A 57162-nucleotide genomic window follows, 5' to 3' on the forward strand; every position below is an offset into this window, starting at 1 on the left:
GGGCGTGGTGAAGTACTCGGCCTTCGCGATGAAGGTCACCTTGCGGTCGAGCACCGCGGGCAGGAAGAAAGAGTCCGAGAAGGACAGGTGATTGCTCGCCAGGATCGCGGGGCCCTCGGCGGGAACGTTCTCCAGGCCTTCCACCCACGGCCTGAAGGCGAGCTTCAGCGGCCCCCCGATGGATACCTTCATCGCGCCGTACAACAACCGAGTGCCTCCTGTGTCTGTAGATCAGACCTTAACGCGGCCCGCCGACAAAGGATCCGACGACCCTGGTCGGTGTCAGTGCCGTCGCGTACGGTGAAGTACCTGCAATCGACGTGCCCAGCCCCTTTCCATGAACAGGAGACCGACGTGCCGGTCCTCCCCGGAGCCGAGCCGTACCGCCACGAGGGCGGGGAGATCGGCGTCCTCCTCTGCCACGGCTTCACCGGTTCCCCGCAGTCGCTGCGCCCCTGGGCGGAGCATCTGGCCGAGCGCGGCCTCACCGTCTCGCTGCCGCTGCTGCCCGGGCACGGCACACGCTGGGAGGACATGCAGCTCACCGGCTGGCAGGACTGGTACGGGGAGGTGGACCGCGAGCTGCGCGCCCTGCGCCGCAGCTGCGCGCAGGTGTTCGTGGCCGGCCTGTCCATGGGGGGCGCCCTGGCCCTACGGCTGGCCGCCAAGCACGGGGACGCGGTCAGCGGCGTCATCGTGGTCAACCCGGCGAACAAGGTGCACGGCCTGTCCGCGTACGCCCTGCCGGTCGCCCGCCACCTCGTGCGGACGACGAAGGGGATCGCCAGCGACATCGCCAAGCCGGACAGCGTGGAGCTGGGGTACGACCGGGTGCCGCTGCACGCGGCGCACTCGCTCAGGAACTTCTTCCGGGTCGTCGACGGCGAGCTGCCGCAGGTCACCCAGCCGCTGCTGCTCCTGCACAGCCCGCAGGACCACGTGGTGCCGCCGGCCGACTCGGCTCGGATCCTGAGCCGGGTCTCCTCCACGGACGTGCGGGAGATCCTGCTGGAACAGAGCTACCACGTGGCGACGTTGGACCACGACGCGGACCGGATCTTCGAGGAGAGCCACGCGTTCATCGGCCGGCTCGCGCCCAGTGTCGGCAAGGAAGGGACGGCCGCAGGTGGCTGAGCACGACTCCGACCGCGAGGACCGCGAGCCGGACGAGAAGGGTGTGCCCTTCGACGAGGAGGCCGCTTGGGCGGCGATCGTCGCGGGGTACGGCGAGGAGCCGCCGGACCCCCCGGGTTCCAAGCCGTTCAAGCCCATCGAGGACCTGGCGCTGCCCGACTGGGAGCCGAACAGCGTCACGTTCAAGGACGACGAGACGAAGGACGGGCCGGTGAAGCCGCTGGGCAGCTCGGTGTCCTTCGCCCCCGGAGTGGGCCCCCGGGACTACGCGCCGCCAGAGCCGTCCGAGGACGACTTCGACGAGGACGACGAGGGCCATTTCGTGCCGCCGGAGCCGCCGCCGCTGCCCGCGGCGGACACGACGGCGAAGTTCGCGTGGCTCTCGGTGATCGGCGGCCCGGTGCTGCTTCTGCTGGCGGTGGTGCTGGGCTGGAGCATGACCTGGTGGCTCGCCACGCTCGGCGTCGGCGGCTTCCTGGGCGGCTTCACGACCCTCGTCGTACGCATGAGGACGGACGACGACGGGGACGACGAGCCGGGTCGCGGCGCGGTGGTCTGACGCGGTGGCCTGACGCGGCGGTCCGATCCCCTACGAGGCGGGGACCCTGAGGGCGGCGAGCACCGGAAGGTGGTCCGTGGCCGCGGTGAGGTCCCGCTCCGTCACGCCGGGGTGGCCGAGGGGGACCCCGCAGCCGAGGACCTCGATGCCGCGGGTGGCGAAGACGGCGTCGATACGGCGTGGGGGGCCGGAGCGGGTCCAGGTGTGCTCGCCGCCCCAGGGGGCGGTGGCCCAGGCGTCCTGAAGGTCGGCGGCGAGGCGCTTGAAGGTGGGCCCGTCCGGGGTCTCGTTGAGATCGCCGCCCGCGATCGCGTGCTCGACGCCCATCGCGGCGAGGCGGTCGAGGAGCATGCCGCCCTGTTCGTGGCGCTCCTCGTCCTGCAGGCTCAGATGGCAGCCGATGACACCGAGCCGGGCGCCGCCGAACCGCACGACCGCCGTCGCGAAGCCGCGGCGGTGCAGGCCGGGGGTGAGGGGCAGCAGGACGTCCTCGGTGCGCTCGACGGTGGCCCGCAGCGAGCAGAGCAGGGCCGGCCCGGCGGCGGTGGCGCCGCCCGAGAGGATCACGAGGCCGGAGGCCGCCGCGAGCCGGGCGAGCTTCTTGCGCCACCGGAAGAAGCGAGGGGCCTCCTGGACGAGCACGAGGTCGGGGGCGCAGGCGCGGATGACGCGCGCGAGCGCGTCGGTGTCGTCGCGCATCGACCGGATGTTGTAGCTGAGCACCCGGAGGACGGCGGATCCGTCGGCTTCGGTTCGGGAGTCGGGCAGCAGCGGGTCGGAGGTCGCCATGCGGATCAAGATACGCCGCGCCCGGCTGCGGCCCCGCAGGGGTTGCCCGCCCCGCCGCCCCTACCCGTCCCCTCCCCGACTTCCTCCAGAACGCCGCCCGGCATCGGGCACACGCCCGCCAAAGACCGCCGTCCGCCCACGCACCGACACGCGGCTCCACCCCCGACCCCGGGCGACCCCAGCGAATCCCGCCAGAACGCCGGCGCCCGCCGGGCCCCTGGGGGCGCGGCGGGCGCTGTCGTGCAGTGAAGGGGAGTTACATGATCGGGTCGGGTTCGCGGGCCAGGTCCGCCGCGCCCACCAGGCCCGCCTTGTTGCCCAGCTGGGCCGCGATCACGTCGGCGACCGGGCGCCAGTTGCCGCCCACCAGCCAGCGCTTGTAGGACTTGCGGATCGGCTCCAGGACCAGTTCGCCCTCGTCGGAGAGGCCGCCGCCGACGATGAACGCCGAGGGGTCGAAGAGCGAGGCCAGGTCGGCGAGGCCAGCGCCGGCCCAGCGGGCCAGTTCCCGGTAGGAGTCCACCGCCACCGGGTCGCCCTGACGCGCGGCCATCGAGATGTGCTTGCCCTCGATGCCGTCCGGGGTGCCGTCGCCCAGCGACAGCAGCACCTCCGCGTTCTCGGGCGTCGCGTTCGCGCGCTGCTTGGCGTAACGGACCAGCGCGCGGCCCGACGCGTACTGCTCCCAGCAGCCCTGCGAGCCGCAGCCGCACAGCAGCCCGTCCGGGACCATCCGGATGTGGCCGAACTCGGCGGCCACGCCGAAGTGCCCGCGGCGCAGCTTGTTGCCGATGATGATGCCGCCGCCGAGGCCGGTGCCGAGCGTGATGCAGATGACGTTGCGGTGGCCCTTGCCCGCGCCGAACTTGTACTCGCCCCACGCGGCCGCGTTCGCGTCGTTCTCGACGACCACCGGGAGGCCCACGCGGGCCTCGACCTTCTCCTTCAGCGGCTCCTGGCGCCAGTCGATGTTCGGCGCGAAGTAGACCGTCGAGCGCTGACGGTTGACGTATCCGGCAGCACCGATCCCCACGCCGACGATCTCGTGTCCGGCACGGGCGCCCTCGACGGCAGCAGCAATGGCGTCCACGATGGCCTCGGGCGTGCCCGGAGTCGGCACCTTGTGGGTCGAGAGGATGTTGCCTTCCTCGTCGACCACACCGGCCGCGATCTTCGTGCCGCCGATGTCGACGCCGATGGTGAGTCCCATGAATCCCTCAGTTTCGGTCGAGCCCCGCTACGGCCCACCGTACCCCGAGGGGCCGTAAGGGTGTCGGACAGCTCCCTCCGGCCCCCGGAACCCCCGGCCTCTGCGGCCTCTGACGGCTCTCCGTGCCGGCCTAGTCGAGGTCGATGTGCTCGCCGGGGCCCTCGTCCCCGTCCTGCCGGCGGGGGTCCGTGTCGCCGGACGTGCGGTTGGTCCAGCGCCGCTCCTGGGCCTCGACCGCGGAGCGGTAGGCCGCGAGCAGCTCCGAGCCGGCCGCTGCGAGGTGGTCGAAGACGTCCGGGTTGCGCTCGATGACCGGCTCCACGGCCGCCTTGGCCTGCTGCACGACCTGGCGGACCATCTGCTGGGCCGTACCCGATGCAGCCGCGCCGAGCAGCGGCGCCTGCAGCCCGGACAGCTTGTCCGCGACGGCGTCGACGAGCTTCTTCAGCTCCTCGGCGGCCGACCCGGGCGGCGGGCCGTACTGGGCCCGGCGGCGGGCCTTCTCCGCGGCGAGGTCCTCGGCGCATGCTGTCGCCCAGGCGTCGGCGTCGCTCACCCGCACTTCCTCGGCCTCCTCCTGAGCGGCGTCGGAGGAGGGGCGCTCTTCGCTCATGGCGGACTCCTGACTGCGGTTCGTACTCCCGACGTTACCCGAACGGGGGTACGTGCTTCATCAGATGAGGCCGGGGGCGTGCACCGGCCCTACGAGGTGCGCGGCCACAGCTCGGGGTCCGGTGCGAAGCGGATGCGCAGCTCGCCCTCGCGCAGCGCCGCCCCCGCCACGGTGCAGCGGCGCAGCGCCGACGGAAGGGGGGCGATGCGGCGGAACGGCCCCACGGTCACCACGATCTCGTCGCCGCGCCGGACGAGGTCCAGTTCCTCGCGTATCGCGCCGGGCAGCGGGATGTGCCACACGAGCACTCCGTCCTCGGCGAGCCGGTCCGTCACGGGCCACTCGGCCGGGGAGGGCGCCGGGTTGACGTCCGGGACCGCGAGCGCGGCGAGGTCGTCGGCGCCGCGCGGGTCGTGGCCGAGGTGCGGGACGCCGTGCACGGCGTACGCGCCCTGCCACTCCTGAAGGGTCTTGCGCTGCTGGGCGGCGAGCTGCGCGAGCCAGGCGTCGTGGCCGCTGTCGGGCAGGACGCGGTTCGCGACCAGGGCCTCGGGGCGCAGGGTGCGCAGGGCGAGGCCGGTGACGGCGGTGCGGACCGCGTCGGCCGCGGCCGGGCCCGGTTCGGCGACCAGCCACACGCTGGTGGCGCGGTCGGAGAGCACCGCCTCGACGGCGGCCAGTTCGACGTCCCAGCGGGCGCTGGTCTCGTAGAGCCACTCGGCGGGCATCGGCACGCCCGCGAGCCGGCCGAGGACGGGGCGCAGGGCGCGTGCGGCCTGCCGCTCCGGCGGGAGCAGCCGGCGCAGGTAGCGGCGGAGTTCCTCGGGCAGGGCGAGGAGGACGAGCGCCTGCGGGACGGGGGGCAGGTCGACGACCAGGAGGTCGTAGGACTCGGAGAGCGCGGCGTCGCGCAGGGCGCGCAGCAGGGCGAGTTCCTCGGCGCCGGGCAGGGGGGTGACCTCCTCCGCGTCCAGCCGGGCGGCGCCGAGGAGGTCGAGTGCGGTGGCCGCGCGGTCCTGGAAGGCCACGAGGCCGTCGCGGAAGCGGGCGGCGGCGTCCGGGCGCCAGGCCGTGAGGCCGGGTGCGGCCTCGACGGGGCGGGCGCCGGTGGGGACGCCGAGTACGGCACCGAGGGTGTCGGTGCGGTCGGCGCTGAGCACGAGGGTGCGGCTGCCCCGGCGGGCGGCGTTCAGCGCGGTGGCCGCGGCGACGGTGGTCCGGCCGGAGCCGCCTGGGCCGGTGATCAGGATGGTGCGCATGACCGTGAACCGTAACGGAGAGGTACGGCCCCGACGCGACAGCACCCGGCGCGTGCCGTGGCCGTCACCTGTCCCCCGGCCGCACGTCACCTCTCCCGCGGCTCGAAGGCCAGTTACTTCTCCCCCGACTCCACCCGCTTCTTCAGCCCGGCCAGCGCGCGGTCGATGATGACCTTCTCCGCCTTGCGCTTGATCATGCCGAGCATCGGGATCTTGACGTCGACGGTCAGCCGGTAGGTCACCTCGGTGGCGCCCGCACCGGCCGGCTTGAGCAGGTACGAACCGTCCAGGGAGCGCAGCATCTGCGACTTGACGAGGGTCCAGGAGACCTCGCTGTCGCCCGTCCAGGTGTACGCGAGCGTCTGGTCGTCCTTGATGGCACCGGCGTCCATGACGAGGCGCACCTGCTCGGCGCGGCCCTGCGCGTCGGTGGAGAGGACCTCCGCCTCCTTCACCTCGCCCGTCCAGTCCGGGTAGCGCGCGAAGTCGGCGATCACCCGCATGACGTCGGCCGGAGCCGCCTCGATCGTGATGCTCGAGCTGGTGTGTTCCGCCATCGCCGTGGCTCCTCCAGATGCGGTCCGGTGAGGGAGGGTGGTGCGCCGTGCGCACGTGTGTGCAGCGTGAAGGCTACCGCGCACGCGCGGCGCCGCTACCACCCCGCCTTGGCTCGGGCCGACGGGGCCGTCTCGGAGCCCGGGCGCCGCCCCGCGGGCCGCTCACCACTCCAGTACCCAGGGCTTCCCGCTCCCCGCGAAGTGCCCCACGTTCACGCACTCCGTCGCCCCGATCCGCATCCGGCGGACCAGCGGCTGGTGGACGTGGCCGAACAGGGAGTACCGCGGCCGGGTGCGGCGGATGGCGTCGAGCAGGGCGCGGCTGCCGCGCTCGAAGCGGCGCGCCACCGTGTCGTAGACCAGCTCCGGGACCTCCGGCGGGATGTGGGTGCACAACACGTCCACCTCCCCCACCGCCTCGATCTTGGCCGCGTACTCCTCGTCGCTGACCTCGTACGGGGTGCGCATGGGGGTGCGCAGGCCGCCGCCGACGAAGCCGAAGGTCCAGCCGCCGATCTCCACGCGTTCGCCGTCCAGCACCCGGGTGCCCTCGCCGGCGTACTCGGGCCACAGGGGCGGCATGTCGACATTCCCGTAGGTGGCGTACGTCGGGGTGGGGAACGCCGCGAACAGCTCGGCGTACTGCCGGCGCACCGCCTTCTCGATCGCGGCGGCTCGGTCCATGCCCACCCCGGCCCACAGCTCGGCGCCGAAGGCGCGCGCCTCCTCGTAGCGGCGGGCGGTGCGCAGTTCCACCAGCCGGTCGGCGTTCTCCGTACCGAACAGGTCGGCGAATATCCCGCGCGAGTGGTCGGCGTAGTCGAGGAAGAGGATCAGGTCACCCAGACAGATCAGGGCGTCCGCGCCCTCGCCGGCTTCGGCCAGGTCGCGCACGTTGCCGTGCACGTCGCTGACCACGTGGACACGCGTGCTGGTGTTACCGCCCGATGTGGGTGCCATGACGATCAAGCGTAAGGCTGTGGGGCAAACGTGAACAGTAGCGGCGGGACCTGCGGTTACTGGCCGGTAAGTCAAGGGTTCGACTACTGTGCGCCGAGGAACGCCAACACGTGTGACGCACGGAACATCTCGCCGGGACCCCCTGTCGGAGAAGCCATACCGGCGGGTAACGTCCGGGCAGTCCAGTCGTGCTCAGGGTTTCAACCAGTGAATCCCGGAGGAATCCTGAGCACCTGACCGAGCCTTGGACCGCACCGTCGCAGCACACAGAGTCGTGGCGTCGGCGCCCTGTGAGGAGCAGCAGTCTTGCGCGAGTTCAGCCTTCCGGCTTTGTACGAGGTCCCTGCGGACGGAAACCTGACCGACATCGTCCGCAGAAACGCCGCGCAGCATCCGGACGTCGCCGTCATCGCCCGCAAGGTGGCGGGCGCCTGGCAGGACGTCACCGCCACCGCCTTCCTCGCCGAGGTGCAGGCCGCTGCGAAGGGCCTGATCGCCTCCGGGGTGCAGCCGGGCGACCGGGTGGGCCTGATGTCGCGGACCCGCTACGAGTGGACGCTGCTGGACTTCGCGATCTGGAGCGCGGGCGGGGTCACCGTGCCGGTGTACGAGACCAGCTCTCCGGAGCAGGTGCAGTGGATCCTCAGCGACTCGGGCGCGACCGCCTGCATCGTGGAGCAGGACACACACGCCGCGGCCGTCGAGACGGTGCGCGAGAAGCTGCCCGCGCTCAAGCACGTCTGGCAGATCGAGGCCGGGGCCGTGGAGGAGCTCGGCCGCGTCGGCCGGGACGTCAGCGACACGGCGGTCGAGGAGCGCAGCTCCCTCGCCAAGGCCGACGATCCGGCGACGATCGTCTACACCAGCGGCACCACCGGGCGCCCCAAGGGCTGTGTGCTGACCCACCGCAACTTCTTCGCCGAGTGCGGGAACGTCGTGGAGCGGCTGCGCCCCCTGTTCCGTACCGGCGAGTGCTCGGTCCTGCTCTTCCTGCCGCTCGCGCACGTCTTCGGGCGTCTGGTGCAGATCGCGCCGATGATGGCGCCGATCAAGCTGGGCTGTGTCCCGGACATCAAGAACCTCACCGACGAACTGGCCGCGTTCCGGCCGACGTTGGTCCTCGGCGTGCCGCGCGTGTTCGAGAAGGTGTACAACTCGGCGCGCGCCAAGGCGCAGGCGGACGGCAAGGGGAAGATCTTCGACAAGGCGGCGGACACGGCGATCGCCTACAGCAAGGCGCTGGACTCGCCGTCCGGTCCGTCCCTCGGCCTGAGGATCAAGCACAAGACGTTCGACAAGCTCGTCTACAGCAAGCTGCGCGCGGTGCTGGGCGGCCGCGGCGAGTACGCCATCTCGGGCGGCGCCCCGCTGGGCGAGCGCCTGGGTCACTTCTTCCGCGGCATCGGCTTCACGGTCCTGGAGGGCTACGGCCTGACCGAGTCCTGCGCGGCGACGGCGTTCAACCCGTGGGACCGCCAGAAGATCGGTACGGTCGGCCAGCCGCTGCCGGGTTCCGTGATCCGTATCGCGGACGACGGCGAGGTGCTGCTGCACGGCGAGCACCTGTTCAAGGGCTACTGGAACAACGAGGCCGCGACCGCGGAGGCGCTGGCCGACGGCTGGTTCCACACCGGTGACATCGGCACCCTCGACGAGGACGGCTACCTCAGGATCACCGGCCGCAAGAAGGAGATCATCGTCACCGCGGGCGGCAAGAACGTGGCCCCGGCCGTGATCGAGGACCGCATCAGGGCGCACGCGCTGGTCGCGGAGTGCATGGTGGTGGGCGACGGGCGTCCGTTCGTGGGCGCGCTGATCACGATCGACGAGGAGTTCCTGGGCCGCTGGGCGGCCGAGCACGGCAAGCCGGCGGGTTCCACCGCGGCGTCGCTGTGTGACGACCCGGATCTGCTCGCCGCGGTCCAAGGCGCGGTCGACGACGGCAACGCCGCGGTGTCGAAGGCGGAATCGGTGCGGAAGTTCCGCATTCTCTCCTCCCAGTTCACCGAGGAGTCGGGCCACCTCACGCCGTCCCTGAAGCTCAAGCGGAACGTGGTGGCGAGGGACTACGCGGAGGAGATCGAGGCCCTCTACCGGAAGTAGTCGGCCCCCTCTCACGTCTCACGTCATGGCGCGGTGTCCTCGGCGAGGACCCGCGCCATGGTGCGTTCCGCGAGCGCGGTGATGGTGAGGAACGGATTGACGCCGAGGTTGCCGGGCACCAGGGAGCCGTCGGTGACGTACAGCCTCGAGTACCCCTTCACCCGGCCGTGGCCGTCGGTCGCCCTGCCCAGCACACAGCCGCCGAGCGGGTGGTACGTGAAGTCGTCGGCGAAGACCTTGCTGCCGGCGCCGAAGAGGTCGTACCGGTAGATGGTGGAGTTGGCGGTGTTGATCCGGTCGAAGAGCTTCTTGGCCATGCGCACGGAGACGGCGCTCTGGGCGGCGCTCCAGCCGAGTTTCACGCCGTCGGTCGAGGGGTCGTACGTGAACGATGCCCGCTGAGGGTTCTTGGTGATCGCCAGGTAGAGGCTGACCCAGTGCTCGAGCCCCGTCGGCAGCGGGGCGATCTCGGCGAAGACGGGATTGTCGGCGTTGGCCCAGTCGTCGATGCCCATCACGGGGATGGTGGACTCGTCGGCACCGACCGTGTCCCAGACGTGGTTGGCACGGCCGAGCATCACGTTGCCGTTGGTGCCCCAGCCGGTGCCGACGCTCGCGTCGAGCGCGGGCAGGGTGCCCGTCTCCCGTGCGCGCACCAGGAGTTCTGTGGTGCCGATACTGCCCGCCGCGAGGAAGAGGTACGTGCACCCGTACTGCTTGGTCTCGACGACCGCACCGGTCACGTCGATCCGGTCTGCGGTCAGTACGTAGGTGCCGTCGGCGGCTCTCCGGATCTCCCTGACCCGCTCCAGGGTGTTGATGGTCACGTTGCCGGTGCCGAGCGCGGCGGCGAGGTAGGTCCTGTCGAGGCTGCGCTTGCCGTGGTTGTTGCCGTAGATGACCTCGCCGGCGAGTGCGGACCTGGTGGCGGTGCCGTCCGCCTCGCGCCGCATGTAGGCGAAGTCGTAGACGTTGGGCACGAAGGTGGTCTTCAGGCCGGTGTTCGCGGCGGCCTTTCGGGAGGTGCGGGCGAACCGGTACCACTCGGTCGACTCGAACCAGGCGGGGTCGATCGTGTTGACGCCGAGCATGGCGCGGGCGCGCGGGAAGTACGTGCCGTACATCTCGGTGGCGTCGACGGTGGGGAACTGCTCGCTGAAGTACGACTGGACGGGTGTGACCGCCATGCCGCCGTTGACGAGGGAGCCGCCGCCGACGCCGCGGCCCACGTACACGGACATGGCGTCGAAGTGCACGCGGTCGAGGACGCCGGGGTAGGGGCTGATGTCCCGGTTGACGACGTCCAGCCAGAGGAAGGTGGCGAGCGGGGCCTCGGTGCGGGTGCGGAACCACATGGATCTGCGGTCCGGGGCGCTGGTGGAGCAGAACACCGTGCCGTCGGAACCGGGGGTGTTCCACAGGCGGCCCATCTCCAGGACGAGGGTGCGGATGCCGGCCTGGCCGAGGCGGAGGGCGGCCACGGCGCCGCCGTAGCCGGAGCCGATGACTATCGCCGGGGCGCTGTCGACCGCGTCGGGCTCTGCGGCTTGGGCTGAGTGCAGGTTGATGCGGGTGAACCCCAGTGTGGCTGCCGTCTGCAGGGCTGCGATGCCCAGGATCTGACGGCGCGTCAGGTTTGATGTCATGGGCGCAGCATCGGCGGATTTTCGGGTTCCGGCTAGGGTTCGGGCGCCTTAAGGGGTGCCACTTCCTGCCGTTGGGCGACTGCGGCTATTTGGTGGCTTGTCGCGCAGTTCCTCGCGCCCCCAAAGGGGCGCACCCAGCCCCTTCACAAAAGTTCCCGGAGCCTCTCGGCCAGCAGGTCCCAGCGCCACCTCTCCTCGATCCACTGCCTGCCGCGCTCCCCCATCCTGCGGCGCAACTCCGGGTCTCCCAGGAGGGTGATGATGCGGTCCGCCGTCTCCTCCTCCGAGCCGCCCCGCACCACCCATCCCGTCTCGCCGTCCAGCACCGCGTCCGGGGCGCCGCCCGAGTCGCCGGCCACCACCGGGAGGCCCGTAGCGGAGGCCTCCAGGTAGACGATGCCGAGGCCCTCCACGTCCAGGCCGCCCCTGCGGGTGCGGCACGGCATCGCGAAGACGTCGCCCGCCCCGTAGTGCGCGGGCAGCTGGGACCAGGGCACGGCGCCGGTGAAGTGGACCGCGTCGGCGACCCCGGTCTCCTGGGCGAGCCTGCGCAGGTCCCTCTCGTAGGGCCCGCCCCCGACGATCAGCAGGACCGTCTCCGGCTCCTTGGCGAGGATGCGCGGCAGCGCCCGGATCAGGGTGTCCTGGCCCTTGCGCGGAACCAGGCGGGAGACGCAGACCACCACCGGGCGGTCCGTGAGCCCCAGGCGGGCGCGGACCTCGTCGCCGCCCGAGCCGGGGTGGAAGGTCTTCTCGTCGACGCCCGGCGGCAGCTGCACCATCCGGTCGGCCGCCTGAGGGCTGAGTGCGGCGGCGATGCGGGAGCGGGTGTACTCGCCGAGGTAGGTGATCGTGTCCGTGGACTCACCGATGCGCCGCAACAGGGTGCGCGCTGCGGGCAGTTGGGCCCAGCCCGCCTCGTGGCCGTGCGTGGTGGCGACCAGCCGCCGGGCGCCGGCGCGCCGCAGCGCCGGGGCCATCAGTCCGAGCGGTGCCGCCGCCCCGAACCACACCGAGGTGCAGCCGTGCTCCCTCAGCAGCCCCACGGCCCGCCGGGTCGCGGCCGGCGTCGGCAGCAGCATCGTCGTCCGGTCCCGTACGACGGTGAAGGGCTGCCCGGCGTCGAAGGCGGCCGTCGCCTCGGCGCCCTCCCGGCCGCGCTTCCAGGTGGAGGCGTAGACGACCAGCCGGTCGGGGTCCAGGCGGAGCGCCATGTTGTGCAGGAACGCCTGGATGCCGCCGGGGCGCGGCGGAAAGTCGTTCGTCACGATGAGGGTCTTGTGCATCGTCGTCGACAGTACCGAACCGGTTGTGCGACCGTACTCACAGCGCCGTACGGCCGCGTTTGCCGCCCCCCGCCCGGCTCGACGCGAGATCATGGCCCCTCGGCGACAGCGGTACCCGACGAGTGAGGACAGGGACTGAAGGTGTACATGGCGGGCGCACGGCGCATTCCGGTCTGGCTGCTGCTCGCCACCTGGCTGCTGACGAGACTCGTCCTGCTGCTCTTCGTCTTCAAGGTGTGGGTCTTCCCCGGGCCGGACGTCACCAGCGACGTCTCGGTGATCTACCAGGGCTGGTACGAGACCCTGCGCACCGGCAGGTTCCCCCAGGGCGACGTCACCTGGCAGTACCCGCCCGCCGCGGCACTCGCGATCCTGTCCCCCGCGCTGCTGCCCTTCCTCCAGTACGCGCAGGCGTTCTTCGTGCTCGCCTGCGTCGCCGACCTGGCGGGTTTCGGCCTTCTGCTGTACGCGGGCCTGAGGCGCGGCAAGTCCCTGCGCGGCGCCTGGGTGTGGGTGGTCGGGGTTCCGCTGCTCGGCCCGACGGTGTACGCCCGCTACGACCTGATGGTGACGGCCGTGGCGGTCGCCGCGCTGCTGGCCGGGACGCGCCGCCCGCGGCTGATGGGAGCGCTGGCGGCGTTCGGCGCGCTGCTGAAGGTGTGGCCGGCGCTGCTGCTGGTGGGCGCCGGCAGGCGCCGGGCCTGGATCTCGGCCGCGGCGACGGCGGGCGCTCTCGCCCTGCTGTTCGCCGTGGCGATGCCCGGCGCCTTCTCCTTCCTGACCGCCCAGCGCGACCGCGGCACCGAGGTGGAGTCGCTGGGCTCGCTGGTGTTCCACGTGGCCCGGCACCACGGCTGGGAGGGCCGGGTGATGCTCAACTACGGCTCGGTGGAGTTCCTCGGCCCCTACGTCGACTGGGTCAGCGCGGCGGCCCTCTTCCTGACCGTGATCGCGTTCGGCTGGCTGCTGCTGTGGCGGGTGAGCGTGCGCCGCCTGCCGCCGCACGCGCTCGCGGACGCGGCCTTCGTGGCGGTGCTGCTGTTCACGCTCACCAGCCGGGTGATCAGCCCGCAGTACATGGTGTGGCTGGTCGGGCTCGCGGCCGTCTGCCTGTGCTTTCCCGGCAGCCGGATGCTCCTGCCCGCCGGGCTGGTCCTGGCCGCCTGCCTCGCCACGGTCCTGGAGTTCCCGGTGTACTTCGCGAACGTCGTGGCGAGCGACCGGCTGGGCGTCACCCTCCTCGCCACGCGCAACGGCCTGCTGCTGCTCGCCGCACTGACCGCGGCCAGGGCCCTGTGGCGCACCACGGTCTCCCGCCCGACCGCGACGGTGCCGCCTCAGACCGCCCGCACCCAGGAGACTCTGACGCCCTCCTGAGCGAGGCCCCTGCTCCATGCCGGAGCGAACCGGCCGTGGCCTCAGCCGAGTTGGGACCTCAGACACGCCCGCCACTGCTGCGTGAACTTCTCCGGTGTCGTGCCGAGCACCCTTGCGAGGGCCGTCTCGACCGATCCCTGGCGCTGCCCGTGGTCGCCGACCGCCCGGTAGAAGTCGTTCAGCCGGGCCTCGCCCCAGCGGTCGGCGATCATCCGGCAGGCCGTCCAGCCGCTTTCGTAGGCCTGCGCCAGTTTGCCCGCGTCCCCGGAGAAGGCGAAGTCGGAGTCCCGCGGCAGCGCGGACGGGGCGGTGCCGAGCGCGACGGCGCGCTCGAGTTCGGGTGCCACCTCGGCGGGGGTCCGGCCGGTGCGGCGGTAGCCGACCCAGTCGGCGTACCCCTCGGAGAGCCACAGGGGTGTGGCCGCCGTGGTGTGGCGGCGGGTTGCGACATGGGTGGTCTCATGGGTGAGGACGACCTGTTTGCCGAGGTCCCCGAGGATGGCGTAGGCGTCCGGGTTGACGGTGATCCGGTCCGCGGGCGCCGTCCCGCTCCCGCCCACCTCACCGGTGGTGACCGCGGCTATCCCCCGGTACCCGGACGCCGGAGCGCCGAGCAGCGCCGCCATGCCCGCCAGCGACTTCGGCACGAGCACCACGACCCGGCCCGGCCAGCCGGTCCCCCACGCCTCGGTGACGGCGGGCACCGCCCGGTCCGCGAGGCGCGCGTACTCCCGCAGCGCCTCCCGTGGTTGCCCGACGCCGAGGACGAGGCTGTGCGCTCCGCGAACCGCTTCGACGGTGCCCTGGTCCCACAGTTGCCGGGCGGCCTTCCGCGCGGGCTCCTCGGAGGTGACGTACCAGCGTCCGCCACTGCGGGTCAGCCGCAGTGACCGGGCGGCGGTGACGGGCGCCCGGTCGTATCCCCTGACGCGGTAGCGCAGTTGGGCGTCGGCGGTGGCCCGGTCACCGGTCAGGGAGACGGCGGTGAGCCGGTACGACCAGGCGGCCAGCGGCACGGCGCGCAGGTTGTCGTACCCGGCGGCGCCCGCGGTGCGGGTCTGGGTCGCGAGGAACGCGGACCGGTCGCCGTCCAGGACCGCCGTCGCCCGCCGGTCGAGCAGCTGCCGCACGGCGGCCGTCCCGTTCTCGGCGGGGGCGGCGCCGCCGCAGCCGACGAGCCCGGCCAGCAGCAGGACACAGCACGCCACGATCCCCGACGCACGACCACGATCAGCCACCGTCCGATCGTACGCGGCGCCCACGGGCCACTCGCGCGGCGGTTTCGGCCGCGGACCGGTGCCTTCAGGGCCTGGTGACCGAGGTGATCGGCATCATGCCGACCGGGTCGTAGCGCACCGCCGCCCCCGGGTGGGGTGCGTGGATGACCTGGCCGTTGCCGACGTACATCGCCACATGGCTGGCGTCGGATCGGTAGACCACCAGGTCCCCGGGCTGCGCCTGGGACAGCGGCACCTGGCGGCCGGCGTACCGCTGCTGCTGCGAGGTGCGCGGCAGGCCGATGCCCGCCCGTGCGTACGCCCACTGCGTGAGGCCCGAACAGTCGAAGCCGCCCGGCCCGTTGGCGCCCCACACGTACGGGCGGCCGAGCGCGGAGCGGGCGGCGGCGACGGCGGCCGCCGCGCGGGAGTCGGGCGCCGCCGCCGGGGTGAGGGCGGGCACCTCGCCGGCGGAGCGGGAGGCCCGCTGGTAGGCGGTGCGCTCCTCGGTCGGCAGGGAGTTCAGCAGCCGCTGCGCCGCGACGAGCTTGAGCTCCACGGCCTTCTTGTGCTGCGCGACCGCCTCGCGGCTCTTCTCCAACTGGGCGAGCTCACCGGCCACCACCGCGCGTTCCCGGGCCAACCGGCGCAGCGCTCCCTGGAGTTCCTTGAGCTGCCCGGCCTGGCGGGCGCCGATCCGGTCCAGCACGGCCGCCCGGTCGAGGTACTCGCCGGGGTTGTCCGACAGCAGCAGCGCGAGGGAGGAGGCGAGTCCGCCGGAGCGGTACTGGGCCCCGGCGAGCGCACCGAGCGCGTCCCGCATGCTGTTGACGCGGTCCTGCTGCCGGGCGACGCGGTCCTGTGCCCGGCCGACGTCCCGGCGCAGCGCGTCGGCGCGTTCCCCGGCCTTGTTGTAGGCCTCGGTGGCCTGCTCCGCCTCCCGGTACAGCCGGTCCACCGTGGCCCGGGCGTCGCGTGGCGCGGCGTTCGCCGGTACGGCGCCCAGTGTCGCCGCGGCCGCCGCTGCGGCGGACAGTACGGCGGCTGCCCTCTTCAGGGCTCGGTTGGACTCCGCGGCGCTGGCGCCCTGGCGCATGCCGGATGGTGCAAGGCGGCGATGGGACCCCACGACCGGTCGCTCTCCTTCCGCTGACGAACCGCCCGCCGGGCGGCGGGGGAAACGCGGCAGACAGTAGCGGGATGATCACGACGGGTCCAAAGCCCTCGAGGGGCCGACAGAGCGACGCCCCGCCGCTGACGCAGGTCATGGGCAGGGCGTGGAGTCAGCGTAAGTCGCTGGAATTCGCTCGTTCGGGCGGTGTGGTGTCGTGCGGTTCGAGGAACCGGGTAACCGGGTCGGACTCGCGATTCAGACCCGGACGCCGAACATGAACGGTCCGCCGATCGTGGACATCGACTCGTAGCGGACGACGGTGCCGGTGCGCGGGGCGTGCAGGATCTGGCCGTTGCCCGCGTAGAGACCCACGTGGTGGATGTCGCTGAAGAAGAACACCAGGTCGCCGACCTTGAGGTCGTTGACCGAGTAGATGCGGGTGCCTATGTTCGCCTGCTCCTGCGAGGTGCGCGGGATGGAGACGCCGGCCTGCGCGTACGCCCAGGAGGTCAGGCCCGAGCAGTCGTAGGCGTTGGGGCCCGTGGCGCCGTAGACGTACGGCTTGCCGATCTGGGTCTGGGCGGCGGAGAAGGCGGCACCGGCCCGGCCGGAGCCGACGCCGACGCTGAGGGCGCTGCGTTCGCTGGCCCGGCTGGCGCGTTCCTGGTCGGCCTGGAGGGCGGCCCGCTGCTGGGCGGTGAGGCTGTTGAGGAGCTTCTGCGCCGCGGCGAGCTTGCCCTGGACTTCCTGCTTCTTCTTGCCCAGTTCGGCGCGGGTGGCGGCGAGGTCCTTGAGCTTGTCGGTGGCTTCCTGGCGCTCCTGGGCCAGCTCGCGCTGTTTCTCCTGGATCTTCTTCAGCGCCTCGACCTGCTGGCTGCTCAACTGGTCGAGGGTGGACGCCTTGTCGAGGTAGTCGTCCGGGTTCGAGGAGAGGAAGAGCTGGAGGGAGGGGTCGATGCTGCCGGTGCGGTACTGGGCGCTGGCCATGGTGCCGATGCCGTCGCGCAGCTTGTTGAGCTCGTCCTGGCCCCGGGCGACCTTGTCCTGGAGGGTGGATATCTCCTTCTGGAGCTGCTCCTGCTTCTCCTTGGCCGCGTCGTACTGCTCGGTGGCCTTCTCCGCGTCCTCGTAGAGCTTGTCGACCTTGGACTTGACCTCGTCCACGCTCGGCTTGGCACTGGGCGCCGCGTTGGCGGCGTTCGCGCTGAACGCGACAGCGGCGGCGGCCGCGGTGGTCAGCACGGTCACACGTGCACGACTCGGCTGCTTGGGTCGACGGTGGGACGCCACGGAAGCAGGCTCCTTCTTCTGAGTGATCACCCGCTTGGAGGTTCGAGGCCAGACCCTAGTGACCTCATCGTGATGAATTCAAATCCTCACACCAAAAAATCCAGTCACGCAGTGCATTCTTTGCACATGAGGCACAGGAAGTGAGGCAGCCCTGACGCTACGTTGCGCGACGGTTCCGTCAATTCGGGCATTGAGCCTGTACGTTGCGGTTGGTGACGTAGGTGACCTCAGGCCCGATTTCAGCCGCGCGAGAGACGCTTCAGCAGCACCGCCGAAGCAACCGGGCGCGCTCCCGCCCTCGCGACCCCGTCGGCCACCTCGCGGTCCGTGGAGGCGACGATGACGGGCCGGCCCGGCGGCTCGGCGCGCACCAGCTGGCGGATCAACTCGTCGGCGGTGACGCCCGGTTTGGAGAACAGCACCCGCACCCCGCGCGGCGGCGCGAGCAGCACCGGTGCCGCCAGTTCGGCCCCGTCGAAGACACAGGTGACCTCGGCGCCGGTCTGCGCGGCGAGTTGGGAGAGCTGACCGAGGAGCCTCAGGCGCTGCTTCTCCAGCGGCATCTGCGGATAACCGGTCTTGGTGACGTTGTAGCCGTCGACGACCAGATGCACCTGGGGCAGTGCGAGCAACTGGTCGAGAATCGCGGGATCGTTCTCGGACAGCGCACGGGCGGCGATGTCCTTCGGGGTCATTCGTCCCGGTTCGACCGCGTCCACGGTCTCCGCCGGCCGTACGGAGACCGGTGGCAGCGCCAGTTCGCGGCGCAGCCCCTGGGCCGCGTCGAGCAGGGTGTCGAGCAACAGCCGTACCCGCATGTCCTCGACGCTGCGGCCCTCGCGCGCCGCCCTGCGCGTGGCCTCCAGGGTGGCCTCCGCCTCGCCGAGGCGCGCCTTGAGCCGCCGGGTCTCGCTCTCGGCGGCGGAGAGCTGGGCCTGTCCTTCGGCGCGCACCGCCTCGATCTCGCCCTGGGCCTTGCGCAGGGCGGCCTCGCCGCGTCTGACGTCGCTGAGGGCGGCTCGCAGCTTGCGGTGAAGCGAGTCGGCTTCCTTGCGCGCCGCGTCCAGCTCCGCCCGCAGCCGCTCGGTCTCGGTGCGGGTGTGTTCGCGTGCGGCCGCCAGCTCCGCGCGCAGCCGTTCCAGCTCGGCCCGGCTCTCCTCGTCGGCGCGCTCGGCGTCGACGCGCTGGGCCTCCTCGCCGGCGGCGGTCACCAGCTTCACCCAGCCCGCCGGGCGCACTACATAGGCCGCGGCCGCCACGTCGAGCGGGTCCGCGGCCGGGGGCGGCGAGCCGGAGTCGAGGGCGCCGGTGAGCTCCGGCTGCGCCTCTCTGAGCTTCTCGGCGATGCGCTGCCGGAACAGCGCGTCCCTCTCCACGGCCGCCGCCATGGCGTTGCCCGCGAACTTGGCCCGGCGGGTCGGGGTGAACCGGGCGTACTGCCGCAGCTGTGCGGGCAGTTCGGCGAGGGTCAGCCCGCCGAAGCCGTCGGACACGATCTGCACGACCCGGCGGCGCACGCCGTCGGGCAGCGGACGGTCGAGCACCTCAGCGGTGCCGTCGACCGGCTCCCCGCCTGTGGTCTCAGCCATCCCTCACCCCATACGCCCTGCGGGGCCGCCTCCCTCAGGAGCCGGCGCCCGGCCTGTCCACGAGTTCCACCTGGTCGACCGCGTTGCACCAGCGGCAACGGACCGACTCGATGGTCTCACTGACCACCTCTCGCTCCTCCACCTTCGGCTCCCCGGCCAGATCGAGGTGCACGTACTCGACGACCTTCGACGAGCGGGTCACGTCGAAACGGGTGAGGTTGCCGCAGAGCGTGCAGCGCCACCGGGTCGTCTCCGTCGGCAGGGGAACCGTCATCGTGGGTGCTCTTCCTTCTTCCAGTCTCCGTGATGCGCCAGTTTCCCTGGAGCGTGTGGCTCGTAACCCTACGGCCTGGCGAGTACCCGCCGCCCGCCCGTTCCACGGCGGCGAGGCACTCTGTGCGGATCGGTCCGGTTACGCCATGCTCTGTACCATGATCAGCACCTGGAGCAGGCCCTGTCGTCACATTCCCGTCGTCCGCCCGGAGGGCGGGCCCCGCGGCGTCTGGTGCGTGCGATCGCAAGGCGCCGGAGGGCCCTCGTGGCGGAGCCACGTGGGCGCTTCGGCAACGCGGCGAGCGTGCGTGCCAGACGCCGCGGGGCAGGCGGGAATGTGACGACAGGGCCTGGGGCGGCCGCGGGAGCGCTGCGCGGACAGTCGGCGCCGGTGACGTACGGGCTGATCGTCCTGTGCTGCGCGCTCTTCGTCGTCGGACCGGCGGCGGGGCTGAGTCCGGCCTACGGGACCGGGGACGCACTGCTCGCCGCGCAGCGGGCCTACTTCGCCCGCTGGGGCGTGGTGCCGGTGGAGCTGTTCAGCGGGGCGCCGCGGGCGGCGCTCACGCCCGCGACCGCGCTGTTCGTGCACGGCAGCTGGGTGCATCTGCTGGGCAACATGCTCTTCCTCTACGTTTTCGGGGTCATGGCCGAGGAGCGGATGGGGCACGTGGAGTTCGCCCTGTTCTACCTGGGCTGCGGCTGTCTGGCGCTGCTGGGGTACGCGGCGGCCAACGCCGCGTCGGCGCAGACCCTGGTCGGAGCGTCCGGGGCGATCTCCGCGGTCCTGGGTGCGTTCCTGTTCCTCTTCCCCAAGGCGCGGGTGACCAGTCTCTTCCCGTTCCTGTTCTTCCTGCCGCTGAGGTTCCCGGCGTGGGTGGTGCTGCCGTTCTGGGCGTCCCTGCAGTGGGTGGCGGCGGGCCGGGCCGCCCAGGGGCCAGGGGTGGCCTACCTGGCCCACCTGGTGGGGTTCTCGCTGGGGTTCCTCTACGCGTGGGTGCGCTACACGCCTACGAGTAGGGTGAAACCACCAGCCGAGGCCCCCGAGGGAGAACAGCAGCCGTGATCACCGCGATCGTGCTCATCAAGACCAGCGTGGACCGGATCCCCGAGATCGCGGAGCGGATCGCCTCGCTGGATTCCGTCAGCGAGGTCTTCTCCGTCACGGGGACGTACGACCTGATCGCCATGGTGCGGGTGAAGGAGCACGAGGAGCTGGCGGACGTCATCCCCGGGCACATCAGCAAGATCCCCGGGGTCGAGGCGACGGACACCCACGTGGCGTTCCGTACGTACTCCCAGCACGACCTGGAGGCGGCGTTCGCGATCGGGCTGGACTCCTGATCCGCTGAACACCGCCTCACCGGCCCCGCGAGGACTCAGACCGCCGGGACGCAGCGGCCGTTCTCCGTGCGGTACTGCCACCGCGCACCGTCGCTGACCAGTTCCTTCACGGCGTTGACGAAGCGCTCCACATGCTCGTCGGGGGTGCCGGCGCCGAAGCTCACCCGGATCGCGTTGAGGGACTTCTCCCCGGGCGCCGCCTCGGGGGCGCCGCATTCGCCCTGGGTCTGGGGGTCGCTGCCGAGCAGGGTGCGGACCAGCGGGTGGGCGCAGAACAGGCCGTCGCGGACGCCGATGCCGTACTCGGCGGAGAGAGCGGCGGCGAAGTGGGAGCTGTTCCAGCCCTCGACGACGAAGGAGATCACGCCGACGCGGGGGGCGTCGTCGCCGAAGAGGGAGAGGATCCTGACCTCGGGGACGTCGGCGAGGCCCTCCCTGACCGTGCGGATCAGGTGCTGCTCGCGGGCGACCAGGGTGTCGAAGCCGGCCTCGGTGAGGGCCTTGCAGGCGGAGGCGATGGCGTAGGCGCCGATCACGTTCGGGGAGCCGGCCTCGTGGCGGGCGGCCGTGTCGTGCCACTCCACGTCCACTCCGCCGTCCGTCCTGCGCGTGACGCTGCGGCTGGCGCCGCCGCCCGCGAGGTACGGCTCGGCCTGGCGCAGCCAGTCGGCGCGGCCGGCCAGGACGCCGGAGCCGAAGGGGGCGTAGAGCTTGTGACCCGAGAAGGCGACCCAGTCCACGTCGAGGTCCTTGACGGACACCGGGTGGTGCGGGGCGAGCTGGGCGGCGTCCAGGACGATACGGGCGCCGTACGCGTGGGCGGCCGCCGCCAGCTCCTGTACCGGCCACAGCTCGCCGGTGACGTTGGAGGCTCCGGTGACGCAGACCAGGGCCGGGCCGTAGGGGTCGCGGTCGGCGAGGACGCGCTCCAGGGTCTCGACGGCCTGCCGGGGGCTGCTCGGGGCGTCGAGGTAGGTGACCCGGGCGTCCCGCCACGGCAGCAGGGAGGCGTGGTGCTCGGTCTCGAAGACGAAGACCTGGCAGTCGGCCGGGAGTGCGGCGGCCAGGAGGTTGAGCGAGTCGGTGGTGGAGCGGGTGAAGACCACCTGGTCGGTGTCGCGGCAGTCGAGGAACTCGGCGACCGTGCGGCGGGCGTTCTCGAACAGGTCGGTGGACAGCTGGGAGAGGTAGCCGGCGCCGCGGTGGACGCTGCCGTAGTAGGGGGCGTACGCGGCCACGTCGTCCCAGACGCGCTGCAGCGCGGGGGCGCTGGCCGCGTAGTCGAGCGCGGCGTAGGTGACGTCGCCGCCGGTGACGAGCGGGACGGTGACATCACGGCCCAGAACGGGCAGCGGGGCACAGACGGACTGGTCGGCGGCAAGGGTGGAGACGGACATGGGTGTACTCCCGTAGGGCAGGCGAGAATCACCGGTGCCGGAGGCGCGCACGGGCGCGGCGGTGTGCACGGCACGGAGAAGGTGAAAGGAAAAAGGGGGTGCGGAGGCGGGGCTCTGCGGCCCTAACGCATTCGCTTGCTCACGGAAGGCTCCCTCGAACGACCAGGACCCCTGGAAGGCACGAGGGGTCCGCGCTTGCCGCAGACCTCGCTGCCTGCGACCTGGTCTTCACCCGGGGCACCCCGCCACGGACGGAGGGTTGCCGGACAGCCGGCCGGGGCCGAATGACTGTCGCTCATGACCTGATGTGGAAATTACGGCAGGTGATCACCTGCTCGCAACTTCTGTCCGTATACCGGGACGGGCGAACCCGTCCCGGTGCGTCACCGAACGAGGTGGTGCTTCGAGCGCCGCCCCCAGCGCATGCCGAACAGGACGAGGCTGGCCAGGAACACCACTATGCCGATGATCAGGAGGTAGAACAGCCCCTTCGCGACCGCGCCGATGATGCCGAGGGCGACCGCCGCGAGGATCAGGAACAGGAAGACCGCCATGGTGACCACTTCCTTCGGCCCGGGGGTCAGCGGCGCGCGAGGCGGCGTCCGCGGTCGGCACCGGGCTCATAGGCCCTGTCGTAGTGTTTGAAGATCTCTTCTTCACGCTCGGCCGGCAGGACGTCGTCCAGGCCGATGGACGGCGCCTTGCGCACCTGCCCTTTGGAGTGCGCCACCTGGACGTACCCGGGTCCCACGGTCGCCTCGTCCAGGGGGACGAAGACGAGCCTGTGCCGGGTCGGCATTCCGGTGCGGACGGTGACCATGGCCGGCGTGTCGGTGGTGGTGTCGACGTAGACCCCCTCAAGGGACCCGATCTTGTGGCCCTTGGCGTCGATCACGTCCCGGTTGCGCCACTCACGGATATCGGCTGAATGGATCATGCCCAGCCTCCTTGCGGCCCGCGGGGAGAGCTGCCACTTATCTCACTTTACTCCAGCCAGGCTGACCTGGCCTTTTCCGCGGGCGCGCTCGGCGTCAGGCGTTACTGGCGGCCACCCACCGCTCCAGGACACGCTTGGCAGCGCCCGAGTCGATCGACTCGGCGGCCTTGGCCATGCCGGTGCGGATCTGGTCCGCCAGCGGGCCGTCGCCCGGCTCCAGCGCCACCAGCGCCGCAGCCGAGTTCAGCAGGACGGCGTCCCGTACCGGGCCCGTCTCCCCGTCGAGGAGGCGGCGGGCGACCTCGGCGTTGTGGGACGGGTCGCCGCCGCGCAGGGCCTGAATCGGGACCAGTTCGATACCGGCGTCCCGCGGGTCGAAGGTCTCCTCGGTGACCTTGCCGTCGCGGACGATCCAGACGTGGGAGGTGGAAGTCGTCGTCAGCTCGTCGAGGCCGTCGTCGCCGCGGAACACCAGGGAGGAGTTGCCGCGCTCGGCGAGCACCCCGGCGATCATCGGCGCCAGTCGCGGGTCTGCGACGCCGACCGCCTGGGCCTTCACCTTCGCCGGGTTGGTCAGCGGGCCGAGGGCGTTGAAGACCGTCCGGATACCCAGCTGACCGCGCGCGGCGGCGACATGGCGCAGCGCGGGGTGGAACTTCACAGCGAAACAGAAGGTGATGCCCGCCTCCTCGGCGACCTGCGCCACCCGCTGGGGCGTCAGGTCGAGGTTGACGCCCAGCTTCTCCAGGACGTCCGACGAGCCCGACGCCGACGAGGCCGCGCGGTTTCCGTGCTTGACGACCTTGGCGCCCGTGCCGGCCACCACCAGCGCCGACATCGTGGAGATGTTCACCGTCTTCGCGCCGTCGCCGCCCGTCCCGACGATGTCGACCGTGCGGCCCGACACCTCGATCACGTTGGCGTGCTCGTACATCGCCCGAACCACACCGGTGATCTCCTCGACGGTCTCGCCCTTGGCCCGCAGCGCCACCACGAACCCCGCGATCTGCGCGTCCGTCGCCTCGCCGCGCATGATGCGGTCCATCGCCCAGGCGGTGTCGTCCGCGCTCTGGTCGCGGCCCTCGAGGAGCCCGTTCAGCACCTGGGGCCAGGAACGGCCCGCCGCGGTGTCGCCTCCAGCGGGGTGCACAGCGCTCATAAGCCGCTCCTGGGTCGGTGTCCCGGACTACGGGACGCGAGTCTCGAACGGGTCCACCCTATCCAGCCGGGGGCATGGCGAAGGGCCCCGTCCGAACACCGGACGGGGCCCTTCCACCGTGGCGTGGCGTGCAGCGATCAGTGGTGGCCGTGGCCGCTCGTGATCTCCTTGTACTCCTCGACCGTGGGCTTGGGGATCTGGTTGTTCTCCCCGTAGTACGCGTTGCTGAGCTTGGCACGCAGCTTCGCGGAGCCCTTGATCTTCCGCTCGACGCCGTTCTCGTCGACCGTCGGGCCGAGCTCGACCGGCTTGTACTGCTCGTGCGCCGTGAGCGTGTGCAGCTGCTCCTGGCTGAGCGGCTCGTGGACCTCGATGAACTCACCGTGCGGCAGCCGCTTGATGATGCCCGACTCGCGGCCGTGCAGCACCTTGTCGCGGTCCCGGCGCTGCAGACCGAGGCAGATCCGCTTGGTGACGATGAACACGAGCACCGGCACCACGAAGAAGGCGACGCGGACGAACCAGGTGATCGCGTTGATCGACAGGTGGAAGTGGGTGGCCCACAGGTCGTTGCCACCACCGACCAGCAGTACGAAGTACCACGAGATCCAGGCGGCACCGAACGCGGTGCGTGTCGGCGCGTTGCGCGGCCGGTCCAGGATGTGGTGCTCGCGCTTGTCGCCGGTGACCCAGGACTCGATGAACGGGTAGACCGCGATCGCGACCAGGACCAGCGGGAAGATCACCAGCGGGATGAACACGCCCAGGACGAGCGTGTGGCCCCAGAAGTTGATCTCCCAGCCCGGCATCGTACGGATCAGGCCTTCGGAGAAGCCCATGTACCAGTCGGGCTGGGCGCCCGTGGACACCTGGTCCGGGCGGTAGGGGCCGATGGCCCAGATCGGGTTGATGGTGGCGATCGCCGCGATGGCCGCGATGACGCCGAAGACCAGGAAGAAGAAGCCTCCGGCCTTGGCCATGTACACCGGCATCAGCGGCATGCCGACGACGTTGGTGTTCGTCTTGCCGGGGCCCGCGAACTGCGTGTGCTTGTGGTAGACGACCAGGATCAGGTGGCCGACCACCAGGCCGAGCATGATGCCCGGCAGCAGCAGGATGTGGATCGAGTAGAACCGGGCCACGAAGTCGCCGCCCGGGAACTCGCCGCCGAAGAGGAAGAACGACAGGTACGTACCGACGATCGGCACGGACAGGATCGCGCCCTCCATGAAGCGGACACCGGTGCCGGAGAGCAGGTCGTCCGGGAGCGAGTAACCGGTGAAGCCGGTGAACATGCCGAGGACGAACAGCAGGAAGCCGAACAGCCAGTTGATCTCACGCGGCTTGCGGAACGCGCCGGTGAAGAAGACGCGCATCATGTGCACGAACATGCCGGCGAGGAAGATCAGCGCCGCCCAGTGGTGGATCTGCCGGACCAGCAGACCGCCGCGGACGTCGAAGCTGATGTGCAGCGTCGAGTTGAACGCCTCGCTCATCAGCTGACCCTGCAGCGGCACGTAACTGCCGTGGTACACCACCTCGTTCATCGACGGGTGGAAGAACAGGGTCAGGTAGACACCCGTGAGGATGATGATGAGGAAGCTGTAGAGGCAGACCTCGCCCAACATGAACGACCAGTGGTCGGGGAAGATCTTCCGCATGTTCGACTTGGCCAGGGTGTAGATGCCCAGGCGTCCGTCGGCCCAGTCGGCGACGCGCTCGCCGGCCGGTGCCCGTCCGCGCGACGCGGACCCGTTGCTCGTTGTAGTGCTCATCCGCGCTCCCAGAAGGCAGGACCGACGGGCTCCTCGAAGTCGCCGAGCGCCTCGAGGTAACCGTCCGCGTTGACGCCGATGCGCAGCTGCGGCAGGGCGTGACCGGCCGGGCCGAAGATGACCCGGGCACCGTCGGAGAGGTCGAAGGTGGACTGGTGGCACGGGCAGAGGACGTGGTGCGTCTGCTGCTCGTACAGGGAGATCGGGCAACCGACGTGGGTGCAGATCTTGGAGAACGCCACGATGCCGTCGTGGGACCAGGACAGTTCCTTCTTGTCCTTGATGTTCTCCGGCTGCAGCCGGACGATCATCAGCGCCGCCTTGGCGATCTCCACCTGGAAGTCCTCGCTGGTCTCCTCCAGGCCCTCGGGCTTGGCGAAGGTGAGCGAACCGACCTGGACGTCCGAGGGACGCAGCGGCTGGTTCGTGTTCATGTTGACGAGGAGCTTGCCCTTGGACCACATCGTGTGGCGCAGCTTCGTCCCGGGCAGGGAGCCGAGGTCGCGCAGCAGGAAGAGGCCGGAGAGCGGGAACATGGCCAGCGCGCCGAGCATCGTGGTGCGGATCAGCTTGCGGCGGCCGATCACCGACTCCTTGGCGCCCTGCCGGAAGTCGGCCATGACCTTGGCCTTGACCTCGGGGGACGCCTCGACCGGGTGACGCTCGTCGGCGATCTCCACGTCGGACATCAGGGTGCGGGCCCAGTGGACCGCGCCCGCGCCGATCGTGAACAGCGCCACGCCGAGCGTCAGGCCCAGCGCGAAGTTCATCGCGCTGATGTGCCCGATCGGGAAGACGTAGATCGACTTGTCGTTCGGGATCCCGACGTACGAGGCGATGAAGCCGAGGGTGGCCAGCATCGACACGGTGAACAGCAGGGCGACCGTGCGCTCGGAGCGCTTGGCGGCCCGCTCGTCGATGTCCTGGATGCGGTGCTCGTGGGGCGGCAGCCCCGGGTCGGCGAACGGGTTCTCCTCGTCCGCGACGGCTACCGCACCGGACTCGGTGTCCTGCTCAGCGGGCAGGTTCTCTTCTGGAATGTCGTGGCTACTCATGACTTCTTGGCCTTTGCGGTCCGAGCGGCGACCCAGACGGCGACGACGATCAGCGCGCCGAGGCCGAAGATCCAGGCGAACAGGCCCTCGGAGACCGGGCCGAGGCCGCCCAGCTTGAGACCGCCGGGGTTCTCGGTCTGGTCACCGTTGACCGCGTTCAGGTACGCGATGATGTCCTTCTTGTTCTGCTGCGACAGCGTGGTGTCCGGGAAGGACGGCATGTTCTGCGGGCCCGTCAGCATGGCCTCGTAGATGTGCTTGGGGGCGACACCCTCGAGGCTCGGGGCGAACTTGCCGTGCGTCAGCGCACCGCCCTCACCGGTGAAGTTGTGGCACTGCGCGCAGTTCGTACGGAAGAGCTCACCGCCCTTGGCGATGTCGGCGCCTTCCGGGCTGTAGTCGTTCTTCGTCGGGATCGCCGGGCCGGCGCCGAGAGACGAGATGTATGCCGCGAGCTGGTCGATCTGGGTCTGGTTGTAGATCGGCTTCTTCCGCGGCACCTGGGCGCCCTGCGAGGTGGCGGCCGGCATACGACCGGTGCCGACCTGGAAGTCGACGGCCGCGGCACCCACGCCCACCAGGCTGGGACCGTCGGAGCTGCCCTGACCGTTGGTGCCGTGGCAGCTGGCGCAGCCCACCTGGTAGAGCTTCTTGCCCTCGTCGATGGCGAGGGACTGGGCGGTCGTATCGGCCTGCGCCTGGGTCGCGGGCGCGAACGCTGCGTACAGCCCCCCGGTGGCCGCCAGCGCGAGGAGTAGGACGACGACAGCCGCCAGCGGATGGCGTCGTCGTGCGGAGAGCTTTTTCACGGATTACCCCGGTGTCAGGATCTTCTGCGTCGATGCTTCTGGAGGTGGATCGGGTCGTCGGGGGCGATCGGCTTCCCGGGTCGGGGGACCGTCCGCCGCGCGGCGGCCGACTACCGGATCATGTAGATCGTGGCGAAGAGGCCGATCCAGACGACATCGACGAAGTGCCAGTAGTAGGACACGACGATGGCGGCGGTCGCCTGCTCATGCGTGAACCTGCGCGCCGCGTAGGTGCGGCCGAGGACCAGCAGGAAGGCGATGAGACCACCCGTCACGTGCAGGCCGTGGAAGCCGGTGGTCAGGTAGAACACCGAGCCGTACGGGTCCGAGGACAGCGAGAGGCCGTCCTTCTTGACCAGCTCGGTGTACTCGAAGATCTGACCGCCGACGAAGATCGCACCCATGACGAAGGTGACGATGAACCAGCCCCGGAGCTTCTTCACGTCCCCGCGCTCGGCGGCGAACACGCCGAGCTGGCAGGTCAGGGAGGAGAGCACCAGGATCGTGGTGTTCGTCGCCGAGAACGGGAAGTTGAGATGGCTCGCCATCTCCTTCCAGTGAGCCGGCCCGGTCACCGATCGCAGGGTGAAGTACATCGCGAAGAGGGCCGCGAAGAACATCAGCTCGGAACTCAGCCAGATGATGGTTCCGACGCTGGTGAGGTTCGGCCGGTTGACCGACGGGTGCGCGTGCCCGGTTTCTACTGTCGTTGCTGTCGCCACGACCGACATTATGTCGGTCGCTTATCTCGCCCTCACTCCGGGGGGTGCCGTTCGGAGTGTCCGTACCGTCTGTAGTGCCCGGATGGCGCACCGAAGGGGCGTGCGCGCCGGTGTCGGCCCCGTGTTCCAGGGGGTAGCATCCGCACCGATGGTCCGTTCCGTACGACGACGACGTCCCGGAGGGAAGCATGCAGCCGACCGCCACGGTGCTGGTCTACAGCGACGATTCCAACACCCGCGCCCAGGTGCGGCTGGCCTCCGGCCGCAGGCCGGCTCCGGACGTTCCCGAGGTGGAGTTCGTGGAGTGCGCCACGCCGGAAGCCGTGCTCAGGGAGCTGGACAAGGGCGGCATCGATGTCTGCGTGCTGGACGGCGAGGCCGTGCCGATGGGGGGCATGGGCGTGTGCCGGCAGATCAAGGACGAGATCTTCAATTGTCCGCCGGTGCTGGTGCTGATCGCTCGGCCTCAGGATGCGTGGCTCGCGACCTGGAGCCGTGCGGATGCGGCTGTGGCGCTGCCGGTGGAGCCTGTCGAGTTCGCCTCTGCTTTGGCCGGGCTGTTGCGGCGTAGGGCCCTTTCGAGCGCCTGAGAGCTCGATTCCCGGGGTTCGGTGGTGACTGCCGGTGCTCTGTGGTTGTTCGCGCCCCGCGGCGGAGGCGCATATCGACACAGCCTCGCGCCCCTTTTCAGGGGCGCTCAGACGCTCTCCGGGCTCAGTCGTGCCGTCATCGCGGGGTTCGAGGTGTCGGGGGTCAGGGCGCTGCCCTTCTGCCACTTCTCCCAGTCCACGTTCCAGTCGCCGAAGCCGTTGCCGAACGGTTCCATTTGTTTGCCGCCCGAGTTGACGACCTGGACGATGTCGCCCTGCCGGACCGTGTTGTAGAACCACTGGGCGTACGAGGTGCTCATCCCCGTGCAGCCGTGGCTGACGTTGGCGTACCCCTGGGAGCCCACGGACCAGGGTGCGGCGTGCACGTACTCGCCGCTCCAGGTGACCCGGGCCGCCCAGTAGACGTTCAGGTCGTAGGAGTCGCTGGAGCCGGCCGAGATGCCGATGGTGGTTCCGCGCATCCGTACGACGTAGCTCTTGTTCAGGATCACCTTGACGCCGTTGCGGGTCTCGTAGCCGGGCTTGCCGGTGGTGACGGGGATCTGCTTGATCACCTGGCCGTTCTTGTAGACGGTCATCCGGTGTGACGCGGAGTCCGTGACGGCGATGACGCTGTCCCCCGTGGTCAGCTTCACGGGCTTGGTGTCGCCGCCCCAGAGGCGTTCGGCGATCTTCACCCCGGCGAGGTTGCTGTAGGCCGTGACGGTGGCGTGGACGGGCCAGTAGTCCTTGGGGCGGTAGTGCAGCGTCTTGTCGTCCACCCAGTACCAGGAGCCCTCCACGGCGGGCACCGAGTCCACCCTGAGGGCACGCTCGACGATGGCCCGCTGCGCCCTGTCCTTGACGGGCTGGCTGAGGGTGGCCGTGACGGGCTGGCCGATGCCGTAGGTCCCGGAGTCCGGGCCGAAGGTGACGTTCAGGACCTTGCTGGTTTTCGGGGTGCCGGTGTCGAACTCCAGGGTCTTGCGGCCCGGGTTGCCGTCCTCGTCCTCCGTGCTGACCTGCACCGTGTAGTGGGTGCCCGCGGCCAGCGGTGAGGTGCTGTGCCAGCGGGTGCCGTCGGCGGAGAGTTCACCGGCGACGTAGCGTCCTCGGGAGTCGGTGGCGGTGACGTCCGTGATGCGCGCGTCCGAACCCGAGGCGGTGATCTCCAGTGGTTTGTCCGGGTCGACCTGCTTGCCGTCGCCGACCGGGGCGTTGAAGGCGATGTCGTCCGCCGCGTCGTAGGGCTTCGCCGCCGGGTCCCCGTCCCCGCCGCAGGCGACGAGACCCGCACCGAGGGCGATCACCAGCAGGGTGCAGCCGACGACCGTGCCGTTCCTCAAGAACGCTGTGTGGCTCATGCCCTCACGCTAGGAACGTCCGTCAAGCATGGCGCGCCGGGCAATCCGTGTGGGGGACGTGAGACGTGGCAAAAGAGGGAGCCCGGACACTCCAGGCGGTGTGTCCGGGCTCCCGTCGCGCTCGGCGCGTGTTACTGGGTGCGGTTCTCGCCGCGGTAGTACTCGAAGACCCAGCCCCACAGGCCCACCAGGACCAACGGGGCCGAGAAGTACAGCAGCCACCAGCCGATCGCGATCGCCAGGAAGGCGAACGCTCCACCGACGCCGAGGGCGAGCGGCTGCCAGCTGTGCGGGCTGAAGAAGCCGATCTCACCGGCGTCGTCGGCGACGTCGGCCTCCTTGTCGTCCTGCGCTCCCGCGTCGACCCGCCGGGCCGTGAAGGCCAGGTAGTAGCCGATCATCACGCTCAGGCCGAAGGCCAGGAAGAGCGCGGTGGTGCCGGCCGGCTCCTTCGACCACAGGCCGTAGATGATGGCCATGACGAGGATGAAGACGGACAGCCACAGGAACATCTTGCCCTGGATCTTCACTTGCCGGCCTCCTTGCCACCAGCGATGCCCTTGCTGCCGGCACCCGCGTACTCGAGCTGCTCGAGCGCGGCGATCTCCGGGTGGTGCAGGTCGAAGGCGGGCGATTCGGAGCGGATCCGCGGCAGCGTGAGGAAGTTGTGCCGCGGCGGCGGGCAGGAGGTCGCCCACTCCAGCGAACGGCCGTAGCCCCACGGGTCGTCGACGCCGACCGGCTTGCCGTACTTGGCCGTCTTCCACACGTTGTAGAGGAACGGCAGGATCGACAGGCCGAGCAGGAAGGAGGAGATCGTCGAGATCGTGTTCAGGGCGGTGAAGCCGTCGGCGGCGAGGTAGTCCGCGTAACGACGCGGCATGCCCTCGGCGCCCAGCCAGTGCTGCACCAGGAACGTGCCGTGGAAGCCGATGAACAGCGTCCAGAACGTGATCTTGCCGAGGCGCTCGTCGAGCATCTTGCCGGTGAACTTCGGCCACCAGAAGTGGAAGCCGGAGAACATCGCGAAGACGACGGTGCCGAAGACCACGTAGTGGAAGTGCGCCACCACGAAGTACGAGTCCGAGATGTGGAAGTCCATCGGCGGCGAGGCCAGGATGACACCGGTCAGACCACCGAACGTGAAGGTGATCAGGAAGCCGGTCGCCCAGAGCATCGGCGTCTCGAAGGACAGCGAGCCCTTCCACATCGTTCCGATCCAGTTGAAGAACTTCACGCCGGTGGGTACGGCGATGAGGAACGTCATGAAGGAGAAGAACGGGAGCAGCACGCCACCGGTGACGTACATGTGGTGCGCCCACACCGTCACGGACAGACCGGCGATGGCGATGGTGGCGCCGATGAGGCCCATGTAGCCGAACATCGGCTTACGGCTGAAGACCGGGATGACCTCGGAAATGATGCCGAAGAACGGTAGCGCGATGATGTACACCTCTGGATGGCCGAAGAACCAGAAGAGGTGTTGCCACAGCAATGCGCCGCCGTTGGCCGCGTCGAAGACGTGGGCGCCGAACTTGCGGTCCGCCTCCAGGGCGAACAGCGCGGCCGCCAGGACCGGGAAGGCCAGCAGCACGAGCACACCGGTCAGCAGCACGTTCCACACGAAGATCGGCATGCGGAACATCGTCATGCCGGGGGCGCGCATGCAGATGATCGTGGTGATGAAGTTGACCGAGCCGAGGATCGTGCCGAAGCCGGAGAAGGCCAGGCCCATGATCCACATGTCGGCGCCGACGCCCGGCGAGCGGACCGCGTCCGACAGCGGGCTGTAGGCGAACCAGCCGAAGTCGGCCGCGCCCTCCGGGGTGAGGAAGCCGCCGACCGCGATGAGCGAGCCGAACAGGTAGAGCCAGTAGGCGAACATGTTCAGCCGCGGGAACGCCACGTCGGGCGCGCCGATCTGCAGCGGCATGATCCAGTTCGCGAAGCCGGCGAACAGCGGCGTCGCGAACATCAGCAGCATGATCGTGCCGTGCATCGTGAACGCCTGGTTGAACTGCTCGTTCGACATGATCTGCAGGCCCGGACGGGCCAGCTCGGCGCGCATGAGCAGCGCCATCACGCCGCCGATCAGGAAGAACGCGAACGACGTCGTCAGATACAGCGTGCCGATCGTCTTGTGGTCGGTGGTCGTCAGCCACTTGATGACGACGTTACCGGGTCGCCTGCGCCGTACCGGCAGCTCGTTCTCGTAGGACTCTGCTGCCGCGGCACCCTGGGGTTCGTTGAGGATGCTCACAGGTTGTTCGTCTCCCGGTTCTTCTCGTGGCTCGTCTGCGCGATGCCGGCGGGAATGTAACCGGTCTGCCCCTTCTTCGCGAGGTCCTTGAGGTGCTGCTCGTACGCTGCGGGCGAGACGACCTTCACGTTGAACAGCATCCGGGAGTGGTCGACGCCGCAGAGCTCGGCGCACTTGCCCCGGAAGGTGCCCTCCTGGTTGGGGGTCACCTCGAAGGCGTTGGTGTGGCCCGGGATGACGTCCTGCTTCATCAGGAACGGCAGCACCCAGAAGGAGTGGATGACGTCGCGCGAGGTGAGGATGAAGCGGACGGTCTTGCCCTTGGGGAGCCACAGGGTGGGACCGGGGTTGCCCGTCTGCGGGTTCCGCGTGGCGGGCGTGCCGAAGTCGTAGACACCGCCGGCGTTCGCCGGGAAGTCGTTCTTGAACCGGTCCGGAATCGCGACCAGGTTCTTGTCGGTCTTCGCGTCGCCCGTCACCCCGTCCACGGGGGTGATGTAGTTGAAGCCCCAGCTCCACTGGTAGCCGATGACGTTCACGGTGACGTCGGGCTTCTTGGAGAGGCTGAGGAGCTTCGACTCGTCGCGGGCGGTGAAGTAGAAGAGCACCGAGACGATGATGAGCGGGACGACCGTGTACAGCGCCTCGATCGGCATGTTGTACCGGGTCTGCTGGGGAACCTCGACCTTGGTGCGGCTGCGACGGTGGAACATCGCGCTCCACAGGATCAAGCCCCACACCAGCACGCCGACGGCGAGCGCGGCCGCCCAGGACCCCTGCCACAGGGAGAGGATCCGCGGAGCCTCTTCCGTGGTCGGGGTGGGCATACCAAGGCGGGGGAAGTCCTTGTATGTGCAACCGGTTGCGGTCGCCAGGACCAGGCCCGCGGTCAGTGCCTGCAGCAGCTTCCGCCGCATCGGGCGCCGCGGCGAGCGGTCGGAGCCGTTGGGACTCACGTAGCGCCTTCCCGAGAGTCTCGCCCGCGCGGTTGGCTGCGGCCTTCTCGCTGGTCGGTCGCCGCCCTGCGTCGGGCAGGGGTTTGGATGTTTATGCGGACCAAACCCTACTGGACGCCTTCCGGCGGGTTGCGGGGAGGGTGCCGTACGCGCCGCGGGTGTCGCCGGGACGCCTAATAGCCCGGGACTGCGGCTTGTGTGGCGAGTACGGGCGGTTTGTAACTTGTCGAGCGGTTCCTCGCGCCCCTACGGGCGTTTAGCGTTGCCCTGTGGGCTACTTCGACGCTGCTTCCGGTGCTCCCCTTCACCCCGTTGCCCGGCAGGCTCTGCTGGCCTCGATCGATGAGGGGTGGGCCGATCCCGCCCGGCTGTACCGAGAGGGGCGGCGGGCGCGGTTGCTGCTGGACGCGGCGCGGGAGGCGGCCGCCGATGCGGTGGGCTGCCGTCCGGACGAGCTGGTCTTCACCTCCTCCGGGACGCGGGCGGTGCACGCGGGGATCGAGGGGGTGCTGGCGGGCCGCCGCCGGGTCGGACGCCACCTGATCGTGTCAGCGGTCGAACATTCCTCGGTGCTTCATTCGGCGGAGGTGTTCGAGGCGTCGGGCGGGACGGTGACACAGGTGCCGGTCTCGCGCGCGGGCGCAGTCACCCCCGAGCAGTACGCGGAGGCGTTGCGTCCGGACACCGCGCTGGCCTGCCTGCAGTCGGCCAACCACGAGGTGGGCACGGTGCAGCCGGTGGCCGGGGTGGCCGAGGTGTGCCGGGCGGCCGGGGTGCCGCTGCTGGTGGACGCGGCGCAGTCGCTGGGCTGGGGTCCGGTGGAGGGCGACTGGTCGGTGCTGACGGCCAGTGCGCACAAATGGGGCGGACCGTCGGGCGTCGGGCTTCTCGCGGTGCGCAAGGGGGTGCGGTTCGCGCCCCGAGGGCCCTCGGACGAGCGGGAGTCGGGGCGGGCGGCCGGGTTCGAGAACATCCCGGCGATCGTGGCGGCCGCGGCCTCGCTGCGGGCGGTACGGGTGGAGGCGGCCGAGGAGGCCCCTCGACTGCGGGAGCTGACGGAGCGGATCCGGGCGCGGGTGCCGGAGCTGGTCCCCGATGTGGAGGTGGTGGGCGATCCGGTGCGCCGGCTGCCCGGGATCGTCACCTTCTCCTGTCTCTATGTCGACGGGGAGACGCTGCTGCACGAGCTCGACCGCGCGGGCTTCTCCGTCTCGTCCGGTTCGTCCTGTACGAGCAGCACGCTGACGCCCAGCCATGTGCTGAAGGCGATGGGGGTGTTGAGCGAGGGCAACGTGCGCGTGTCGCTGCCGCCGGGAACGCCGGCGCAGGACGTCGAACGGTTCCTCGCGGTGCTGCCGGAGGCGGTGGCGGGGGTCCGGGAGAAGCTGGGGGCGCCCTCCCCGCGGACCGCCGGGCCAAAGGACGCCGTGGTCGTCGACGCCCTCGGCAAGCGCTGCCCGATCCCGGTGATCGAGCTGGCGAAGGTCTTCGGGGACGTCCCGGTCGGCGGCACGGTCCGCGTCCTGGCGGACGACGAGGCGGCGCGCCTGGACATCCCGGCGTGGTGCGAGATGCGGGGACAGGAGTACGTGGGAGAGGAGCCGGCGGAACGGGGGTCGGCGTACGTGGTCCGCCGGCTCTCCTAGCAACGCGGTGTGGCCCCGCCGGGGCCTCAGGCCAGGTGTTCCTGGACCTCCGCGGCGGGCTCGTCGCCGTACGCCTTGGTGAAGCGTTCCATGAAGTGCGCCCGCCGCAGCTGGTACTCCTGCGTGCCCAGCGTCTCGATGACCAGGGTCGCCAGCATGCAGCCCACCTGGGCCGCCCGCTCCAGCGTGACCCCCCACACCAGCCCCGAGAGGAACCCGGCCCGGAAGGCGTCGCCGACCCCGGTGGGGTCCACCTTCGCCGTCTCCTCGGGCACTCCGACCTCGATCGGGTCCTCACCGACGCGCTCGATGCGCACGCCGCGGGAGCCGAGCGTGGTCACCCGGTGGCCCACCCGGCCCAGGATCTCGGCGTCCGACCAGCCCGTCTTGGTCTCGATGAGCCCCTTCTCGTACTCGTTGGAGAAGAGGTACGTCGCCCCGTCCAGCAGTATCCGGATCTCGTCGCCGTCCATGCGGGCGATCTGCTGCGAGAAGTCCGCGGCGAACGGGATGGACCGGGAGCGGCACTCCTCCGTGTGGCGCAGCATCGCCTCCGGGTCGTCGGCGCCGATGAGGACCAGGTCGAGGCCGCCCACCCGGTCGGCGACCGTCTTGAGCTCGATGAGCCGGGCCTCGCTCATCGCGCCGGTGTAGAAGGAGCCGATCTGGTTGTGGTCGGCGTCGGTGGTGCACACGAAGCGGGCCGTGTGCTGGGTCTCCGAGATCCGCACGGAGTCCGTGTCCACTCCGTGTCGGTCCAGCCATGCGCGGTACTCGTCGAAGTCGGAGCCGGCCGCGCCGACCAGGATCGGCTTGGTGCCGAGCTGCCCCATACCGAAGGCGATGTTCGCGCCCACCCCGCCGCGGCGTACGTCGAGGCGGTCGACCAGGAAGGAGAGGGAGACCGTGTGCAGCTGGTCCGCGACGAACTGGTCGGCGAAGCGGCCGGGGAAGGTCATGAGGTGGTCGGTGGCGATGGAGCCGGTGACTGCGATACGCACGGCTAGGACACGCTCCTGGGGCGGAGGGGATGGACAGTTCACGCTACCCGGTCCACCGGGCCCTCTGAAGCAGGCAAAACTACCCGATGGTAGATCTTTCCCGGTGGGCTCGGGCCTGCCTACGGTGCGGCCATGACGAAGCTCGAGGTCCTCGGCACCGCCCCGCTCGGCACGGAACCGGAAGGAGACCTGGCGTCGCTGCGAGGCGACTGTGCCCGCATGGTCCCGCACTGGGCCGCGCCCGAGAAGGCCGCTCCCGTGCCGGTCTCACCGTCCCTGATCCACGGGGTCAGCGTGCCGCCCGCCTCTGCCCGCCTCCTGGACGCGATGTCCGACTACGGGGACTGATCCGCGGCCGGCCGCGGATCAGTCCCCGTACCGGCCGACCGGCGCACCCGCGAGGGAACCGTGCGCTCCCCCGCCGCGTCCCATCGCCGTCCCCCGTAAGAGGGAGGCGGGATACGACCTTCCGTGCCCCTGTTCCGGCACGGCGGGGTCTCCTGGGACAGCGTGGAGCCGAAGGAGCGATGCGGTGAACACCGAGCGACCCGACGACGTGAGCGAGACGGCGGACGTCCCCGAGGAGGGGGGCTGCGCCGTGCCGCGACGGCGTTCCCCGGTGGTGGTCGCGTCGGTCGCGGCCGCGGTCCTGCTGGTGGGGGGCGGCGGGGCGTATCTGGCCACGGCCCTGTCCGGCGGGGCGGGAGGCTCCTCGGCACCGGGCGGTGACGGCGCTCCCCCGGCGCTGGCCCTCGACGGCCGTGGCGGGGTCGGCTCGCCGGGCATCGCGGTGGGCGAGCCGAACCCGTACGGCACGACGTACCGCGCGGCGGGCAAGCTCCCCGCCGGCCCCGGGTCGGCGCCCGTGTACTGGGCGAAGGGCGAGGTGACGCGGGACGAGGTGGCCCGGCTCGCCAAGGCGCTGGACGTGAGCGGCACGCCGCGGCGGGCCGGTGACTCCTGGACGGTGGGCGGCGGCAAGGACGGGGCGCAGCCGCTGCTGCGGGTGGCTGCGCAGGCACCGGGGATGTGGACGTTCAGCCGGTACGGGCCCGGGTCCGACAACCTGTGCCGGGGCACCAAGGTGTGCGCCTTTGCGCAGGGCTCCGCCGAGGGCTCCTCCGCCGCGGTGAGCGAGGCCGTGGCGAAACGGGCCGCCGCTCCGGTACTGAAGGCGCTCGGCCAGGACGACGCCAAGCTCGACGCGCACCAGGTCCTCGGCTCCCTGCGGGTGGTGAACGCCGATCCGGAGGTCGGCGGGCTGCCCACGCACGGCTGGTCGACCGGTGTCCAGGTGGCCGCGGACGGCCGCGTGGTGGGCGGTAGCGGCAATCTGAAGGCGCCGGTCAAGGGAGCGGCGTATCCCGTGCTCGACGCGAAACGGACGCTGGAGCTGATGAACGGCGCGCCGTCGTACGGCCGCAAGGGCGTCGGCGGGTGCGCCAGTCCGGTACCGGTGAAGGAGCGGGACGAGAAGCCCTGCGGGGCGTCCACCGCGGCGCCGGAGCGGGCGTCGGCCACGGTGCAGGGCGCGGTGTTCGGGCTGGCCCGGCACTCCGTGAACGGCCGGGCGGTGCTGGTGCCGTCGTGGCTGTTCGAGGTACGGCCGACCGGGGCCGGGGACGGCCTCACGGTGACGTATCCGGCGATCGACCCGCAGTATCTGACCACTCCGCAGCCGCCGGGGCAGCCGAGCCGGACGCCGTCCCCGGGCACGAGCGCTCCGGGCGGGACGCCGTCCCCGGCGCCCACGAAGCATGACGTGAAGGTGATGGGCTACACCGCCGCCGGCCGGGACCTCACGATCGCCTACGAGGGCGGGGTGTGCGCCGACTACGCGGCGTCCGTGAGCGAGGGCTCGGACAAGGTGACGGTGACCGTGACCGAGACGCCCTGGCGGGGCAAGGTCTGCATCATGATCGCCAAGGTCTACCACGAGACGCTGCACCTCAAGGCGCCGCTGGGCGACCGCCAGGTGGTCGGCTCGGACGGCGCGCCGATCCCGAAGGGGACGGTGCCCGCCGACGGGGCGGGGCCTCCGCTCGCGCGGTAGGAGGCTCCACGGACGGACGAAGGCGGCGCCCCCGGTGGGGGACGCCGCCTTCACACGCCTGCCGGTGGGCGCTGCTCAGCTGAAGGAGTCGCCGCAGGCGCAGGAGCCCGTCGCGTTCGGGTTGTCGATGGTGAAGCCCTGCTTCTCGATGGTGTCGACGAAGTCGATGGTCGCGCCGCCCAGGTACGGGGCGCTCATGCGGTCGGTGACGACCTTGACCCCGCCGAAGTCCTTCTCCACGTCGCCGTCGAGCGAGCGCTCGTCGAAGAAGAGCTGGTAGCGCAGGCCGGAGCAGCCGCCGGGCTGGACCGCGACGCGCAGCGCCAGGTCGTCACGGCCTTCCTGGTCGAGCAGGGCCTTGACCTTGGCCGCGGCGGCGTCGGTCAGGATGATGCCGTCGGTGACGGTGGTGGTCTCGTCCTGTACGGACATCTACATCTCTCCCGGGTTGTACGGAGACTGCTTGCCGACGAGTGCAACCGGCGTGGCCGCGGTTTCATTCCGGGCCCGCGCGCGTCTTTTCGCGTCTCGCTTCTTCCTCATGCTCGCATACCCGCCGGAACACGCATACCGGCCTGTGGAGGGACGGCCGTGGGCGGACCGGGATTCACGTCACATCGACGCTATCGCCATCGTCAAAGTGACGTGAAGCGGTTATGATAGATAGCGTCAATTCGACGAAAAGGCGTGTCCAGCATGTCCCGCCGGCCCTCACCAGGGCCGGCGAGCCGCAGAACAGAAAGGGTGCGTGCCGTGACCACCGCCCAGACCCAGGAGCTCGACGTACAGCCGACGCCCCTCGCCCTCCTGCTGCTCGGCCGTGAGGCCGACCCGAAGAGCGAACGGGGCGTCGAGTGTCCCGGCGAGCTTCCCTCCCCGTCCGACCCGGACCTGGTCGAGCGCGCCCGCGCGGCCAAGGAGAAGCTGGGCGACAAGGTGTTCGTGCTCGGGCACCACTACCAGCGCGACGAGGTCATCCAGTTCGCGGACGTCACAGGCGACTCCTTCAAGCTGGCCCGGGACGCCGCGGCGCGGCCGGAGGCCGAGTACATCGTCTTCTGCGGTGTGCACTTCATGGCGGAGTCGGCGGACATCCTGACGTCCGACCACCAGAAGGTGGTGCTGCCCGACCTCGCGGCCGGCTGCTCCATGGCCGACATGGCGACGGCCGAGCAGGTCGCCGAGTGCTGGGACGTGCTGACCGAGGCGGGGATCGCCGAGCAGGTCGTGCCGGTGTCGTACATGAACTCGTCCGCGGACATCAAGGCGTTCACGGGCAAGCACGGCGGCACGATCTGCACGTCGTCGAACGCGAAGCGGGCGCTCGAGTGGGCGTTCCAGCAGGGTGAGAAGGTTTTGTTCCTGCCGGACCAGCACCTGGGCCGCAACACCGCGGTGCGCGACATGGGCATGTCGCTGGACGACTGCGTCGTCTACAACCCGCACAGGCCGAACGGCGGCCTGACGGCCGAGCAGCTGCGCGCCGCGAAGATGATCCTCTGGCGGGGCCACTGCTCGGTGCACGGTCGCTTCAACCTGGACTCGGTGAACGACGTGCGGGAGCGGATCCCCGGCGTGAACGTGCTGGTGCACCCCGAGTGCAGGCACGAGGTGGTGACGGCGGCGGACTACGTGGGTTCGACCGAGTACATCATCAAGGCGCTGGAAGCGGCCCCGGCGGGCTCGAAGTGGGCCATCGGCACGGAGCTGAACCTGGTCCGTCGCCTGGCGAACCGTTTCGCGCCGGAGGACAAGGAGATCGTCTTCCTCGACAAGACGGTCTGCTTCTGCTCCACGATGAACCGCATCGACCTCCCCCACCTGGTGTGGGCCCTGGAGTCCCTGGCCGAGGGCAACCTGGTCAACCGCATCGAGGTGGACAAGGAGACGGAGGCGTTCGCGAAGCTGGCGCTGGAGCGGATGCTGGCGCTGCCGTAGTGGCGAGGTGGTCCGACGTGACAGTGCCCCGGCCGCCCTCACCGGCGCCGGGGCACTGCCCTGCGCGTACGAGTGCCGCCACAGAGCCGTCGACCGTCGGACCGTCGGATTCGCCGGTCAGTTGCGGTCGCCGCTCGCTGCACAAGCTCCCGTGACCACCGCCCGCCCTCCAGGCGCCCTCCCGTGCAACCTCAGATAGAAGCGCTGTAGGGACTCCTCGGGTCCGCCCGCCTCGAAGCGGTTGCCGACCTTGCCGAGCGGGTTCCAGATCCGTCCGTCCGGCATGCGCACGCCGACCGGCTGCCCGAAGTAGGCACGCTGATCGGCGTCGAAGTCCACCCACACCGCCCCCGCGCGGCGCACGAGCACCTCACCGACGTACGCTCCGACCCCGAAGAGCGCGTCCCGCGCCCTGTCCCAATCGGCGCCGCCCTTGCGCAGCCCGTCGATGAGGAAGTCGACGACCCGCAGACTGGCCACGGAGTAGTCGAGCGGCAGCCGGTGGCGAGCGGTGACACGCGCGACGAAGCCCGCGGCGTACCGCCTCATCTCACCGGCACTCACCACACGTTCGTTCCCCCTGGCCATGGCCCCCATCCCTTCGCTCGGCGGCGGGGGAAGCCCGAACCGATTCCCCCGCTTGACCAAGCGGATGCCGTCTCTTGAACATCACAAGTCATGGGCATGGCAATCGTCACATGGAAAAGTCACAGACGGCGTACAACCTTTTCACCGCTCACGCGCCCCGCTCACCAAACCCGACTGGTGGTGCTCCTACCGGGTCGCCCTCGCGGCGCGCGGCGTCGACGAGCCCGCAGGACGTAGGGCGAGCAGGCCGGCCGCGGCGCGGGCCGGTACCGCCCTCGCCGCTGTGCGCGGTGGTCACCGCCAGGGTGTCGCGTCCGGCGTCAGAAGGGTCTTCATACGGCCTTCGTCTCGACTGTCCGCGCATTGGTGACGGGGCCGCGGCTGCGCGGCCTGGTCCGTGAGGACCCGGGCCGTGACCCGGAGCCGACCGCGGCCGTCGTCGACTCGCAGTCGGTGCGGGCCGCCGCCACGGGATTTTCTGTGCACGCCCCTCCTGCACGGAAGGTGAGGCCCCCCCCGGACCAACCGGAGCGGAGCCTCACCCGTTGGGCGGCAGAGATTCCGCCGCCCGCTACATCATTCGTACGTCTCGAAGATCGGACGCTCCACCTTTCCCGCAACGGAGAACGGGCGGAAGTCGCGATCTGTCAGGACGCGGTAGATGAATTCCGTGGTCGAGATGTCGAAACGGTGCCAGTCCTCCAACGGATCGGTTCGGGCCACGATCGGCCATTGCTCGGGGCGTGCTGAAGCGTCGGCGAGCCAGTAGTACTGGTCCTCCGTGAGGGAGTTCCCCCAGAGGATGAGTCCGCTGCCGCCGGCGTCGAACACGTCGTAGGGGTCGAAGAGCGTGCTCGGCTGACCGCTCTCGCGGCGCCGCCGTTGCGACTTCCATCGCCCCAGCAGCCCGTAGGAGTCGACGGCATTCGGGGGCAGCAACTCCAGGTACCCACTGAAAGCGCCGTGACGAAACGCCTCACAGAGCTTCTTGTAGTCCGCCGGGAGTTGCGTCCCGAATTGCTCCTCGATGTCATCCCAGTCCACATCCCGCCGTGACGCCTCCCAGCGAGTGACGGAGATGATCTCGTCAACTCTGTCCATGGTCTCTCTGATCTCGACGTTGCTGATGGGATTGCCGCTGCCGAACGCGTACCGGTTACCGGTGAAGGGGTCGGCTCCGAGGCCCATGTCGGACAGGGCGCCGTTGTACATGTCCCGGGTGGTGAAGCGGTTCAGGCCCGGGTTGTAGTCGCGGAAGCGCATGTCGTACGTACCGGACTGGGCGTCCCAGCGCTTGGCGTTGTAGCGGTACGGGTTGTACGCCTCCTTCGTCGGATCGGCCGCGTCAGGCTTGTCGATGCCTGTGAACTCGGACGCGTCGTCCTTGCCGTAGGCGGTGTAGCCGTACGTCGCCTTCGTGTCGCCGTATTTGTCCGTGAGGGTCTCGACGTCGGTGTGGGTGTTGTAGCCGTAGTAGCCGTCCTCGGTCGTGCTGCCGTGGGGTGACTCCCCAGCGAGCAGCGACGAAATCCCTTCGTTCGCCCCGCTGTTGCACGGCGTCGACCTCACCCATGCCGTGATCACGGCGGACGCCCTGCACACCCGGCACGGCCACGGCACCTACCTGCCTTTAGCGCATCCGGGCCCACCACCGCGACGAGATCCGCCGGTTGAAGACCGCCGCGTTCGCCCACCTCGACTGCTGCGATGTCCACCGCGGGAACGGGGGTGGTGTGCATGACCCCCCAAAGGGGGCTCACTGGCGGACGAGGTTCAAGCTTTCCAGCAAGGTGAAGAACAGATCCTCTGCGAACGGATCGGCCTCGCGTTGGAAGAGCTCCACCAGCGGGGCCGTCGCCACCGCACGCCCCGCCAAGCGGGCCCACTCGGCAGTGTGTGCCGCAGCCTGTTCCGGCGCCAGCATCCAGTCCTCCAGCCGTTGCCCGTCTTCAGCCAGATAGCGCCCCATTGCTTCGGGGCTCAGGCAAGCTGTCCAGTTCCCGTGCGCGACGTCAGCGGCCTCGATCACCACGCAATCACTGTCCATTACGAATCCGACAAGCGCAGGCTTGCCGGTTTCCTCGGCGAGAGCAACGGCAAAGTCATCGGCTTCGATGGCGGGTTCCGCCGGATGCTCCCAGAGCTGCCAGTCTCCGGACAGCTGCCGATTCATCGTCAATCGTGGGGTCGCCCGCGCACAGGCCAGGCTCCCGAGTGGGGAGGCGGATTCGGCAACAGCGAAATATCCCCAATATCCCATCGTATCTCTCCACTCACCGTGTTGTTGGATGCCGTGCCAGCCGGCGCAAACCCAGCCGGCGCGCCATGATCCTATCGTTGTGACGAAACTATGGCTCCGCGACGAGGCGGGCCCCTCCCGTCAAGGTGCAGACAAGAGAGGCCCGCTGGGGTTCATCGGTCACTCACCATGCAACCAATGGACCGCCAAGTCCAGGAAGTGGACCGACCACAGGATCCTTGGGCATCCATGGATTGTTTGACCAGTCGTGATTGGTGATGTTTTCGTGCCACCAGTCCCGGAACTTGTCCAGCGTGCTCGGACCCGGCTCCTCGACGGGTTCTTGGACTGGTTCCGGAACAATAACGGGTGGGGGCGTCGCTTTGGTGGCGCTGTAGACGATCACTCCCTTGTCGGTCGGGTGGGACGTGGCGACCACCGTCTCGTTGGTTTCCTTGACGTACCCTACGGCGGGCATCGACAGGTTGAAGCCGGGCACGATGTCGAGGCCCTTGTACGACGGGTCCTTCTTCATCGCCGCGATGTAGTCGGTTAGCTCCCCCTTTCCGGTGGCTCCGATGCCTACACTCTTCACCTCCCACACGAAGAGCTTGTTGCCCTCCCTGTAGCAGATGTCCGCGAAGCCGGGCTTATTGGTTCCCTTCTTGCTCGCTCCGTCGATCTCGCACTCGGTCTTCACCTGGAATGCGGCCATCGGATTGCCCGTACGCATAAGGCCTTGCAAGCGGATCACGGAAGCCGCGGCGTCCCGGGCACGATTGTGCCTGGACGCGTTGTACTTCCACGGCTTGTCCTTCTTGTTGATCGGATTCGGGGTACGGCCGATCGTCACGGCCGTGCAGCCCCTGAGGCCCTCACACATCGCGTCAACCGAGGTGTGACCGTCCACTTCGATACCCGAAATGGGGTTGCCCCCGGCGAAGGCGTACCGATTGCTGGTGTACGGGTCAGTGCCGAGATCCATGTCGGCGAGGGCGCCGCTGTACAGGTCCCGGGTGGTGAAGCGGTTCAGGCCCGGGTTGTAGTCGCGGAAGCCCATGTCGTAGGTGCCGGACTGGGCGTCCCAGCGCTTGGCGTTGAAGCGGTAGGGGTTGTACGCCTCCTTCGTGGGGTCCGTGGCGCTCGGCTTGTCGACGCCGGTGAACTCCGACTCGTCGTCCTTGCCGTAGGCGGTGTAGCCGTACGTCGCCTTCGTGTCGCCGTATTTGTCCGTGAGGGTCTCGACGTCGGTGTGGCCGTTGTAGCCGTAGTAGCCGTCCTCCGTCGTGCCGTCGCTGTTGTACGTGATCTGCGACAGGCGCTCGCCCCACGGGCTGTACTGGTACGACTTGGTCAGCGTGCCGGCGACCTTCTCGTCCAGGACCTCGTTCGACAGACCCAGGTACTCGAAGTCGGTCGTCTTGCCGTCTGCGGTCTTGGACGCGGTGCGGTCGAACGGGTCGAAGGTGTACGTCGTGGACTTCATCGCACCCGTCGAGTCCATCTTCTGGGACTCGATGACGTGGTCGAAGCCGTCGTAGACGCTCCGCTCGATGATCTTGCCGCCCGAGGTGACCGATTCCTGGCGGCCCAACGGGTCGTAGTTGTAGTTGGCCGTTGCACCGCTGGTGGTGGCGGTGAGCAGTCGGTTGCGGTCGTAGTTGTAGGTGGTCGTGGTGCCCTTGACCGTCTGGCTGATCACGTTGGCGTTGTCGTCGTGGACGTACGTCTCCGTGCCCGCGCCGTTGCCGGACTTGACCGCCTTCGCCAGCCGGTCGGCCGGGTCGTAGGTGTAGTCCGTGGTCGAGGACAGGTACGCCGCGTGGTCGTCGGCGTTCATCTTCTTCGCCACGTCCTGCGCCTTGTTCCCGTTGGGGTCGTAGGCGTAGGTGTGCGAGGCGACGAGGGTGCCGTTGCCCTTCTTCTCGGTGGTGGACTTGACCGTGCCGTCCAGGTAGTAGGCGTAGTCGACGGTGTTGCCGTTGGCCTTGGTCTCCTTGAGCTCCTGACCGCGGTCGGTGTAGGTGTAGGACGTCACCTTCGGGTTGGTGTCGGTCGCGCTCTTGCCGACCGAGACCGTCTGCACCAGTTCCCGCAGGTCGTACGTGTACTTCGAGAACTGGTCGGGGTGCGTCACCGTCTCCGGCTTGCCGTCCGCGTCGTAGGTGTACGACGTCGACTTCTTCTCCGTGCCGGCGAGCGACTCGGTCACCTTCTGAACCTCGTTGAGGCCCGTGTATGTGACCGTGTAGGCGTCGATCTTGGCGTTCGACGAGGTGTCGTCGACCTCGGTCAGGTTGCCGTTGAGGTCGTAGGAGTAGCCGAAGTTCTTCTTCTCCGTGTCGGCCGGGTCGCCGCTGGTGTCTCGGACGAGCTTCACGCCGTCCGCGACGACCACTCCGCCGCTGTTCTGGAACAGCTGCAGCTTGGCCGCGTTGCCCTGCTTGAAGGAGAAGGAGCCCAGCGAGACCCAGGTGCCCTGGTTGGCGGTGGCGCTCTGGTCGACCGTCTTGTCGGCCGTGCCGCCGTCGTACGTCACGGTGTACTTGGCTGTCGTCGCGGCGCCCGTAACCTTCGGGAACTTCACGTACGCGGTGTACGTGCCGTCCTTGGGGATGTTGAGCGTCCACGTGAAGGCGTCCGTGCCCGTGCCCGCCGCGTGGGTGAGGTGGTCGTAGCCCTGCTGGCCGGCGATGTCACCGGACGTCCAGGTGCCGGTCTTCGACGTGTTCTGGGTGTCGGAGTCGTCCACCAGTGCCACCGACTGGCCGACCGGGACGCCGTCGTCCGCACGGGACTTCAGAGCGCCGTCGGGGTAGTACGACCACGTCATGGTGCGGTTCGACGAGCCGTCCGCGGCGGAGATGGTCCGCTTGGTCTGGGCGCCGAGGTTGTCGTAGTCGTAGTCGGTGACGATGGCCCACGGGTCGGTGGACCTCTTCACCCAGCCGTTGTCGTAGTAGTCGTAGGCGGTGTCGTTGCGGACGGTCTCGCCCTCGGACGGCGGCAGCGAGGTCTTCGCCACCCGGCCGACCGCGTCGTAGTCCGTGCGCATGTAGACGTTGGGGTCGTTGTAGCGGGCGTCCGCCGGGTCGTACGGCTCGTACTGCTTGACCGGGCGGTTGAGCGCGTCGTACTCCGTGCGCTGCGTGAAGGCATCGGTGGAACCGGCGGCCACGGCGCGCGGGGTGAGCACCTTGGTGACGTTGCCGACCTGGTCGTACTCGTACTTCGTGGTGTTGTACGTGATCGTCGACGTGCCGTCGCGCGGGACCTTGACCTGCGCGGTCTTGCCGCGCTCGTCGTAGGTGATCAGCGTGGTGTTGTTCTCGGCGTCCGTGGTCGAGGTGACCAGGCCGTCCTTGTCGTAACCCTTCTTCGTGGTCTTGCCGGCGGCGTCCGTGACGGCCGTGACCCGGTGGTCCAGGTCGTAGGCCGTCTTGGTCGTGTAGTCGGTGGTGTCGGCCGTCGCGTTCTTCTTGGGGTCGACGACCGTGACGACGTTGCCGACGTCGTCGTACTCGTAGGAGACCTTGTCACCCTTGGCGTTGACCACCGAGGTGAGCTGGTAGATCTCGTCGTAGGTGTTCGTTGTGACGTAGTCGGTGGTGTCCGTCGTCGTCGCCGTGCCGTTGGGCTCGGTCGTCGTCCTCAGGTTGCCGGCCTTGTCGTAGGCGTACGACGTGGTACGCGGGGCGGTGTTGTTGTTTGCCGGCGCGGTCGCCGAGGTGATCTCGTCCGCGTTGTCGTACACCGCCGTGGAGACCGCACCGTTGGGCGCCGTCGACTTGGTGACGTTGTCGTTGGCGTCGTACTCCGGCGCCGGGGTCGTGACGTACACGCCCGCCGCCTGGTCCTTGGGTACCGTCTTGACCAGCGGACGCCCGAACGTGTCGTACGTCTGCGTGGTCACCTTCTGGTTGGCGTCGGTGACCTTGGTGACCCGGCCCCGCTCGTCGTACTCGTACTTGGTCGAGTTCTGCAGCGCGTCGGTGATCGTGTTCGGGTATCCGGTCGGACCGAAGCCGGTGTACGAGGTGGCGTGGCTGTTGGCGTCGGTGGCCTTGGTCAGCTCGCCGTAGGAGTCGTAGGCGTACGTCGTGGTGTAGTCGCCCGCCGTCGTCGTGGCGACACCCTTGGGGTCGGTGACCGTGGTCAGGTTGCCGAAGCTGTCGTAGCCGAACTGCCAGGTGCGGCCTTCCGGGGAGGTCTTGCGGAACAGGTCGGCCGAGTAGCCGTCGGCGCGGGTCTGGTACTCGTACTTCGCCGCGTTCGCCGGCCACTTGGTGGAGTCGGTGACGCAGGTGGTCGTCTGGTCGGGGACGCCGGCCTTGTTGTTCTCCGCGTCGCGCTGCCAGAGCGGGTAGCCCGTCTTCTGGTCGTAGCAGTACGCGGTCTTCGCGCCGTTGGCCTCCTCCAAGTAGGTGACGTTGTTGTCCGCGTCCCACGACATCTTCGCCGTCTGGGACTTGGCGTTGGTCGTCTGGACCGGGCGGCCGAAGTCGTCCGTGACGTACTTCGTGGCGTGCGACTCGGCGTCTGTGACCGTGGTGTCGGTGAATTTGGTGTTCGCGGTGTCGGCCGCGTACGCGAAGTTCGTCGTGCCGTTCAGGCGGTCGGTGATGGTCTTCGTCCACCAGTGGTACTTCGGGTCGTCACCGGTCTGCGGGGCGTAGTACGCCAGCTGGGTGGCGTGGCCGCGCGGGTCGGTGGCCTTGACCAGCTTGACGTTCTTGTTGCCCTGGGTGGCGTCGTAGGTGAACGTGAAGACCTTCGGCTGGGAGGAGCCGTCACCGTCGGTGAACTGCCCCAGCAGGCCCTTCGTCGTATAGTAGAAGGAGATCTTGCGGACGGGCAGGCCCGAGACCGAGCCGGAGATGTCCGTGATCGACTTGATGTGGTCGTAGATCTTGGAGTTGGTCAGGTTGCTGCCGGTGACCTTGGCGCCGGTGTCGTCGATGTAGTCGTACGACGCGTCGCCCTTCTTGTAGTACTCCACCGTCAGCGACTGCCGGCCGGCCGGGTCGGTGATGTAGGTGAGGAACTTCGTCGGCTTGTTGTTGGACTTGCGCTCCTCGTACGTGTACGTCTGCGTGTTGCCGTTCTTGTCGACGATCGACGTCAGGTAGCCGTCGCAGCCGAAGTAGAAGCGCGTGCCGTCGGGGCGGAGGAGGGTCCAGGCGTCCGGGACCGGGTCCTTGTCCGGGGTGCAGGACAGGCCCGCCTTCATCGTGATCTGGTAGTGGACGCCCGCCGGGGCCTTCCAGGTCCCGTCGGCCTGCTTGGTGAAGACGTGCGTGGTGCCGTCCCCGTCGGGCAGGCGGATCTCGGTCGGGTTGGGGTTGGGGTGGAAGTCCAGCGGTGCCCCGAGCCGGATCGGCCCGGCCAGCTGCGCGGACCAGCCCGCGCCCGAGACCGTGTCGGAAGTGTCCAGCGAGTTGTACGCGAAGCGCGCGAACGTCGTCAGACCGCGGCCGGGGTTGGAGAACGCGTTGTAGGACCACACGCTGTTGCCGGAGGCGAGGTTGTTCATCACCGTCGAGCCGGCGCCGGTGTTCTTGCCGGTGTAGGAGTAGAACTTCTCCAGGCCAAGGGCGTCGGAGGTCGGGTCCTCGACCGCCACGTTCTGCTTCAGCGGCTGGATGCTGGTGTTGGTCGCCGACAGCCAGGAGCCGTCGGAGACCTTCTTGACGTCCCAGCCCAGCACGTAGTCGGTGCGCTTGCTGCCGGAGTCGGAGTTGATCGGTGTCTTGACCTGCGCCTGGATCGTCGCGGACTGGCCCGGGTTGAGGGCCGGGATCGCCGTGGAGAGCTGGTTGCCGCCGTTCGTGACGTCCGTGCCGTCCGGCAGCTTCCAGGTGTACGACAGCACCCGCTCACCCGACGCCCACGCCGTGTTCGTGGTGTTGGTGACCGTGAAGTCCACCGTGTACGTCGAGTTCGGGGTCATCCGGGCCGGGGTCTGCGGCGCGTAGTACGTGTCATCCGTCGTGGAGTCCACATAGATCACCCGCAGCAGCGGGCCCAGCTGATAGTCGGAGGCCTCCGAGGACAGGAACAGCGTGCGCTCCTGCGGCCCGGTGGACGACTCGTCCTTCAGCTTGACCAGCGCGCCGTGGTTGGAGGACGGCGTCTTCGTCCAGCCCTGCGTCAAAGAGGTCGCGTCCCACCAGCGGCGGCCCACCTCGGAGACCTGTGCCACCGTGTCGGACACCGTCGCCGAGTAATCACCGCCCGCCGTCGTCCACGCCGTGGTGGAAGTGGCGTTGTTCCACGTAGCCTGGGTCTCGCTGAAGTCCTTGTTCAGGCCGTGGAGTTCGTAGACCGCACCGTTGGACCCCGTAGTGGTCTCCGCGCCCCACATGAACAGACGGGACTCCAGGACCGTCGCCGTGGTGGGAATGGCGGAGGTGTTGAAGTCCAGCACGGCGCGGGCCTTGCCGTAGGTGGTGGAGTTGTTGCCCACCTCCAGCCACTTCTGGCCCACCCCGTACGAGGCGATCGTGTCCTCGTTCGCCGTCGGCTGACCCGAGGACAGCGTCGTGTCCGACACCGCAGACGTGCCCTGCAGCAGCCGCATCGTCCGGCCCGCCTTCGGCACACCCACGATGCGAGTCGGGGAACCCAGCAGCTGGCCGTTCTTCGTCTTCACCGCGAGCTGGTAGTAGTACGACCGGCCGATCTCCACCGACGACGAGTCCGGCGTCGGGGTCGCCGTAGTGTCCGTGTAGGCGGTCGCCGACTTGTCGATCGGGGCGACCAGGGTGGCCGCAGACGGTGTGAACGCCTGCTGCGTGGAACGGTGCAGCTGGTACTCGACGATGTCGTAGCCCGAGTCACCGGTGGTGTTCGAGTACGTCTTCCAGGACAGCTCCGGGCCGGTGGAGTGGATCACCGTCGGGGAGTTCAGCGTCGTGCCGATCTTGCCGTACGTCACCGTCAGCCGCGGGATCGTGGACGTCTCGCCACCGTAGTCACCGTCACCGGACTCGTAGCGCGGGCCGCCGGTCGGCGCGGTGGAGGACTCGTCCGTCGCCTTGAGGACGAACCCGTTGTTCGCCGAGGTGCCGTTGATCCACTGCTGGACGGTGTCGGTCACCGGGAACTTGTGCCACTGGTTGTACTGTCCGGCGCTCTTGGTGATCGTCGCCGGGTTCACCCAGCGCACCGCGTCCGCGATCACCGACGTGGAGGTGGAGGCGGGACCGTCGCCGAGGACGACCTTGCCGGCCGTGCCCTGCGAGAAGTTGATCTCGTTGCCGCCGTTGAGGGAGGCCCACACCCCGTTGGTGCCCGACTGCTGGTTCACCGTGTACGTCGTGGACCCGCCGCTGCCCGTCACCGTGTACGGCGCGTTGGTCGCCCGGTCCGAACCCGCCACGTAGTGCACGTCGACGCGGTAGGAGTCGCTCTCCGGGAGCTTGGGCTGCCAGGTGTAGGTGTCCCCGGCCACCGAGTCCTTGTTGGAGTGGTAGTCCGAGCCGATCCCGGACGACGACGACGTCGCCGGCCAGGTGCCGGTCGCCGCCGTGGTGCCCGCATCGCCGTCGTCTACCTGTACGCTGGTGCCGGACAACTCGCCCACCAGCGACGACGTGTTGGACCAGGTCGCCGTGGACTCGTCCCATGCCCCGGTCGCCCGGTAGGCGCCGATGGTGACGTTGTTGGCGTTGGTGGTGTGCGCCTGGTCGTAGTACATCTCCAGGCGCGCCGAATCGATCTTCGTACCCGAGGGGATCTCGCTCAGCGGGAACTTGATCAGCGAACGGGAGATACCCGTGTCCGTCTTGCCCGCCGACAGCTTCCACGTGGTGTTGAAGTTCGTCGACGCCTGATCCGACAGGACCATCGTGTCCTGGGAGTCCGTCGGACTGGGCGCGATCGTGATCGTCGGGTCGATCACCACCGGATACTTCCGGTCCTTCGACGCCAGCCACCCCGCGTCCGGCGTGACCGTCAGCTTCCAGGACTTCCCGGCCCGGGTCAGCTTCTGGGTGACCTCGGTGCTGTAGGTCTCCCCGAAGACAGACGTGTCCGCCTTCTTCGCGTCCGTCATGAACGGCGCCGGGATCACCATGACCGGGGTGTTCGGCAGCTCCCCGTACAGCGCGATCGAGCCGTCCTTGCGGGCCTTCGGCACCAGCCCGTCGGTGTTCAGCGTGAACGTGAACTTCAGCGGACCCGACGGGCGCCGGGCGAGGGTGATGTTCTCCTTCACCCGGCCGCGGCCGACTCCGTACGAGATCTCGGCGCCGTGCGCCCGGTCCTCGTACGTGACCGTCGAGCCCTTCGCCTTCGGTTCCAGCCGCTTGCCGGCACCCTCAAGACCCAGGGTGACCGACCGGCCGTCCGGCGACTGGAAACGCACCAGACGGCCGGCGTCCGAACCGAACCAGCTCCGGCCCTCGTTCGTCGTGTTGGAGAACTCAAAACCCTTCGCCGACGAGGCGCGCACCGAGGTGTCGATCGGCTTCCATGCCTTCGATCCCGCGTCCCGGTAGGAGGTCGGCAGCGCCGACAGCTCCGCCTGCACCCGGCCGTCCGAGAGCTGCCAGAAGCGGGCGTTCGTCGTCCGACGGCCCGTCAGCTCCCTGACCCGCTTCGCCTTCGGCGCGACCCTGCCCTTCGGCAGTTTCTGCCGGTCCGCAATCCCCAATTCGTCATGCGACGGCGGCTTTCCGTTTTCTTTGCCATCCTCAAACCACCCCTTGACGGTGTCGATTATTCCCTTTCCGTCACCGTCGGAGGCGGGGGCCGCATAGGCGATCTGGGGCAGCGCGGTACTTGTCACCGCGGATACCACCAGGCACGCCAAGAGCCTGCCCAATCTGGGTCTCACGCCACACCTTTCCCTGAACAGTCGTCATCGAAGCAACTGCCCGCCGACGTCTTCCATCTGGGATGACGGCACGTCACAGGCAGCGGCGCCGGGTTTCTAGTCACGCGGCTGACTCTGTGTCAAGCGATCGGACATAGGGGGAACTTGGGGGGTTCCCCGGCACTTGAGGCCGAATCAGCCAGCCCTGTTGTCCGATATTTCCGCTCGCTGGCCATGACGATTCGGCGTGGTGTATAAACGCCCGGCTCCAACCCCCAGCACCCGAATATTCCGAATTTCAGGGAGACCATCCATGGGCGGCGAAACCCAGGAATCCGAAACCGCAGGAAAGCAATCCGGTGACCGTCTCGGCCTGGTCATCGGCGGCACCCTGCTCGCCGCCTGCGCGGGCCTGGTCCTCTATGGCGTGCTCGGCACGGGAAAGGACGACAGCACGCCGGAACGCCGTACTCCGACCGCCGCGGTGACGTACGAGGTGACCGGCACCGGCACCGCCGACATCACCTACCAGGCACGCAGCGCATCCGGTGAAGCCACCGTGGTCAAAGCGGCCGCACTGCCTTGGCACAAGACGGTGGACGTCCCGCTCGGCAAGGAACCGACCGTCAGCATCGTCCTCGGTGAGAAGGGCGGTCAGGCCCTCTGCGCGCTCGCCGTCCGCGGCAAGCACGTCCAGAGCGCCACCGCCGCGGGCAGGTTCGGTCGGGCCACATGCTCAGGCGTACTGCCCGCCGCGGCCGGCGGGCACGAGGGCTGAGCGCCGCCGGTCGTCCCGTCGAGCCCGTCCAGCCCATCCATGCACCGACACATCATCCGAATTGTCCCCACGATCGGGATCCGGCGCCCAACTGAGGTGTGACCGGTCCGACTTCGCGGGGCCCACACCGCTTCCGCGGTGATGTGCGCCGACCGCCACCCGTTCCGGTGCGCCGGCCGCAACCCATTTCCCACCCCTGTTCTCGTCATCCGTCGAAGGGTCCCTTCGTGATGCCCGCTTTCTCTCCGCCGCCCGCCTCCATACCGCTCCCCTCCCGCACGCGAAGACTCCTCGCCGCGCTGGCCGCGAGCGGGGCACTGCTCGTCGCCACCGGCTGCGGGAGCGAGAGAGGCGATACGGGCACCGCCGAGCAGGTGGCTGCGGACGCGGGCGACTCATCCCCCATGCCCGGTGCTTCTCCGAGCGGCTCCGCAAACGCGTCCGCCTCGGCATCCCCCTCCACCTCGTCCTCGGCATCCGCCAAGGCCGGTGACAGCGCCTCCCCCAGCGCGCGTGCGAGCGCCGCCGCCACGACGAAGACCGACAGCGGCACCAGTAGCGGTACCGCGTCCACGAACAGCAGCCGGCAGAACTCGGGCACCGGCAGCGCCCCCGACTTCCCCGTCCCCGTCGACGTCGGCAACGCCACCCAGGTCGTCACCGTCAAGGCCAGCGGCTCGTACGCCACCGTCACGGCCTGGGCCAAGGGATCATCGGGTTGGAAGGCGCAGTTCAGCACAAGCGCCGCACGCGTCGGCTCCAACGGCGTGGTCGACGGATCGACCCGTCGGCAGGGAACCTGGACCACACCCTCCGGCACCTACACCCTCACCGAGGGCATCGGCGTCGAGTCCAGCGGCACGAGCATGCCCTACCACGTCGTCACCGACACCGACTGGTGGGTGGAGGACCCCGAGTCGACGTACTACAACTCGATGCACAGCGAGGCCGGCGCCGACTTCCCCCTCACCGAAGCCGGCGACCGCGGCAGCGAACACCTCGTCGACCACCCCACCCAGTACGCCGAGGCCCTCGTCATCAACTACAACCGCCGGCCCGCCGTCCCCGGCCGCGGCGCCGGAATCTTCCTCCACGTCAACGGCTCCGGAGCCACAGCCGGCTGCGTCTCCGTGCCCCGCGCCACGATGGACCGGATCATGTCCTGGATCACCCCCGGCAACCACCCCCGGATCGCCATCGGATGACCAGCATGCGGTAGGACGGGGTCAGCTCCCCGGCAACCGCGCACCCCGACTCGCCGCGACCCGCAGACGATCCGCCGCCGCGCGGCGAGTCGTACCGGCCAGGTGGACCCTTCGTCCGGAGGCCGCTCAGTCCACCCGTGGACGCACCAGCCCCGACTCGTACGCGATGACGACGAGCTGTGCCCGGTCGCGGGCGCCCAGTTTCGCCATGGCTCGGTTGACGTGTGTCTTCACCGTCAGCGGGCTGACCTCCAGGCGCTCGGCGATCTCGTCGTTGGAGTGACCGCCGGCGACCTGGACGAGCACCTCGCGCTCCCGGCCGGTGAGGGTGTCGAGCCGGTCTGAGTGGGCCGGGTCGCGGCTTTCGTCGTCGCCCTGGGCGAGGAACCGGGCGATGAGCCCCTTGGTGGCGGCGGGCGACAGCAGTGCCTCGCCTCCGTGCGCCACGCGGATGGCGTTCAGCAGGTCCTCGGGCTCGGAGCCCTTGCCGAGGAAGCCGGACGCGCCGGCGCGCAGCGACTGCACGACGTAGTCGTCGACCTCGAAGGTCGTCAGTATGACCACCCGGACGTGGGCGAGGGCCGGATCGGCGCTGATCAGGCGCGTGGCAGCGAGGCCGTCCGTGCCGGGCATGCGGATGTCCATGAGGACGACGTCGGCGGCGCACTCCTTGGCCAGCCGTACCGCCTCCGCGCCGTCGGACGCCTCGCCCACCACCTCCATGTCCGGCTCGGAGTCGACGAGCACACGAAAGGCGCTGCGGAGCAGCGCCTGGTCGTCGGCGAGGAGGACGCGGATGGTCATACGGGCGCTCCCTGGGCGGCGGTCACACGGTCTCCCCGGCTGCGGTCGTCGTGTGGGTCTCGACCGGCAGGATCGCATGGACCCGGAAGCCGCCTCCGTAGCGGGGACCGGTGGTGAGGGAGCCGCCGACGGCAGTGACGCGCTCCCGCATGCCGAGCAGGCCGTGGCCGCCGTGGCCGTCGTCGTCGCCGGGTGCGGTGTCCTCGCCCGGGCCGTCGTCGAGGACCGTGATCTCCACGTCCGGGCCCACGCGGACGACGCTGACCTCGGCCTTGGCGGTGGGCCCCGCATGCTTGCGCACGTTGGTGAGGGCCTCCTGGATGACGCGGTACGCGGCCAGGTCCACGGCGGCGGGCAGGGCCGTGCCGTCGTCGGCGCGGGCGACCTCCACGGGGAGGCCCGCGCTGCGGAAGGTGTCGGCGAGCTCGTCGAGGCGGGCGAGGCCGGGGGCGGGTTCGGTGGGGGCCTCGGGGTCGCCGGACTGGCGGAGCAGGCCGACGGTGGCGCGGAGTTCGTTGAGTGCGGAGCGGCTGGCCTCGCGGACGTGGGCGAGGGCTTCCTTGGCCTGGTCGGGCCGCTTGTCCATGACGTGGGCGGCGACTCCGGCCTGCACGTTGACCAGGGCGATGTGGTGGGCGACGACGTCGTGCAGGTCGCGGGCGATGCGCAGCCGCTCCTCGGCGACACGGCGGCGGGCCTCCTCCTCGCGGGTGCGCTCCGCACGCTCGGCGCGCTCCCTGATGGCCTGCACGAAGGCGCGGCGGCTGCGCACGGCGTCGCCGGCCGCGGCCGCCATGCCGGTCCAGGCGAAGAGGCCGAGGTTCTCCTGCGCGTACCACGGCAGGGGGCCGGCGAGCATGGCGGCGCCGGTGAGCACGGTCATGGTCAGCAGGCCGACGCGCCAGGTGGTGGGGCGGTCGGTGGTGGAGGCGACGGTGTAGAGGGCGACGACGGCGGACATCGCGACGGGGGCGCGCGGGTCGGCGGTGACCAGCTCCACGAGGGAGAGGGCGACGGTGACGGCGAGCACGGCCATGGGGCGCCGCCTGCGGAGGACCAGCGCTCCCGCGCCGAGCGCCATGAGGGCGAGGCTGAGGGCGTGGGGTGTGTGGGCGCCCCAGGTGGCGCCTTCGCCGTGGGGGTCGGCGAAGGAGGTGGCCAGCATGGCGACGAGGACGCCGAAGGCCAGCACGGCGTCCAGGGCGAGGGGGTGGGCGCGGATCCGGCACCGGGTGCGTTCTAGGGTGCTCACGGCTTTCACGGTACGGGGCGCCCGCGGTGGGCGGAACCAGGGTCGAGTGTGCCCGGCGGTGCACGCACCGTCCGGTGGCTGCTGCCCCCGGACCCCCGCCATCGGCCTGAAGGGTCCTCGTCACCTCGGCTGAACAGTGCCGCCTGTCAGCCCGGGATCAGCCCGTCCCCGCTCAGCATCTCCCGGACCTCCTCCAGGCTCGCGTCCGGCGACGGCAGGATCAGCTCCGACGGTTCCAGGGAGTCGTCCGGAAGCGGGGCGCCCAGACGGCGGACCTCCTCGAGCAGCGCCGTCAGGGTGCGGCGGAAGCCGGCCTCGTCGCCGTGCTCCATCTCCGTGAGCAGCTCGTCGTCCAGCTTGTTGAGCTCGGTGACGTGGGTGTCGTCCAGGCGTACCTGCCCCTCACCCATGATCCGTACGATCATGTCGCCTCCTCGGGCGCGAGACCGGCTACTGCTTGTCGAAGCGCGGGGTGTCCTGCGGCTGGGACTGGTTCTGACCCTGCCCGGTGCCGCCCTCGATCGCCTGCCGCTGGTCGGACGGGCCTCCCGCCAGCTCCGCCTTCATGCGCTGCAGCTCCAGCTCCACGTCCGTACCGCCGGAGAGCCGGTCCAGCTCGGCCTGGATGTCGTCCTTGGCCATGCCGGAGGGGTCGTCCAGGGCGCCGGAGGCCAGCAGCTCGTCGATCGCGCCGGCGCGGGCCTGGAGCTGGGCCGTCTTGTCCTCGGCGCGCTGGATCGCGAGGCCGACGTCGCCCATCTCCTCGGAGATGCCGGAGAACGCCTCGCCGATCCGGGTCTGCGCCTGGGCCGCCGTGTACGTCGCCTTGATGGTCTCCTTCTTCGTGCGGAAGGCGTCCACCTTCGCCTGCAGCCGCTGGGCCGCCAGCGTGAGCTTCTCCTCCTCGCCCTGCAGGGTCTGGTGCTGGGACTCCAGGTCCGTCACCTGCTGCTGGAGCGCCGCCCGCCGGGACAGCGCCTCGCGGGCCAGGTCCTCGCGGCCGAGCGCGAGCGCCTTGCGGCCCTGGTCCTCCAGCTTCGACGACTGCTGCTGGAGCTGGTTGAGCTGGAGCTCCAGGCGCTTGCGCGAGGTGGCCACGTCCGCCACGCCGCGGCGCACCTTCTGCAGCAGCTCCAGCTGCTTCTGGTACGAGTAATCGAGGGTCTCGCGCGGGTCCTCGGCCCGGTCAAGGGCCTTGTTCGCCTTCGCGCGGAAGATCATCCCCATACGCTTCATGACACCGCTCATGGGCTTCGCGCGCCCCCTTCTGACCGACTCCGGCTCACAGTCCTGCGACAGAACCCACAGTACGGGCCCTGCATCCATTACCGCACTGTTCGGGAACGGATGCGGTCATCCCCAAGGACGACTGCGTACGGTCCCGCTCCGGCGTAGGGAGTAGGTGTCCCCCGGGCTTGCGTACGGGGGGACGCCGGGATTCCCTCAGCCATCCTGTGGAAGAACGTCGCCGGTCTTCCCTTTACGGCCGCTCTGTC

The 57162-nt window shown here is 69.7% G+C and carries 48 protein-coding genes, 1 pseudogene and 1 riboswitch (1 of these 50 running past the window's edge); of the genes and pseudogenes, 13 read left to right on the plus strand and 36 right to left on the minus strand.

The genetic code is table 11. The features are described 5' to 3' along the window. Positions 1 to 192, minus strand: the beginning of a protein-coding gene (locus ACIRC0_RS13715; RefSeq protein ID WP_403615448.1) for a lysophospholipid acyltransferase family protein. 558 nt of this gene lie to the left of the window's left edge; only the first 192 of its 750 coding nucleotides appear in the window; its start codon is at positions 190 to 192; the stop codon falls past the left edge of the window. Positions 193 to 354: 162 nt separating this feature from the next. On the opposite strand from ACIRC0_RS13715, the gene ACIRC0_RS13720 reads away from it, so the two are divergent. After that, positions 355 to 1134, plus strand: coding sequence for an alpha/beta hydrolase (locus tag ACIRC0_RS13720; protein WP_403615450.1), 780 nt, complete (start codon positions 355 to 357; stop codon positions 1132 to 1134). Further along, the gene (locus ACIRC0_RS13725) at positions 1127 to 1693 is read left to right on the plus strand and encodes a hypothetical protein (RefSeq protein ID WP_403615452.1); all 567 of its coding nucleotides are present in this window, start codon (positions 1127 to 1129) and stop codon (positions 1691 to 1693) included. The genes ACIRC0_RS13720 and ACIRC0_RS13725 overlap by 8 nt, the downstream gene beginning before the upstream one ends. 30 nt (positions 1694 to 1723) lie before the next feature. Here ACIRC0_RS13725 and ACIRC0_RS13730 read toward each other — a convergent pair whose 3' ends face one another. The 6 genes from ACIRC0_RS13730 to ACIRC0_RS13755 form a co-directional block, all read right to left on the minus strand. Then, positions 1724 to 2482 carry an endonuclease/exonuclease/phosphatase family protein gene (locus ACIRC0_RS13730; RefSeq protein ID WP_403615455.1) on the minus strand — a complete coding sequence of 253 codons (759 nt, stop codon included), beginning with the start codon at positions 2480 to 2482 and terminating at the stop codon, positions 1724 to 1726. 256 nt (positions 2483 to 2738) lie between these two features. After that, a complete protein-coding gene (locus ACIRC0_RS13735; RefSeq protein ID WP_200416971.1) occupies positions 2739 to 3692 on the minus strand; it encodes an ROK family glucokinase in 954 nt (317 codons plus the stop codon). A gap of 130 nt (positions 3693 to 3822) precedes the next feature. Beyond that, complete coding sequence (locus ACIRC0_RS13740; protein WP_403615458.1) at positions 3823 to 4305, minus strand: DUF5304 domain-containing protein; 483 nt, start codon at positions 4303 to 4305, stop codon at positions 3823 to 3825. Between the two features lie 89 nt (positions 4306 to 4394). Continuing rightward, a complete protein-coding gene (locus tag ACIRC0_RS13745) occupies positions 4395 to 5564 on the minus strand; it encodes an ArsA family ATPase (protein WP_403615460.1) in 1170 nt (389 codons plus the stop codon). A gap of 113 nt (positions 5565 to 5677) precedes the next feature. Then, a complete protein-coding gene (locus ACIRC0_RS13750; protein WP_403615462.1) occupies positions 5678 to 6121 on the minus strand; it encodes an SRPBCC family protein in 444 nt (147 codons plus the stop codon). Positions 6122 to 6283: 162 nt separating this feature from the next. Then, complete coding sequence (locus ACIRC0_RS13755) at positions 6284 to 7081, minus strand: metallophosphoesterase (protein WP_403615465.1); 798 nt, start codon at positions 7079 to 7081, stop codon at positions 6284 to 6286. 306 nt (positions 7082 to 7387) lie between these two features. On the opposite strand from ACIRC0_RS13755, the gene ACIRC0_RS13760 reads away from it, so the two are divergent. Next, positions 7388 to 9184, plus strand: a complete 1797-nt coding sequence (locus ACIRC0_RS13760) for an AMP-dependent synthetase/ligase (RefSeq protein ID WP_403615466.1) — start codon at positions 7388 to 7390, stop codon at positions 9182 to 9184. 23 nt (positions 9185 to 9207) lie between these two features. Here ACIRC0_RS13760 and ACIRC0_RS13765 read toward each other — a convergent pair whose 3' ends face one another. Together ACIRC0_RS13765 and ACIRC0_RS13770 are read right to left on the minus strand one after the other, a co-directional pair. Further along, entirely contained in the window at positions 9208 to 10830 is a 1623-nt protein-coding gene (locus tag ACIRC0_RS13765) for a GMC oxidoreductase (protein WP_403615469.1), read from the minus strand. Positions 10831 to 10973: 143 nt separating this feature from the next. After that, positions 10974 to 12116, minus strand: coding sequence for a glycosyltransferase family 4 protein (locus tag ACIRC0_RS13770; protein ID WP_403615471.1), 1143 nt, complete (start codon positions 12114 to 12116; stop codon positions 10974 to 10976). Positions 12117 to 12263: 147 nt separating this feature from the next. On the opposite strand from ACIRC0_RS13770, the gene ACIRC0_RS13775 reads away from it, so the two are divergent. Beyond that, positions 12264 to 13493: a glycosyltransferase 87 family protein gene (locus tag ACIRC0_RS13775; protein WP_403615473.1), complete on the plus strand. Its 1230-nt coding sequence runs from the start codon at positions 12264 to 12266 to the stop codon at positions 13491 to 13493. A 41-nt stretch (positions 13494 to 13534) separates the two neighbouring features. Here ACIRC0_RS13775 and ACIRC0_RS13780 read toward each other — a convergent pair whose 3' ends face one another. The 5 genes from ACIRC0_RS13780 to ACIRC0_RS13800 form a co-directional block, all read right to left on the minus strand. Beyond that, on the minus strand, positions 13535 to 14731 hold the full coding sequence (locus ACIRC0_RS13780; RefSeq protein ID WP_403615475.1) for a hypothetical protein: 1197 nt from the start codon (positions 14729 to 14731) through the stop codon (positions 13535 to 13537). Between the two features lie 64 nt (positions 14732 to 14795). Further along, the gene (locus ACIRC0_RS13785) at positions 14796 to 15839 is read right to left on the minus strand and encodes an NlpC/P60 family protein (RefSeq protein WP_403615478.1); all 1044 of its coding nucleotides are present in this window, start codon (positions 15837 to 15839) and stop codon (positions 14796 to 14798) included. A gap of 240 nt (positions 15840 to 16079) precedes the next feature. Continuing rightward, positions 16080 to 17114 (minus strand): NlpC/P60 family protein, encoded by a 1035-nt coding sequence (locus tag ACIRC0_RS13790; protein WP_403615481.1) that lies wholly within the window; start codon positions 17112 to 17114, stop codon positions 16080 to 16082. A gap of 239 nt (positions 17115 to 17353) precedes the next feature. After that, on the minus strand, positions 17354 to 18703 hold the full coding sequence (locus tag ACIRC0_RS13795; protein WP_403615483.1) for an NYN domain-containing protein: 1350 nt from the start codon (positions 18701 to 18703) through the stop codon (positions 17354 to 17356). 34 nt (positions 18704 to 18737) lie between these two features. Continuing rightward, complete coding sequence (locus tag ACIRC0_RS13800; RefSeq protein ID WP_103843079.1) at positions 18738 to 18977, minus strand: hypothetical protein; 240 nt, start codon at positions 18975 to 18977, stop codon at positions 18738 to 18740. A 336-nt stretch (positions 18978 to 19313) separates the two neighbouring features. On the opposite strand from ACIRC0_RS13800, the gene ACIRC0_RS13805 reads away from it, so the two are divergent. Further along, positions 19314 to 20042, plus strand: a complete 729-nt coding sequence (locus tag ACIRC0_RS13805) for a rhomboid family intramembrane serine protease (RefSeq protein WP_403615486.1) — start codon at positions 19314 to 19316, stop codon at positions 20040 to 20042. Then, entirely contained in the window at positions 20039 to 20320 is a 282-nt protein-coding gene (locus ACIRC0_RS13810) for an Lrp/AsnC family transcriptional regulator (RefSeq protein WP_403615489.1), read from the plus strand. The genes ACIRC0_RS13805 and ACIRC0_RS13810 overlap by 4 nt, the downstream gene beginning before the upstream one ends. Before the next feature lie 35 nt (positions 20321 to 20355). On the opposite strand, the gene ACIRC0_RS13815 is transcribed toward ACIRC0_RS13810, so the two are convergent. The 8 genes from ACIRC0_RS13815 to ACIRC0_RS13850 all read right to left on the minus strand — a co-directional run bounded on the left by ACIRC0_RS13815 (position 20356) and on the right by ACIRC0_RS13850 (position 28183). Next, positions 20356 to 21717: an aminotransferase class V-fold PLP-dependent enzyme gene (locus tag ACIRC0_RS13815; RefSeq protein ID WP_403615492.1), complete on the minus strand. Its 1362-nt coding sequence runs from the start codon at positions 21715 to 21717 to the stop codon at positions 20356 to 20358. Positions 21718 to 21903: 186 nt separating this feature from the next. Then, a riboswitch (SAM riboswitch) is annotated at positions 21904 to 22020 on the minus strand. An 80-nt stretch (positions 22021 to 22100) separates the two neighbouring features. Continuing rightward, positions 22101 to 22271: a hypothetical protein gene (locus tag ACIRC0_RS13820; protein ID WP_263229499.1), complete on the minus strand. Its 171-nt coding sequence runs from the start codon at positions 22269 to 22271 to the stop codon at positions 22101 to 22103. 26 nt (positions 22272 to 22297) lie between these two features. Continuing rightward, a complete protein-coding gene (locus ACIRC0_RS13825; protein ID WP_403615495.1) occupies positions 22298 to 22654 on the minus strand; it encodes a PRC-barrel domain-containing protein in 357 nt (118 codons plus the stop codon). A gap of 94 nt (positions 22655 to 22748) precedes the next feature. Continuing rightward, positions 22749 to 23813 (minus strand): anthranilate phosphoribosyltransferase, encoded by a 1065-nt coding sequence (gene trpD / locus ACIRC0_RS13830; RefSeq protein WP_403615498.1) that lies wholly within the window; start codon positions 23811 to 23813, stop codon positions 22749 to 22751. Between the two features lie 137 nt (positions 23814 to 23950). Next, a complete protein-coding gene (locus ACIRC0_RS13835) occupies positions 23951 to 25588 on the minus strand; it encodes a cytochrome bc complex cytochrome b subunit (RefSeq protein WP_403615501.1) in 1638 nt (545 codons plus the stop codon). After that, positions 25585 to 26643, minus strand: a complete 1059-nt coding sequence (locus ACIRC0_RS13840) for a Rieske 2Fe-2S domain-containing protein (RefSeq protein ID WP_403615504.1) — start codon at positions 26641 to 26643, stop codon at positions 25585 to 25587. The genes ACIRC0_RS13835 and ACIRC0_RS13840 overlap by 4 nt, the downstream gene beginning before the upstream one ends. After that, positions 26640 to 27452 (minus strand): c-type cytochrome, encoded by an 813-nt coding sequence (locus ACIRC0_RS13845; protein ID WP_263229504.1) that lies wholly within the window; start codon positions 27450 to 27452, stop codon positions 26640 to 26642. Before ACIRC0_RS13845 ends, ACIRC0_RS13840 begins: the two co-directional genes overlap by 4 nt. Before the next feature lie 110 nt (positions 27453 to 27562). Next, positions 27563 to 28183, minus strand: a complete 621-nt coding sequence (locus tag ACIRC0_RS13850) for a heme-copper oxidase subunit III (RefSeq protein ID WP_403615507.1) — start codon at positions 28181 to 28183, stop codon at positions 27563 to 27565. Between the two features lie 179 nt (positions 28184 to 28362). Between ACIRC0_RS13850 and ACIRC0_RS13855 the strand changes: the two genes are divergently transcribed. Then, positions 28363 to 28764, plus strand: a complete 402-nt coding sequence (locus ACIRC0_RS13855; protein WP_263229505.1) for a hypothetical protein — start codon at positions 28363 to 28365, stop codon at positions 28762 to 28764. A gap of 107 nt (positions 28765 to 28871) precedes the next feature. Here ACIRC0_RS13855 and ACIRC0_RS13860 read toward each other — a convergent pair whose 3' ends face one another. From ACIRC0_RS13860 to coxB, 4 genes are all read right to left on the minus strand, one after another. Then, on the minus strand, positions 28872 to 30128 hold the full coding sequence (locus ACIRC0_RS13860) for an Ig-like domain-containing protein (RefSeq protein WP_403615511.1): 1257 nt from the start codon (positions 30126 to 30128) through the stop codon (positions 28872 to 28874). A 131-nt stretch (positions 30129 to 30259) separates the two neighbouring features. After that, the gene (locus ACIRC0_RS13865; RefSeq protein ID WP_403615513.1) at positions 30260 to 30658 is read right to left on the minus strand and encodes a cytochrome c oxidase subunit 4; all 399 of its coding nucleotides are present in this window, start codon (positions 30656 to 30658) and stop codon (positions 30260 to 30262) included. Then, complete coding sequence (gene ctaD, locus ACIRC0_RS13870) at positions 30655 to 32388, minus strand: cytochrome c oxidase subunit I (RefSeq protein ID WP_403615516.1); 1734 nt, start codon at positions 32386 to 32388, stop codon at positions 30655 to 30657. The genes ACIRC0_RS13865 and ctaD overlap by 4 nt, the downstream gene beginning before the upstream one ends. Next, on the minus strand, positions 32385 to 33344 hold the full coding sequence (gene coxB / locus ACIRC0_RS13875) for a cytochrome c oxidase subunit II (RefSeq protein WP_103843106.1): 960 nt from the start codon (positions 33342 to 33344) through the stop codon (positions 32385 to 32387). The genes ctaD and coxB overlap by 4 nt, the downstream gene beginning before the upstream one ends. Positions 33345 to 33613: 269 nt before the next feature. Here coxB and ACIRC0_RS13880 point away from each other — a divergent pair, with 269 nt between their 5' ends. After that, positions 33614 to 34990 carry a cysteine desulfurase/sulfurtransferase TusA family protein gene (locus ACIRC0_RS13880; protein WP_403615520.1) on the plus strand — a complete coding sequence of 459 codons (1377 nt, stop codon included), beginning with the start codon at positions 33614 to 33616 and terminating at the stop codon, positions 34988 to 34990. Between the two features lie 26 nt (positions 34991 to 35016). Here ACIRC0_RS13880 and ACIRC0_RS13885 read toward each other — a convergent pair whose 3' ends face one another. Further along, on the minus strand, positions 35017 to 35991 hold the full coding sequence (locus ACIRC0_RS13885; protein WP_403615522.1) for a carbohydrate kinase family protein: 975 nt from the start codon (positions 35989 to 35991) through the stop codon (positions 35017 to 35019). Positions 35992 to 36123: 132 nt separating this feature from the next. Here ACIRC0_RS13885 and ACIRC0_RS13890 point away from each other — a divergent pair, with 132 nt between their 5' ends. Next, on the plus strand, positions 36124 to 36339 hold the full coding sequence (locus ACIRC0_RS13890; protein WP_366028574.1) for a hypothetical protein: 216 nt from the start codon (positions 36124 to 36126) through the stop codon (positions 36337 to 36339). 184 nt (positions 36340 to 36523) lie between these two features. Further along, positions 36524 to 38044, plus strand: a complete 1521-nt coding sequence (locus ACIRC0_RS13895) for a hypothetical protein (protein WP_403615525.1) — start codon at positions 36524 to 36526, stop codon at positions 38042 to 38044. Positions 38045 to 38119: 75 nt separating this feature from the next. Here ACIRC0_RS13895 and ACIRC0_RS13900 read toward each other — a convergent pair whose 3' ends face one another. Further along, positions 38120 to 38476, minus strand: coding sequence for an iron-sulfur cluster assembly accessory protein (locus ACIRC0_RS13900; RefSeq protein WP_055491910.1), 357 nt, complete (start codon positions 38474 to 38476; stop codon positions 38120 to 38122). 321 nt (positions 38477 to 38797) lie between these two features. Here ACIRC0_RS13900 and nadA point away from each other — a divergent pair, with 321 nt between their 5' ends. Beyond that, on the plus strand, positions 38798 to 39982 hold the full coding sequence (nadA, locus tag ACIRC0_RS13905) for a quinolinate synthase NadA (protein ID WP_403615528.1): 1185 nt from the start codon (positions 38798 to 38800) through the stop codon (positions 39980 to 39982). A 117-nt stretch (positions 39983 to 40099) separates the two neighbouring features. Here the strand turns inward: nadA and ACIRC0_RS13910 are convergent, their stop codons facing one another. The 4 genes and pseudogenes from ACIRC0_RS13910 to ACIRC0_RS13925 all read right to left on the minus strand — a co-directional run bounded on the left by ACIRC0_RS13910 (position 40100) and on the right by ACIRC0_RS13925 (position 50658). Further along, positions 40100 to 40570 (minus strand): hypothetical protein, encoded by a 471-nt coding sequence (locus tag ACIRC0_RS13910; RefSeq protein WP_403615530.1) that lies wholly within the window; start codon positions 40568 to 40570, stop codon positions 40100 to 40102. Between the two features lie 1110 nt (positions 40571 to 41680). Continuing rightward, positions 41681 to 42061: pseudogene (locus ACIRC0_RS13915) on the minus strand (RHS repeat-associated core domain-containing protein); the annotation flags it as partial. 265 nt (positions 42062 to 42326) lie between these two features. Continuing rightward, the gene (locus ACIRC0_RS13920) at positions 42327 to 42743 is read right to left on the minus strand and encodes a hypothetical protein (RefSeq protein WP_403615533.1); all 417 of its coding nucleotides are present in this window, start codon (positions 42741 to 42743) and stop codon (positions 42327 to 42329) included. 250 nt (positions 42744 to 42993) lie between these two features. Next, complete coding sequence (locus tag ACIRC0_RS13925) at positions 42994 to 50658, minus strand: DNRLRE domain-containing protein (RefSeq protein WP_403616484.1); 7665 nt, start codon at positions 50656 to 50658, stop codon at positions 42994 to 42996. Positions 50659 to 51940: 1282 nt separating this feature from the next. Here ACIRC0_RS13925 and ACIRC0_RS13930 point away from each other — a divergent pair. Then, positions 51941 to 52405: a hypothetical protein gene (locus ACIRC0_RS13930; RefSeq protein WP_403615535.1), complete on the plus strand. Its 465-nt coding sequence runs from the start codon at positions 51941 to 51943 to the stop codon at positions 52403 to 52405. Between the two features lie 230 nt (positions 52406 to 52635). Continuing rightward, positions 52636 to 53610 (plus strand): L,D-transpeptidase family protein, encoded by a 975-nt coding sequence (locus ACIRC0_RS13935; RefSeq protein WP_403615538.1) that lies wholly within the window; start codon positions 52636 to 52638, stop codon positions 53608 to 53610. A 126-nt stretch (positions 53611 to 53736) separates the two neighbouring features. On the opposite strand, the gene ACIRC0_RS13940 is transcribed toward ACIRC0_RS13935, so the two are convergent. The 4 genes from ACIRC0_RS13940 to ACIRC0_RS13955 form a co-directional block, all read right to left on the minus strand. Further along, complete coding sequence (locus ACIRC0_RS13940; RefSeq protein ID WP_403615540.1) at positions 53737 to 54414, minus strand: response regulator; 678 nt, start codon at positions 54412 to 54414, stop codon at positions 53737 to 53739. A gap of 22 nt (positions 54415 to 54436) precedes the next feature. Beyond that, on the minus strand, positions 54437 to 55666 hold the full coding sequence (locus ACIRC0_RS13945; RefSeq protein WP_403615543.1) for a sensor histidine kinase: 1230 nt from the start codon (positions 55664 to 55666) through the stop codon (positions 54437 to 54439). Positions 55667 to 55812: 146 nt separating this feature from the next. Continuing rightward, positions 55813 to 56091, minus strand: a complete 279-nt coding sequence (locus tag ACIRC0_RS13950) for a hypothetical protein (RefSeq protein ID WP_403615547.1) — start codon at positions 56089 to 56091, stop codon at positions 55813 to 55815. A 25-nt stretch (positions 56092 to 56116) separates the two neighbouring features. Further along, positions 56117 to 56914 (minus strand): PspA/IM30 family protein, encoded by a 798-nt coding sequence (locus ACIRC0_RS13955; RefSeq protein ID WP_403615550.1) that lies wholly within the window; start codon positions 56912 to 56914, stop codon positions 56117 to 56119. Positions 56915 to 57162: the final 248 nt, after the last annotated feature.

It is taken from the genome of Streptomyces sp. NPDC093984, from assembly GCF_044764595.1.
Lineage (GTDB): Bacteria > Actinomycetota > Actinomycetes > Streptomycetales > Streptomycetaceae > Streptomyces > Streptomyces cynarae.

Bases quoted from the DNA above. Each gene is read 5' to 3' on its own strand.
- ACIRC0_RS13840 (WP_403615504.1), bottom strand. From the start codon at position 26,643: ATGAGTAGCCACGACATTCCAGAAGAGAACCTGCCCGCTGAGCAGGAC.
- ACIRC0_RS13930 (WP_403615535.1), top strand. From the start codon at position 51,941: ATGGGCGGCGAAACCCAGGAATCCGAAACCGCAGGAAAGCAATCCGGT.
- ACIRC0_RS13730 (WP_403615455.1), bottom strand. From the start codon at position 2,482: ATGGCGACCTCCGACCCGCTGCTGCCCGACTCCCGAACCGAAGCCGAC.
- ACIRC0_RS13800 (WP_103843079.1), bottom strand. From the start codon at position 18,977: ATGACGGTTCCCCTGCCGACGGAGACGACCCGGTGGCGCTGCACGCTC.
- ACIRC0_RS13815 (WP_403615492.1), bottom strand. From the start codon at position 21,717: ATGTCCGTCTCCACCCTTGCCGCCGACCAGTCCGTCTGTGCCCCGCTG.
- ACIRC0_RS13855 (WP_263229505.1), top strand. From the start codon at position 28,363: ATGCAGCCGACCGCCACGGTGCTGGTCTACAGCGACGATTCCAACACC.
- ACIRC0_RS13850 (WP_403615507.1), bottom strand. From the start codon at position 28,183: ATGTCGGTCGTGGCGACAGCAACGACAGTAGAAACCGGGCACGCGCAC.
- ACIRC0_RS13900 (WP_055491910.1), bottom strand. From the start codon at position 38,476: ATGTCCGTACAGGACGAGACCACCACCGTCACCGACGGCATCATCCTG.
- ACIRC0_RS13955 (WP_403615550.1), bottom strand. From the start codon at position 56,914: ATGAGCGGTGTCATGAAGCGTATGGGGATGATCTTCCGCGCGAAGGCG.
- ACIRC0_RS13765 (WP_403615469.1), bottom strand. From the start codon at position 10,830: ATGACATCAAACCTGACGCGCCGTCAGATCCTGGGCATCGCAGCCCTG.
- ACIRC0_RS13935 (WP_403615538.1), top strand. From the start codon at position 52,636: ATGCCCGCTTTCTCTCCGCCGCCCGCCTCCATACCGCTCCCCTCCCGC.
- trpD (WP_403615498.1), bottom strand. From the start codon at position 23,813: ATGAGCGCTGTGCACCCCGCTGGAGGCGACACCGCGGCGGGCCGTTCC.
- ACIRC0_RS13860 (WP_403615511.1), bottom strand. From the start codon at position 30,128: ATGAGCCACACAGCGTTCTTGAGGAACGGCACGGTCGTCGGCTGCACC.
- ACIRC0_RS13745 (WP_403615460.1), bottom strand. From the start codon at position 5,564: ATGCGCACCATCCTGATCACCGGCCCAGGCGGCTCCGGCCGGACCACC.
- ACIRC0_RS13775 (WP_403615473.1), top strand. From the start codon at position 12,264: ATGGCGGGCGCACGGCGCATTCCGGTCTGGCTGCTGCTCGCCACCTGG.
- ACIRC0_RS13735 (WP_200416971.1), bottom strand. From the start codon at position 3,692: ATGGGACTCACCATCGGCGTCGACATCGGCGGCACGAAGATCGCGGCC.
- ACIRC0_RS13820 (WP_263229499.1), bottom strand. From the start codon at position 22,271: ATGGCGGTCTTCCTGTTCCTGATCCTCGCGGCGGTCGCCCTCGGCATC.
- ACIRC0_RS13795 (WP_403615483.1), bottom strand. From the start codon at position 18,703: ATGGCTGAGACCACAGGCGGGGAGCCGGTCGACGGCACCGCTGAGGTG.
- ACIRC0_RS13890 (WP_366028574.1), top strand. From the start codon at position 36,124: ATGACGAAGCTCGAGGTCCTCGGCACCGCCCCGCTCGGCACGGAACCG.
- ACIRC0_RS13740 (WP_403615458.1), bottom strand. From the start codon at position 4,305: ATGAGCGAAGAGCGCCCCTCCTCCGACGCCGCTCAGGAGGAGGCCGAG.
- ACIRC0_RS13835 (WP_403615501.1), bottom strand. From the start codon at position 25,588: ATGAGCACTACAACGAGCAACGGGTCCGCGTCGCGCGGACGGGCACCG.
- ACIRC0_RS13920 (WP_403615533.1), bottom strand. From the start codon at position 42,743: ATGAATCGGCAGCTGTCCGGAGACTGGCAGCTCTGGGAGCATCCGGCG.
- ACIRC0_RS13750 (WP_403615462.1), bottom strand. From the start codon at position 6,121: ATGGCGGAACACACCAGCTCGAGCATCACGATCGAGGCGGCTCCGGCC.
- ACIRC0_RS13825 (WP_403615495.1), bottom strand. From the start codon at position 22,654: ATGATCCATTCAGCCGATATCCGTGAGTGGCGCAACCGGGACGTGATC.
- ACIRC0_RS13925 (WP_403616484.1), bottom strand. From the start codon at position 50,658: ATGGTCCTGTCGGATCAGGCGTCGACGAACTTCAACACCACGTGGAAG.
- ACIRC0_RS13755 (WP_403615465.1), bottom strand. From the start codon at position 7,081: ATGGCACCCACATCGGGCGGTAACACCAGCACGCGTGTCCACGTGGTC.
- ACIRC0_RS13950 (WP_403615547.1), bottom strand. From the start codon at position 56,091: ATGATCGTACGGATCATGGGTGAGGGGCAGGTACGCCTGGACGACACC.
- ACIRC0_RS13770 (WP_403615471.1), bottom strand. From the start codon at position 12,116: ATGCACAAGACCCTCATCGTGACGAACGACTTTCCGCCGCGCCCCGGC.
- ACIRC0_RS13910 (WP_403615530.1), bottom strand. From the start codon at position 40,570: ATGGCCAGGGGGAACGAACGTGTGGTGAGTGCCGGTGAGATGAGGCGG.
- ACIRC0_RS13940 (WP_403615540.1), bottom strand. From the start codon at position 54,414: ATGACCATCCGCGTCCTCCTCGCCGACGACCAGGCGCTGCTCCGCAGC.